Below are 56,122 nucleotides of genomic sequence, written 5' to 3' on the forward strand. Positions count from 1 at the left end.
TTGGTGAGGATTGAGCTTAGCTTGTGGTTACGGCTCGTAGGCGGCCATGGCGGCTGCCAGTTTGCCTTTGGATTTTCGGCGCAAGTCTGGCCAGAACTCGCGGACCACGTTCATGCCTACGCGTGACGCCAGACGACTCAGCGCTCGGCCCACCGTTCCATCCAGGCTCCGGTTGTAGTACGGGTGGTAGGCGTTGCGCACGGCCGAGGAGAGAAATGCTCCGGCGATTCCCGAGGTGTTGAAGGCGTTGCTACCCCGGTCGGTGCGCGTGATGAACACCCGGCTCATCGCGTATCCCGAGCGTCCGCGGATCGTGCCCGAACTGCTGCGAAAATATCGCGGGTCCTGCCGCATTAACGCCGGAACCAGAAAGTTCTCGATGAAGGCGCTGGACTGCGCGTCGGCGTAGGCGGCTGCGTAGCGCTGGCCCAGAGCCCTTGGCCTCTCCGCGAACCAGTGTCCTACATAAACCTTCTGCGCCGAGGCCGCGGTGACCGCGAGCGTCGAAGAGGAATAGCTGTTTTGAACGAACAAGTCGAACTTCTGAGCAGGCGAGAGTGCCTTCCACTCCGGCAAATCCTGTGAACGCGGCGCGAACGGCACAAAAGACTTCTCCTGTGCGCTTTCCTGCTGGCGATCCGGCAAGGCCGCGGAAGGAGCGTCGGGCAGGCGCTGCGCTCCGCCAGCAAGAAATACCAATGCCGGAGCAAGCACGTCGTTGCTGGATTGCGCTCTCGCGACGGGCGAGAGGCCGAGCAGCACGACGACGATTCCGTACAGGCACGGCTTTGCTTTGCTGGTTATCACTGATGTCCGATCGCCTAAGCTGCAGATTTCCGGAGCCCTTCTTGCGGATACTCCTCGGCAGAACTTGCAAGTGAGATGGTTGCCAGTGAGTTGCAGGTTGCGCTCCTGCAGCATCAAAGACCGGCCGAGGGCGTCCGGAACCAGGTTGGCCTGAACAGAGTGAACAACCCGCCGGGGCGGCCCGCAGGTGCACTGCTTTTCAGCCAGAACGGCGCCGGCCCCACCCTCAAACGTTCCCGCGGCTACATTGCCTTGGGTTTCTGTATGACCCGGAGCGATGGCGTTGACCCGGATCTTGCGCGGTGCAAGTTCGAGCGCCAATCCCTTTGTCAGCGTTTCGATGGCGCCTTTCGTGGAAGCGTACAGCAGGGCTCCCGCCACCGGATGCGAGCCGACGATAGAGCTGAGGTTGATGATGCTCCCGCCGCAAAGAACAGTGAATAACAGTGAATAAGCAGTGAATTGTGAAATTCGCATCCGTTGCTCGCGCCAGCGTCGGGTGATTGCGACGACCACTCTCTCACAGTGGCCTGAGTTCCAAAATGACATTTCTCGTTGACTCGCAATCTTGACTCGTGGTAGCACCGAACTAGCTTCGGTGCTGAGGGATGGCCGCTACGGAGATGACAATCCCGACCGCGTAACTCCCGCAACCACAGCCGTCTTCGCCCTGATCATGCACAACCACTTCCGCCGGCGACGCCTTCAACCGCGCAGGCACAGCGCATCCTCTTCTTGGGTTGAATAAGGAAAACAAAACCAGCACCGGCAACTTGCATCTCGTTTTATAGAACCCGGCTTAAGATGAACGCTGAAAGGACAAGACGCAAAGAAACACAAGACAAACCTTATGGATGAAAGACCCGATGGAAGATTTTTAAATAAGGTCGTGTTGGTTGCGGGCGGTACAGGAGCGCTCGGCCAGGCCGTCAGCCTGGCATTTCTGGCGGAACTGGCCAAGGTCGTGGTGACTTACCGTCAAGCGGAAGAGTTCGCCGCCCTCGAGAAGGCTGCCGCTGCTCATGCCTCACAACTTGAAGGTCATCAGGTTGATGTCACTGACGAAACGGCAGTGCGCCAATCGATCGATCAGGTATCCGCCCGGCACGGCCGCCTCGACGTGCTGGTCAACGCGGTCGGCGCCTATGCCGGCGGGACCGCGCTGTGGCAGACCGATGCAAAGGTATTTGACCAGATGCTGGCGCTCAATCTGCGCTCCGGCTATGTGTTATCGCGCATCGCAGTGCCGCTGATGCTGAAACAAGGGAGCGGAGTGCTCGTCAACATCGCCTCCCGCTCGGCACTCGATCATGCCGCCGGAGCAGCTGCATATGCCGCGTCCAAGGCCGCTGCTGTCGCCATGATTGACTCGTTGGCAGCCGATCTCAAAGGCAGCGGCGTGCGCGCAAATTCTGTCCTTCCGGGCATCATCGACACCGCCGCCAATCGCAAAGCGATGCCCGGCGCCGACTTCTCCAAATGGCCCAAGCCCGAAGAGATAGCCCGCGTCATCCTCTTCTTGTGCAGTGACGATGCAAAACTCATCAACGGAGCGTCGGTGCCGGTGTATGGGGATGCTTGAGGAGCAGGCCACCCGGCCATTGGAGACAGAACGTTTCTGCCCGGCATTCGCGGGCCACAGGACGCCAGGCTCGTCATTTACAACTGCAACATCAACTGCACCACCCGCTACCGCAGGTGGTTCTGTGTACGGCGCGCGATGAACAGATCGCACACGGTCGTAACAGCGGGCTTTCGATGCGCGTGGTTTGTTCCCTCACGCCCTCTTTGAAGCCGAAGTCGTAGCCCACACGTAGAGAAATTTTGCGTCAGCTGCGGTCGCGAGCGGCCGATTCAATTTGTGACTCGCACGGTTCAGCGCCGAGCGAACGTTTTCCTTGGTATCGCCCAGCTCAGTCAGAGCTATTTTGAGCGCCTCTCCGTCTTTCACGTCGCCGAGTTCGGCGAGAATCGCGGAGACGATCCCTTTGTGCTTCCCGTTGCGTCCGTGGGGCACATCGATCTGAGCCACAGTGGCAAAGCGCTGTTTTGTTTTCACAGCCATGGCAATCCTCCAAGAACCGCAAACGTAACGTTAACGTATCGATAAAATACCTATGATTAGAGTTATTCTGCAATACAAGTTTGCTCCGTATTGCTTTCGTGTCGTATGTTGGCGTATTGATCCTGCTCAGAAAAGGCATTCCCCCGGCTAAGGCTTCATCCGCGACGAACAAAACAGTCTCTCCGTGTGCATGGATGATGAACAAAAGATTCTCCCCGTATGGATGGACAAGGACTAGCTTGGCAAATAGAGGCTCCAGCCAATGCAGCAACGAAAAAGACTCTTCGAGCGGGTCCCATTGCATGAGGTCCCCAAAGTTGAAGGGCCCAATGAGCCGGAGAACGCCCGGCCGGCACGGCTAAGCATAGTGACTAACGTGCAGAAACGCCCGGCGCGTCCTAAGCGGAGTATCAAGACGGAAGGCGACGATCATCCGCTCGGGCTCTGGATCGACCACGACGTACTTCGGAGGCACCAAAACGGGACGCCAAAAATCATCCTTCACGATCCTCTGGCGAGCGCTAATAGCCGCTACCTGACGCTTGCGGATCTCGCGCTCGGAAACAATAAAGCCAGATTAAAGAAGAAAGCGGCTAGCGCAGAGAGGCCCGAAGATGAATCAGGTTACGAATAGGCGCAAGCGCGGAATATTGCAATCGTGGAAAGAAATCGCTTCCTATCTTGGTCTCGGGGTGCGCACCGTTCAGCGCTATGAGAGCCGATTCGCATTGCCCGTGCATCGACCCGCGGCAAGGTCGCGCAGTTCGGTTGCAGCATTTGCGGATGAGTTGGATGCATGGCTGAGGCAATCGCCCACGCTTCGCCAGCACCGGGCTCCGTACGGGAGCGTTTGTCCGTTGTGCTCCGGAACGGGAAGTCTGCCCGCATCGCAAAGCAACAGCGTGGAGCAAGTCGTCTCTCAAAGCCCGCAAAAGCTTCAGAAGCTAACGGCCTGATTCACCACGGAGGCGCCGAGAAACGCTGGTCAGCCTCTTCCTAGTCCACGTGAATCCGTAAAATCCGTATTCATCCGCGTGAGATTTTGGTTTGAGTTTTGCCGTTTACTCACCCGGCAATAACTCTTCAGTGTGGCCGCGGAGGGGACCGTTTACGGATGGGCCTTAAGCAACCTTGAGAACATTTTCAAAGCTGTCCCAGGACGCTGTCACTACTTCCAATTCCGGCTGCCGCTGTTTGGCCCAATCCCTAATTACTGCGCGGTCACTGTCCGACATTTTCCGGCCGAGGATGATTCGCGTCAAACAGCGTGGATCGATGATGACCTCGTGCGGATACTGACGAGGAACGAGAACGCGGACTTCCTCCTCATTGCTCCATTGCGTTCCTTTGGAGAAAAACCAATTTATGTTTATGTGCTCATCATTCGTGACATCCATTGCTGCAAATTCGCCATACGTCACGTTCATTGCGCACGCAAAGAAGGCTCCCTCGTTCGCAAACTCCAGACAATATCCGCGATGGTTATCAGCGTACTTTGCCCACAAGTTCATGTTGTCGTATCGTTTCGACAAGCAATAAACCTTCCATTGGTTCATTGTCTCGTCAAAGATGTCCTTGTACCTTCGCTGGAGCTTCTCGGCTCCGTGGAGTTGGATGTTGTAGTCAATGACATATGCTTCGGCAATCTGGGCGTCGAGAGACAAGCCTGGATTATTCCGAAGAACGCCGTGGCGCGGACCGAAGAGTTCAGAGAGGAATTGCGGTGGGGAAAGCAGAGTGAAACGCGGACTTCCATCTGCCGGATCGTTCAATTGGCCGACGTTCGGTACGTAAAGCTGATGTTTGAGGATAATGGCCTTGAGCCATTCAAGCCGGTCAGCATGCGCCGGAGGATTTGAGTGCTCCAAACTTACATATCTGTAGGAGTGCGATCCGCTTGCTCGCGTTGGCCTTTGAGGAATTGCGGATGATGTTGGTGATGCCATGGAGCAATTATGGCACCAGGTCATGTGCGGCGGACTTGTTGGTGTTTACTACCGAGGTACATGCACCACGCTGCACACAACATCAGTCTGCTAGAATTGTTGTGACCGGAACTCCGGCAGGAGGTCTTTCCGTGAAAAAATTCACGGGCTACCTAGTGCAAGAGTCCCGTCGTCAGTAGTGCAGCTAGCAGCGGGATTTTTACAGCTCTGGCAACGCAAGAGCACTTGCTAGCTTGCCGCAGGTGAGCTTTACTCTAGAGACTGCGCATCCTTGATTCGAGCGACAGTGATCCTGTTAATCGCGTCACCTTCAGAAAACCGCAGCGAGACTGATTCTCGCCCGAAGGGTTCTGGACCTGCTGACAACCGTTGCCGTAGGAGGAGGCAGTAATCGCCTCCGCCAGGCGTGCAAGATTTGGCGTGACAACTCGTCCGGCGTCAAAGGGCCGACTATGATCTAGTCGGCCTTCAGCTTCTTACGAGGTTTACCCTCTCCCAAACCACAGGAGGGTGGCCCGTACTTTCCCGTTTCGGTTCTTGTGTTCCACTTCTACCAGTCGGGTGAGCCTGTCCCCTTTTTGGTCTCACTCAGAATAGGAAACTGATAACTTGCTTACTTGTTTGCAAACAGTTTCCCAAAAGTATCGCCCGAATTCCAATGCGGACGATCCGCAGCCTCAGCGACCTCGTATCCCACAGCAAGGTTTATCTGCGTGCACTTTCGGGCGGCGTCGAAGTTGAGGGGCTGAGTCATGTCGTCCTGCGGCGTGTGATAGTGAGTACTCATCCAGTCGAGAAATATCTTCTTGCCGTCGAGCGTGGGATCGACGGTCTTGAATCCCTCCCCGATCATCACCGCCGGTACACCACGCTTCACGAACGAGTACTGATCGCTGCGAATGAAGAAGACCTGTTCCGGCATCGGATCGGGACTGACTTCAAGTCCCATATGCTGAGCGACATCCCGAATCTGACGATCGAGCGTTGAATGCTCGGCTCCGAGCGCGACAATATCGCGAAAGTCATAGAAGAGTGAGACCCCATCCATATTGATGTTGGCCGCGATCTGCTCAATTGGAACTGTCGGATGATGCGCGAAGTAATCCGAACCAAGCAGTCCCATTTCTTCCCCAGTGACAGCCACGAATAACAGCGAGCGCTTCGGCCTGGGACCGCTCTCTGCAAAGGCGCGCGCAATTTCCAGCAGCGCCGCGGTACCCGAGGCATTGTCTGCCGCTCCGTGATAGATCGTTTGTCCTTTAATAGGCTCGCCAATGCCCATGTGATCGGCATGCGCCGTAAACACCACGTACTCATTCTTGAACTGCGAATCGGAGCCGGGAAGGATGGCTGCCACATTCGGACTCTCTTTTTCTGAGAACCGTGCGACATCGTGCAGCGACGCGGTTCCACTGAGCGCGAAACTCATGGGCTTGTTTGCGTTCAGGCTGGCCATGGCTTCGTCGAGTGTATGGCCGGACCCGCGGAAGAGAGGCTCTGCAAATTGGCCATTCACCAGCGCTGTCGCCAGAATCTCCGGGACATAGTCGTTGGGATTGTCCTTTTCGTCGAGCCAGTACATGGAAGGCGAGTGATAGAAGTGGACCACCTGCTCCCAGGGCACTTGCTTTGCGATCTCGCCGGCCCAGATCGTGATTCTTCCAATCGCCCCGTGGGCCGCAGCGTTACGCGCCTTTCTTATGCCGTCGGAATAGACGGCGCGGTCGGAGGAAGGAAGACTGGACGGCGCTCCACGCACAGCAACAATGATCTTTCCTCTGGCATCGATTCCGGCATAGTCATCGTAATGCAGCTCCGGGACAGTCACGCCGTACCCGACCCAGACCATTGGAGCTTCTACTTTGGCATCTTCGTGTGTCGCATGGCCGGACATTAGATAGTCCTTCTCAAAGACGAGCTTCTCCTCGGCGTTATTGCGCTTGATCACCAGAGAATCGCGCTCGGGTGCGGGCTTAACTTCCCGAAAGCGGATTTTCTGGAAGTAAGAACCGGAATCGCCCGCGGGCTTGAGTCCCATTTGCTCGAAGTGGGCGCGAATGTAATTTGCAGCCAGGAGATAACCTCGAGTCCCGGTCCCACGGCCCTCTAAGAGATCGTCGGCGAGATACTCCATATGCGACCGGATGCCTTGAGCAGTAATGCGATCGAGCAGCTGCTGCGGAGGATAGCTTGAATCGGTCGGCTCAGACGCAAACAGCGCAATACCGATGAGGACGGTCAGGACGGAAAAAGCGTGTCGCAAATTCCACCTCCAGCCATGCAGGAAAAGTTGGCGGAAATCTTATCCACTTTTTTCGCTATGTCAATAGCTCCGTTCCGAAAGCGGGTTATAGAGGGTGCTGACGGGTGGCCCAGCCTTTTAAGCTCGGTGTCATTATGGAACTACCATGATTCGGGTGCCCCACTCTCGCGTGATTTTCGCGAGGGTGGGATTAGATGAATGTTGACCAGTCCCGGTTTTGGTTCTCTTCTTTGAATCGTTTCCGAATTCCGCTTATTCTGTGCCCATGAACTTTGCGTTTCTTGCCCTCGTGTGTTTCCCGAAGAAGACAAAGTCAAAAGCGGAGTTGCACACAACTGGCCGCGAGATCTCCCGACAGCCTCTGGTATTGAGGCCGTGGCCGGTGTTGCTGAACCACCTGCGGTAGCGGGTGGTGCCCTTGGGTCTTGGGTTGCTGTTGTCGCAGTTGATTGCTTAACGACAACGCCAACTGCGGCTAGCAACTCTAACACCAATTGCAACACCAATTGCAACACACCAACATCAACTGCACCACCCGCTACCGCAGCTGGTTCTGTACACTCGCGCGATGCGGGTGCCCCGCCGTTGTTTTGCTTTCCCTAAATGAAACATCATTTGGCTGCCCTACCCTCCGCGATTTTCGGAAGGTGGGCTGCGAAGCAACACAATAACCACAGCCGAATTAGATTCCCGAAAGAGCACATGGAAGAATCGCGAGAACAAGAAACCACCCCAAGGCTGATCACGTTCATGGCCAAGTCGTGATCCCATACTGGGCCTCGCCGTGACGCCGGAGGTTCCGTTTTTAGGCTGCGTCAGCGGTGCCGGGCCAGGATTTTTCCACGGCTTGGCGGTCCCAATTGGCGAGCTTGGCCGCGGCTTCGTAGGTGCTTTGGCAGAATTCTAGTAGCGCCCTGCTGGGCGACGGTGCGCGGCGTACGTCCTCGTACATCAAAAGGAATTCGCCGAGTTTCGGATTGTAGTGAGCCGCTGCCGGCTGCACCGTGTACTCGCGGAATCCTGAAGGCTCTGGAGCGGAGTAGGAATAGAACGCTGCGTCTTTCACCTCGCCGCTGCCGGGCCAAAAACCGACGCTGCTCACTTCGTGCGAATAAGCCTCGCGGGTGATGACATCGGCTCCCGGACGTTCCGGAGCGCGGCGTCCGGAAAAGCGCGTGACCGCAAGATCGAAGCTGCCCCAGAAGAAATGTACAGGACTGGTCTTTCCGATGAAGCGGGAGCGGAATTCGGTGAACACCCGGTCTACCGACGCAAGAATTCGCCAGAACCTGTGAGCGTATTCCGGCTGATAGGTGGCGTGTACGCGGTCCTGATCGAACGGGATCGGGTCGGGTATTTCCACCGGCATCTTCCAGATCTTCACCTCGATCTGGGCGTTAGCCAGAAGCTCCATGAACTCCCGGTAGAACTCCGCTACCGAACGCGAGACAAGCGGCAGACTCCTGACCGCGCCATCGCTGGTTAACAGCGCGAGTTTGTGATCGATGAAGTCGAATTGCAGCTCGAACGCGCGCTTATCGTAAGGAATGGAAGAAGTAGTGAAACCGCGGGCATTGACGTAGAGCGGCACGTTCCACCAATGGTTGATGAGCGGCGTGAGCTCCAGGCGCACCTTGCCGACGATCTGCGTCCACATGTGCAGCGTGGCGTAGGTCTCTTTCCACGCCTCGAGCGGCAGAGCGGGCCAGCATTCCGGCGAGTCGAGAAGACTGTTGTTAGATTCATCCGTCATCGCTTCTACCTCCGAGAGCTCACACCAGCAATCAACCTGAAACAGGAGGACGAGTTGCTACTCCGCTGACTGGTACGTGAAATCGTAGTCGGTCCAGGGTCTCAAACCGTGGCGGAATTTCGCAAGCGATGAGTCTTTCGCTTGGAGCGCTTATTACTCTGTCTGAAGGCCGCATTCGAATTCCCTTACGGTTGTTCCGCGGCGAATCGGACGACCGACGGGTACTCGTGTAGGACTTTCAAGCGGGGTGTGTTGCCATCGGTATCCATCGGCTTGAGAAAGGCAATGAGGTTACCGGTGTTTTTCTCGCGGAGAATGAAAGTGAACTCGCCGTCGCTCATGCGCGGCTGACTGGCCAAGTCGGGGAGTTTGATCTCGAAAGTTCCGTCCGCATCGGGCACGACCTTGCCGATATGAAATGTAGTAAGGGGGCCATCATAAATACCGAAAAATCCGTGCGACCAGTAGGCGACATATGCCGCTTCGACCTCCGCTGGGCGATCATTTACTATCGCCACGGGAAATATCTGTGCTTTGAAATCAAAAGATGAAAGCGCCTTACAGCCTAGCTGGCGCTCCGCGCTAGCGTGCTCAATTGCAAGCTCGAGAGTGATGATCTCGCAACCGGGAAGCCACGCGATTACTTTGAGATTCCGAGCCGGACGTGCTTCGACCGATGCATCGATCTCGTAAGCAGCCCGATTCTTTTCTGGTTTTACCCACATGCCGTAACCGCCGAATGGTCCTGTCATGTAGTAGTTGATCTGCATCGTCTCCGAACTGGTTCCTGCAGGCAGGATGAGCGACACTCTCGGGTGCTCGGGCGGTAGTGGTGTCTCCTGACCCACAAACGCCTGACCTAGTTCTATGAGCAATCCAAAGATAAGGACGAGTTGTCGCATGACCCTGCTGAAAAGTGTAGCTTCAAAAGCCTGAGAACAGACAAGAACGTTCTCTTGCTGCCGGAATCAGTGAAGAAGTTAGCGGTTGGCGGCACGATTGGCTGAGGAGCGCTCAGGCATGAACGCCCTCGCGGCATAAGCTAGTACACACCCCCAGGCAAAGGCGCGGATCAGTCAGAGCTATGAAGCTCCCGTCTTAAGTCCTGAAGCCGCCGAACCAGTGCGGGTAACTCGGCTAGAGAATCGATCACGAAGTCTGGGCTAACGGTCCCCAGAGTGTCTTCGGGGCTGCGGTACGCTTCGCTGGAAAGCCAAACAGTTTGAATTCCGCATTGCACTCCGCCGCATATGTCGGTGTTTAGTTGGTTGCCGACAAAGAGGACCTCGCCTTCGGAGATACCGCACTCCTGTAAAGCAAATTGAAAGAAGCCGGGGTGAGGCTTGCGATATCCGGCGTCGATGGAAGTAACCACCCAGGTGAAGAACTGACCTATGTCAGCTGCCGCCAACAATTTTCTGACTTCGGCCTCGTGGGCGGATTTGGTATTGGACCAGGCCGCCATCGGCAAACGGATTTGCGGCAGAACCTCCCTGACGCCGGGCATGAGTAGAACTGGCGGAACGAACGTGGAGGCGTCGATACTTTCGTCAATCAAGGTGTGGCCGACGTCGAATGCAACCAGCTTCAAAGGCGATTTATTCACGGAACATTCTGGCAAAACTAATTGCGCGGTTTCTCTCCGCTGGGTCTCTCAAAGCGCTGCCACAAAGGCAAAGTCTGTCGCAGGTTTTCGGTCGCAATCATTCCTTACGCAGCGCGATCATTGCATCTGCATGCAAGCAGCGCCAAAACCGGCGATGCCACTGCCAAGACGATGATTGGCCATACAACCACGATCACTCCGGCATAACTGACAACATCGGTGCTCTTCGGGTCAAAGAGCATGGTGCGCAACAGTCATCCTGCTGTTAGTGAAGCAGTATGCCGGCTATCACGCCGTGTGCCGCATCCCGGTGCGGCACCGGGTGGTACACCCTGAAGTTCGAGTCTTACTCGTAGCGCAACGCGACGATCGGGTTTACTCGCATGGCGCGGCGCGCGGGAATCAAGCAGGCGAAGAGCGCCACGGCGCAGAGCAGAATCGCTACGCTTGCAAAGGTTAGCGTATCGGTACTGTTCACACCCAGCAGCATGCCACGCAAGAAGCGCGTCAGCGCAAATGAGGCTGCCAGGCCCAGGATCACCCCCGCGAGCGTCAAGCGAAAGCCGTAGCCAAAGACCAAACGCAGAATATCCTCTTTGCTTGCCCCCAGCGCCACGCGAATGCCGAATTCGTGGGTGCGCTGCCGCGTGGTATAGGCGGTGACACCGTAAATTCCCACCGCCGCCAGGACCAACGCCAGCAGCCCGAATGCGCCCACGAATGTCCCTGCGATACGCTGCCCGATGCTGGCGATTTGCGCGCGCATTTCGAGAGTGGTCACTTCGAACATCACCAATTCGGGATTCAAGTCATGGATGGATTTCTCGACTGTCTTGCCGAAGGCCAGCGGATCACCTGTGACCCGCGCGGTGACGATCACGTTGGCCCGATAAAGCTGATACAGCGGCAGATACAGGAATGGCGTCGGCTTTTCGTTTAATCCGTTCACTTTGCTGTCGCGCGCCACGCCGACGACGGTGAACCACTCGTGCGTGTAGTCTGAGTTGAATTGCTTGCCGATCGCTTCCTGATTCGGCCAGTAGCGCTCCGCAAAAGTTTGGTTGACGATGGCCACGCGCTGCGATTTCTCCGCGTCCTGCAGCGTGAAGTCGCGGCCTTTCAGCAGCGGAATCTGCAATGTTTGCAAATAATTCGGCGTGACAACGGCCGCCTGCGTTTCCATGGATTCGTTCGGCCGCAGTACGTAGCCCTCCGGCTTCACGCTCGTCGAGCCGCCGCCGCCAAATCCCAGCGGCACACGGCTCGAGAGAGCTATCGATTCAATGCCCGGCTGCGCTGCCAGCTTCGCGACGAGCTGGCGATCGAAAGCAGCTCCCCTCTCCTGCGAATATCCCGCCGTAAATAGATCGTAGGAAGCGATCAGCACGTTATGCGGGTTAAATCCGGGATCAATAGTCTGCGCACTCCTGAAGCTGCGGATGAACAGACCGGCGCAGACCAGTAGAAGTAGTGAGAGGGAAATTTGCGCCACCACCAGCCCGCTCGCGAGCCGCGCCTTCCGCAGTCCTCCAGATGCGCTCCCTGTATCCTCTTTCAACACCCCAGCCGGTGCTTCACTCGAAGACCGCAGGGCAGGCAAGATGCCGAAAATCACGCCCGTGAGTACTGAGATCACCATGGTGGCAAGCAACACGGCGCGGTCTGCCCGGACGCTGAGCGCGATCGGGAAATCGGTCGTCGGCAGGAATTTCATGAATGTTCCGGCGGTCCAGAATGTCATCAGAAACGCGACCGTCCCGCCCGCCAGTGCCAGCACCAGACTTTCCACGAGCAGTTGCCGCACCAGTCGCCAGCGGCTTGCACCCAGCGACATGCGAACCGCAATCTCGCGGCGCCGCGCCACTGAGCGCACCAGCATCAGATTGGCTACGTTCGCACAAGCCAGCAGAAGCACCAGTCCCGCGATTGTCATCAGCATCGGAAGCAGCTTCGAGAGAAATTGATTGGCGCCAAACGGGCTGCGCCACAGCGGATACACTGTGACAGCGTCGTGTCCCCGGTGCTCTTCCGGATAATTTCTTACCTCCTGCTGCAGCCGCAGCGTCATCTCCTCCTGTGCCTGCTGGGCCATGACACCAGGCTTCAAGCGCGCGAAGACGAACAGCCAGAAGTAGTGGTGATCGTGAAGCAAGTCGCCCTGCGGCGACAATTGCGGAGACATCATGATCGGAATCCAGATTTCCGAGCGCAGCCCCGTCTGGCTCCCCTGAAACACCGCCGGTGTTACGCCCACGATCGTGTACGGGTGCTGATTGAGTTCAATCGTCTGGCCCACTATCTCCGGATTGCCGGCGAAATGCGTTTGCCACAGCCGATAGCTGATCACCGCGACCGGCGCGCCTCCCGGCGTGCGGTCTTCGGCCGGCAGAAATCCGCGCCCCAGGATGGGCTTCACGCCCAGCACATCGAAGTAATTGGCTGATGCCAACACACTCCAAACGCGCTCCGGCTTGCCTTTGCCCGTCAGGCTTATTGGAATCACATTGCACGAGGTAATGCCGGCAAAACTCTGCTGTCCGTCGCGCATGGCCTCGACATCAGGATAGGTGAACGGAAAGGGGTTCTCGCCGCTCCGGCTGAGCGACAGTGAGACCACCTCATGCGGCGTCGCCAGCCCGGGAATGGGATTCAGCAATGTCGAGTTGATCCAACTGAAGATCGTGGTATTCGCGCCGATGCCCAGGGCAAGCGTCAGAATGGCGATCACCGCATATCCCGGCGATTTGGCGATCATCCGCAGGCTGTACCGCACGTCTTGCCACAAGGTAGTCATCCCGTACCTCTTAAGTCTGTGAGAGCCTGGTCTGGTAGAACAAGAGATTTGTAAGAACATTAGAGCATCTTCGCGGCCATCCGAAACGCCCCGCTAAGCGAATGCTGGCACGCTACTTAGCGGGATTGCCTGTTTCCGATCGCCGCGCTGCTGTCCGATTCTGGGACGCGCCGGAGCGAGACCGAACATTCGGGCCAAACGGCCGGTCTGCGAGGACGCATCAGTTGCGTCGTTCGAGTGAGTTCCGTTTCGGGAAGACCGAAGGGAAGGGCACGACTTCAGTCGTGCCGTCACAGCGCAAGCGTCTTTAGTTTGCGCTTTAGCGCCTGAGGTCTCATCTTCACTCTGAAACGAAACCTTTACCTCAGCGGCTAAAGCTGAAAAGAACGAATCTGGGACGGCACGGCTGAAGCCGTGCCCTTCCCTGAATCGCAGGACGGCTAAAGCCGAAGAGAAAAGAACAATTCCCATAGCGGCACGGATAAATCCGTGCTCTCCCTGAATCGCAGACGGAACGTCAAGAGCCGCTGCCCTTCCCTAAGGGGCGCCACCCGCCCAGAAACATAAGAAGGATGTGGCACACTCCGTGAGGTTAGTCAGGGCATCACCGGCAAAATAATGTGAGATGGCATCCGGGACGAGCAGTAGATGCGCTGCGTGACGGAAACAAAATCGGTCGCCTTCGCCTCATAGATACTGGGCACAAATTTCTGCGGATTGCGATCGATCAGCGGAAACCATGACGATTGGATCTGCACCATCATGCGGTGTCGTTTCAGGAACACGTGATCGTGGTCCCGCAGTGGAATCGCGAACTCCATTGGCTGGTTCGGCGCGAGCGGTTTTGGATCGCTATAGCTCTTGTTAAATCGTCCACGGCGAACCTCCATAGCAATGGGCAATTCGTAGCCGTCAAGTGACTTCACGTAGTCGCCCCGTTTCGGTCCAGCCTCCGAGGTCCAAGCGTTTTTCTGAGCGTCTTGCGGATACACATCGATCAATTTCACAACAAAGTCGCTATCAGTGCCCGAGGTCGAAGCAAAGATATCGGCGGACAAAGCTCCAGTGACAGTGATTTCATGATCCAGAGGAGCGCTGACGAACGTGGCGACATCGGGACGATGATCCACAAATCGCTGATCTTCGACCTCCCAAGTCGGCCAATCGCCGCCTGGATACGTAGGTGAGATGGGGCGATGCCGATATGGAACAGGATTATTAGAATCCGACACGTACTCCACATACTTGCCGCCGGATTGTCCAGCCGAAGGAGCATCGAAGGTGAGACTGCCATCAGAACGCAGGTACAGATTCGTGGACTTCGCGTCCTGAGGCGGCCATGAACCGTAGGTGCGCCAGGTATTGGAGCCGGTTTGGAACATCGATGCTTTCCATGGAAGTTTGCTTCCCTTGCCATGCAAGTAATAGCGGAAGAAGGGAGCTTCAATATTCTGGCGGAACTCAAGCGAGGTTTTGTGATCGCCGAAAGTTATCAGTCCGAGGTTGCCTCCTTCTGCATCTCGCCAACCTCCATGATTCCAAGGCCCTGCAACCATAAAGCTGCTGCTCTCCGGATCGCTCTCCTCAGCGTTACGCCAGATCTGCCACGGTCCCCATGGATCTTCCTGGTCCCAGAAGCCGGCAACGTTCAAATTGGGAACAGGCGAGTTGTGTAACTGCTTCACCCAGGCTTCTTTCTGCCAGAATGAATCGTAATTCGGATGTTGAACAATCTCGTTCCAGAACGGAATCGAACCGTGCAAATGCTTCGCGTTGATGTTCGTTAACGGCCCAAGATCCAGATACCACAGGTAACTGTCATAGTTGTCGGGCGTGAAGGGCGCATTCTTGTTCTTGTCTGATTGCACAAAAAATGAATATTCGACCGCGTAGCTCTCACGCAAAGCGCCATACCGGTGCATGTCGTCATTCATCCATTGATCAACGGGAGCAGCCTGCGCACTTACGGCCTTTAGTGCCGGGTGCGGGTGCAGCAAGGTAATGCCCGCCGTCATTCCAGGGTACGAGACTCCCCAAATTCCCACTTTACCGTTGTTCCGCGGTACGTTCCTAACCAGCCAGTCTATGGTGTCGTAAGCGTCGGTAGTTTCGTTTGTCAATTTGGGATCGTCGAGATCTACTCGCGAAGAAACCAGGAACGTCCCTTCTGATTTAAAACGTCCGCGCAAGTTCTGATACACAAAAATATAGCCGTCTTTGTCCCATTCGCGCAGATGAGGAGGGAGTGGATCGGCAATCTTAGCCGGCACGCCATACGGCGTACGGATCAGCAGGATAGGCAGCGGTTCCGATTGCCTTACCGGAGTGACAAGCATCGTTTGCAGATGCACGCCATCGCGCATCGGCACCATGACCTCTTTAAGTCTGAAAGCAGGATTGGACGGCTTTTCTTTGGGAGCGCGTCCGCATGCGGCTGCGAAAAAGGCAATGAATACAACTAAACTTCCTGCCGCAAGCCACTTTCCCGCTAATTTAGGCATGTGGATTCTCCGAAGACTGCCGCCGCGAACACTCTCCAACAAAAACTGCATTATAGGACTAAGAGGGACGGCCTGGATGTCCCCTTTTGATCCTCTTTTGATCTGTCCCTTTTGACCTGTCCCCTTTTGATCGGTAAGAAGAATTGGTTTATCGAAGGGCACGACTTCAGTCGTGCCGTCACAGTGCAAGCGTCTTTAGTTTTGCGCTTTAGCGCCTGAGGTCTCATCTTCACTCTGAAAGGAAACCTTTACCTCAGCGGGCTAAAGCCGAAAAGAACGAATTTGAGACGGCACGGCAACCCGTGTCCCGCTGCAATAGGCGTACAATCGTCGCACTCTTTGAATCGACAAGGAGACTCCGGCTCTACGGTTATGTTCCGCGGCTTCACTTGACGGTAGTTCCTGCCTGAAGGGCCGGTCCGGTCGTTTCCGTCACCATCCATTGAGGAGCCGCGAGCCATGCGCAAGACTATCCTTTATATTGCTGTGTTGTTGCTGTCGCTGCCGGTATGCGCGCAGCAGGAACGCCACTTTACCTTCCACTACCGATTCACGGTGCGCAACATTGCACCTGGACAGAAACTCCAGGTCTGGTTCCCGCAGGCGCAAAGCGATCCGTTCCAGGACGTGAAGATCCTCTCCATGAAGGGTGACCTGCCGGTGAAGAAGACGCATGAACCCAGGTACGGCGACGCCATCCTCTATGCGGTCGCCTCCAAGGCAGAAAGATCCGAGTACAGCTTTGACGTGGAGTACGACGTGGTACGTCGTGAGCGCATCGCTCTGCCGCGCGAAGGCGGGCAGCCCCGGTTGCTCCACCCCACGAACGCCAACATCGGGCCTTCGCGCGGACCCCGGTTGCTGAGGGTATCGGCGAAAGAGTCGCGTGAGTATCTGGGCCCGGACAAGCTGGTGCCGGTCACCGGCAGGCTGGCGGGCATCGCGGCGGAGCAGGTTCAGGGCAAGACCGGCACCATGGAAAAGGCGCGCGCGCTCTACCAGTATGTCTTCAGCACGATGCGCTACGACAAGACGGGCACGGGATGGGGACGTGGCGACGCCGAGTGGGCTTGCGACTCCAGGCGCGGCAACTGCACAGACTTCCATTCCGTCTTCATTTCCATGGCACGCTCACAGCACATTCCGGCGCGCTTCTCCATCGGCTTCCCGCTGCCGGCAAACAAAAACTCCGGCGAGATAGCCGGCTATCACTGCTGGGCCGACTTCTACGATGCGCAGTACGGCTGGGTGCCGGTGGACATCTCCGAAGCGTGGAAGGACAAGTCGAAGAAAGACTATTTCTTCGGAGCGCACGATGTGAACCGCGTGCAATTCTCCACCGGCCGCGATCTCGAACTCACACCCCGGCAGGCAGGCGAGCCACTCAACTATTTCGTTTATCCCTACGTCGAGGTGGAAGGCAAGAAGTTCGAGAACGTCTCGAATGAGTTCTCGTTCGCGGACATCGGCATTGGGAAGCCCCGGGGCTAAAGCCCAAAATTATTTACGCGAGCGCTTCTTTGCAACGCTGAAGCATTGTTCCCTCGCATGAATTCGGAGGCTCCCACCTGCAACCTGAATTCGGGGGCTCCCGCTCTTGCCTTTTGGGTGGGAGCCCACGCATTTATGCGTGGGAGAGGCTTTCAAGCCTCGCAAACGCGCGCATCCTTCTTTTCCTCCGGCTTTAGCCGTAGGGTTTCAGATCGGGAAGGGTGGAGGGTGGGTCGATCATGTCAAGATTCCCGCCGCAAATGTGTCCTCGCGCATACGCACCCGCAGGACGAACTCGCGACCATCATCGAAGGACCTGGTATGTGGGCGAGGGAACGAAATTCAAATCCACAAAGCTGAAAGGGTACCCCGCGGGCAGTTTCATTCTCATTCCGGCCGGCGTACCTCATTTTGTTGCGGCGAAGGACGGTACGGTGATCGTTCAGCTCAACGGCAATGGCAAATTTCATACGGATTATGTTGAGAAATAGGAATTGCCAGGCGGAGTGATGTTTTATACGGCGATCCTTCGTAAGGCATATTGATCATCGGCTTTGCGTATTGCCGATTTTGCTTTTTTCTTGCGCGAGAGATGCCAATCCCATGCTGTTGTCAGGACGGTTTGCAGATCGGAGAACTTGGGATGCCATTCGAGTATTTCGGGAGCCTTGCGTACCTGCGCGACCAGCACTGCCGGATCACCGGCACGTCGAGCACAGTTATGTGTACTGATCACTCGGCCAGTTACTTGTTCCGCTGTCGCTATGACTTGGCGAACGGAATGTCCGCAGCCGGTACCTAAGTTGATGGCAGTGCTCGTTCCGCCGACTTCCAGATATTGCAGTGCGGCCGTATGTGCCGCAGCAAGGTCGGAGACATGAACGTAATCCCGGATCGCAGTACCATCGGGCGTTGGATAGTCGGTACCATAGATCTCTACCGAAGGACGATTGCTTAGCGCGGTATCAAGAACCAAGGGGATGAGATGGGTCTCCGGCGTATGGACCTCGCCCAGGTCGCCGTCGGGATCGGCGCCCGCCGCATTGAAATAGCGTAAAGTGACCCATTTCAGCCCATACGCCTCGCCGTACCATTTCAGCGCTCGCTCGATAAATAGCTTCGACTCACCGTAGGGATTCACCGGCCGTTGTGCATGTTCTTCAGTGATAGGTACACATTCGGGAATTCCATATGTCGCGCAGGTGGAAGAGAAGACGATGCGCCGAACGTCCGCCCTGAGCATGGCGTCGAAAAGAGTAAGCGTATTGACAATGTTGTTGTGGAAATATTTGCGAGGATCGGTCATCGAGTCGCCGACGTAAGCGTTCGCAGCGAAGTGAATTACCGCGCCGATACGATGTTCAAGCAGCACGCGCCGGAGCAGCACTGGGTCGCCGACATTTCCTTCCGCAACCGGTCCCCATTGCACAGCCCAGCGATGTCCGGTGCTGAAGTCATCCAGGACAATCGGTTCATAGCCGCACTTCGCCAGTGCCTTGGCCGTATGACTGCCGATGTAACCTGCTCCTCCAGTTAACAGAACGCGCACAATGCCTCCGTGAAATCTAAAGTTAGCTTGGGATCTTTACAACCCCATGACCTGAGTTCTTTCGCGCACGCAAGCTGTCTCTGCGCCTCGTGCAGGTGTCGTCGTAGCGAGAGCGATGTTCAGTAGGATTTCCATGTTTCGCTTCGCATCAAAGTAAGTTTCTGCAATCTGCCGTGCTGCCCGGCAATGGCGTTCGTAATCAGCATTAATCGCAGCCAAACCGTCGGCCGCTTCTGCTGCAGTTGAAAAACGAAACATGCCTTCGCCATTGGGCAGGAAGGAGCTTGATCCGGTGTTCTGCACTACTACAGGTTTGCCGCTCGCCAGATAACAGATAGTCCGATCGCTGATCCAGGCATTCTGGAGCTTCACATAAGATCGTTTGGCGCAACTGAACTCACCACGCGAGCCTTGAATGTAAGCCTGATATTTTTCCGGCGTGGTGGCAATGTCGCGGGAATCACGGATGTGCCAGCCACGCCGTTCCAGGTCTTTCCATTCCGCCATGTCACGTTCCGTGCGCATAAACAGCGCCAGCTCCAGTGGCTGGCTGGTCAATCGCGGCAAATCGGCGAATTCCAGGAAGGCAACACGTTTGGTATTTTCGTAAGCTTCCTCTCCATCCACGACCCAATCTGAAGAATCCCAATTTGATACAGTCGTGAAGGCATAGCTGCCGGGGTTAAACACGTAGGGCCAATGCTCAAGAGATACTGGAGGACAAAAATGAATCCACGGTAAATCGCTCTCGCGAGGTCCGGCAGCCGGTGCGCCGACCGTTTCCCCGATGGTGAAATAGAAATCGTGACGGGGCACGCTGAGCTGTGCACGACTCATCCAAAACTGCAGCAGTCCGGGATCGATATCCAGCAGTGCCGTGCGCCGGAATTGGGCCAACAGCCCCGGGCTGATGGCGTAGTGGAAATTCAACAAGAGGTCTGCTTTAGCAAAAATCGCTTCCGCGTTCGCTCGCGATATATTGAGGTACTCTGTTGGCGCTTCGGGCGACGGTTCTTTATCTCGCGTGAGATAAAGGATGCACTTCCCGTCCAAGCCATACTGTTGCATCCGCGCGCGAAAGATGGACAGCGCGGCGGCTTCTCGCTCCGCTCGACCTTTGGTGCGAGAAGCCTCCAGCCAATACACGTCGTGGCCCAAGAGTCGCAGCCCAAGGACATATTGCAGATAGACCCAGAAGTGTCCGCCTCCTTCCGGATAATTCACAACGTCGTATGCGGAAATGACAATTGTCGCCATTAGCAGACTCTCAGATCAGGCCCAATCGCTTGGCTGCTGTGTGCAGATGATCGAATCGCGATAAATTTTTTTCACGAATTGTCCAATCGGGCTGCTCACCAAGCCAGCGAAAATGCAGATAAATTCGTGCAGCCGCGAACGTGCGCTGAAAGTTGGAGGGCGCACCTTCAGGCCAGCGTGCGAGCAGGTAAGCATTCTCGCAACTGCTGACAATATTGGCGGGCCAGTGCTTACCTTCCGTCAGCGCGGCTAAATCTATTTCCCCGGCCGCCACCGCAGCCGATTCCCAGTCCACCATAAAGATGCGATGGTTTCGGAGGAGGACGGTTTTGGCGTAGAACTCGCCATGAATAATAGTAGGTCGCTCTTGCAAGAGAGGAGCAAACCACTCATCACTGCTGCTTAGTTCGATCAACCAGGGAAAGCGTCCATGCAGGGGACGAGCGAACTCGCACGTGCGGCGCGCCCAGCCACGGTAGTAATCCTCGTCATACCGTTTCAGGAAAGTGAGTGAAGGATCATTGATGCGGCCTTCATGCGCAGCATGGAATTTCGCGATCCAGCGGGCTGCATCGGTCATCGCTTCGGGTTGACGTATTGCCCGTTTCCAAACGATGTCGCTCACCCGAACACTGCGATATACATATTCGAGAAACAAGGCAAAGTCGCCGGTGCGAGGGTCAGCGTGTGCGCCCAGACACCTTGGTCTAAAGCCTGGCAACGTCTGAAGCAGGTGTTGATAGACTTCGATCTCGTAGGGAATATCGCCGCGGTGTCCGTAAGAATCATGGCCTTGCCCAACCTGATATTTGATAAACACGCGCCTGTTGCGGCCCTCAGGTGACTGAAAGGTGACAATCTCGTTGGGAAAGGTACTCATGAATGGCGGCAGACTTCTTCTGACGATTCTTAGTGGACGCTGTTCATGCCGGCCGCGACTGAGCGCGGCCGTAAGACGGCTTGCCAAAGTCTCCAAGTCGGGCAACATTGAAGTCGGCGTTTTCAGGAGGTTGCGACCTGCATCTTGTTTTCGCACGATAGCACCGGTTCAAGATCTTCAAACCATTGGTCCACTTCGGCCAAAGCTTCCCAGCCCCATGACGCTTGATCCTGCACCAGGGCAATGGCTGGCCAGATAATGCGATTGGCCAAGCGCGCATACTCAGCAGTTTCGAAAAGGGAATTTAGGTCATCGCTTGATGGCAGGCTCCACCCCCCGCGCGACATTTCTTCGCGATACAATTTCAAAACCCAGGGGCGATCCTCAAGGGGCAAACGCATGAGAAAAGTCGAAAGATCGTAGCTCGCAGGTCCGACGGCGACATGGTCCCAGTCGATCAGGCGCGCAAGAAGACCTTTTGCCGTAGGGATGACGAAAACGTTGATGGCCCATAGATCTCCATGCAGCAAAGTCTCCGGGCAGCCGCATTTGTCGAGCATCTGCGCACGCTGCGGAATTTCCCGCCTCAGGTCATAGAGCCGGTGCAGCAGGCGCTTGTGCAATTGAACATTCTGCGGCGCAGGTTCACAGACCTCGAGCGCGTACATGGCATCGCGCACGTTGGCTTGGTAAAAGTGAATGCCCAGGTCGCCGCCGTGCAATCGGACTTCTCCAAGCAGCGGATGACAGGCGAACTGTGTGTGCAGGCGGGCGATCATTTTGATTGCTGCACTGACGCACTCGCGATTGACTTGCTTCTGATTTAGTTCGTAGCAACCCAGGTCATCATAGACATGCCAGACACAATTCCCGTCTGGGTCTGCGACACTGCCCAATAACGCTGGACCGTGGTCGCTCATGCCAACGGCAGGCAGCCAGCGTCTATCAATCAGTTCAGTGCGTTGTGCGATCTCGGGCCTCAGGCGCTTAACTATGAGCTGGCGAGTTTGACCTTTGACAACAAAGCAGAGCCGGAACACGCGCGAACCACGCGGCTGCAAGGTTTGCTGCTCGATGAAGTGCCCGTCTGCCTCGCGACCGAGCAGCTTCTCCAGCAATCCCCGCAATTCGGTCAGGCCAGGCTGATCATGACCTTCAAGCACTCTCTCCAAACCCTCAATCACGTTAACTCCAACGCAAAGCGGTTAGCGCTTTCGGCATAGCGGGTTCGTAAAATCGCAGTGTGGGTATCGCCTTCAGCAGTTGGGCGGGAAGCGCAAACTCCAGCCCGGCTGTTGCCCAGCTCATTTGATTAATGAGGCGGAGAAGATTGCCACAAGCTGCGACGGCTTCAATGTCGTGTAAATCCAAATGTGGATGCCCACGATTTAAGACGGAGCAGTAAATGCTAAGGTCAGGACTTGCTGCGCGATCGATGGATTGAGCTAGATCAGCGGCCGGCAGGCCCCAGCCAGCGAATTCCCAGTCGAACGCCAGCAGTGCAGGGCCATTATCAGTTTCGCGAATACGCAGATTCTTAATGACGAAATCGCCATGCACGAGCGCCGGCGGCATCAGCTCAGATATTTTTTCAAGCTCACTCCAATGCGATTCCAAAACATCAAGATGAATGGCGATCTTGCGAAACAGCGCCGTATCCTCGGCCGATAGTGGAGTGCCGTAAAGGGAATGCACTATCGCCTGGCAATTGCGCAGTAATTGCAGGTAATAGTCGAGTTCGCGATTGGGAAGTAAGGATTTGAAGTCAGCCGCCGCGGTAGTTAACTGTATTTCCGCCAGCCAATAACCTGCCAACGCGCGGTGATCGGGAAGTTGGGGAGAATAAAAACATCCGGCGGCATCTTCGAGGAAAAGCCAGCAGAAGTCCCCATCCGGGTCTTCGAGCAGACCATAGCAAGCAAGCACGGGCATCCCCGTGCGAGGTAGGAGTTCCCCAAGGATGAATCGTTCGAGACGCGCCCTTGCTGTCCGGCATCTCTTGGCGATAACCCCCATGCGATGCTGCGTGGCGTGGTTGAGCCGATAAACGGTGCTGTATCGTCTCCGCTGCAGAACTTCGAGACTTCCTGGCTCCCAGGAATCCGATTGGAGTTGCAGCCAAGCCTGGACAGCTCGATGCTCTCCCACGCCTTCGGTCAAGACTTCCAGAATCTTATGTCTAGGCATTGGCATGGGTCCCCGCGACAGCCATGTGACTGCTTTGCGGCGCCAGTTCTCCCCGTGCAGCACGCTCGGCGGCGGCATAGAAGTACTGCGCTAACAAGTGCGGTGCATCCGGAACACCCTTGAAACCCGGAATGCTGCACATATCTACGACATACGGTATTCCTCCACTCTCGATAACATCCACACCGTATAAGTCGAGACCGAATGCGCGACCGCAGCGCAGGGCAATTTCACGTAACTCGGGCGAGAGCACGAAGGGTTCTCCCCGTTTTTCGTCTTCAGTCCGGCGGGGAAAAATCTTCTTTACTCCATAGAGTCGGCCGCCAATCGCGTAGATCTTCCGATCAACGCCATCGTTGGCATGAAAGCGCTGGGCAAACGCGGGCTCGCGGCCGCAATTCACCTGGGAAAGCTCAGCTGGGGATCGAATGATACGAACGTGATGGCCGCCTGTCCCCTGATACGGCTTGATGATGAGCGGCCCTGAGTCGAGCAGCGGAAGCAATTGAACAGGTTGCGATGCAACGTAGGTGGCAGGTGTAGGGATGCCCGAAGCCTGCAGGATTCGCGAAACGATGATCTTGTCGCGCAGGATCGCGGAAGTCGGGTACGGATTCACGATGACGGCACCCAACTCATGGAGCGCTCCCGACAAGCTGAGCGAGAGCCCGCTCGTGTGCCGCAGAACGTACAGGTCGTGTTCGACGCGGACTTGCGAGAGATCGAGCATCCCATGAACCGGATGGATGATGTCAGTAATTGCGCCGTATTCTGCCAGCAACTGCACCACGGCGGGCATGAAGCTCCGGCTCTTCTCGGAGTAATGTGGCAACAGGAACCCAATGCGCAATTTCTTCATAATCACGCTTTCACACCTGCAACACGGCCCGCGTACCTGGCTCAACCCCAACAAGCCTGCCCTTTTCGATCCTTACAACCACGTCGCACTGCTGCAATGCACTGGGCCGGTGAGTGATGACAAACGTTGTCCGTCCGCGAGCGAGCCGTTCCAACGCGTCCAAAATGGCAGCTTCGGTTTTCATGTCAACGGAACTGGTTGGCTCATCCAGAATCAGAATGGGCGCGTCCTTCAGGAACGCCCGCGCAATCGAAATGCGCTGGCGTTCGCCGCCGGAAAGGCGCATGCCGCGTTCGCCAACAACTGTTTCATAACTGCGTGGCAGGCCGAGAATGAAATCGTGCGCATTGGCAGCCTGGGCCGCAGCCATGATCTCCGCTTGGCTAGCGTTGGAACGGGCATACGCAATATTCTCGGCGATGCTGGTTGAAAATAGCACCGGCTCCTGAAGAACAATTGCGAACTGATTGCGCAAATCGGAAACCTTATAATCGCGAAGGTCCACACCATCGAGCAGGATTTCTCCCTGGCTGGGATCGTAGAAGCGAGTCAGCAAATTCACTAGTGTGGTTTTTCCTGCGCCGGTGGTTCCGATAATCCCGATGCAGCTGCCGGGGTATGCCTCAAACGATATGTCTTCAAGCACCAGTCGATCGTCATAAGCGAACGATACGTGACGAAATGTCATCGCACCTGAAGTTCGTACTAGTGGCCGTGCGAAGGGGCGCTCGAGCACATCGGGCGCTTCGTCCAGAAGCGCGAATGCGCGCTCGGCGCCAACAAAGTAGGTCTGCATGCTGGCCATTTTCTTGCCGATTGTCCGCAAAGGGCCGTAGACCTGACTCAAATAGCCCATCACTAATAGCAGACTGCCCAGCGTCAATTCTCCCGCTTTGATATCGTGCACGCCGATGTACAGCACAGTGGCCATGCCCATTGCTGTTAGGAATGCAAGCACAATCCCATAACTGCCCTGCAGTTTTTCCTGGTAAAGGCGCTCTCGCATTCCTTCGTTCGATCTATGCATAAAGCGGTCATGCTCACGCTGCTCTTGTCCAAATGCCCTCACCACTCGAACCGAACCCAACACTTCTTGCACCACAGATAAGGCAGAACTCTCGATGTTCCTGACTTTTCGCGATTGTCTCCGCATTCTTCGCCGGTAGAAGCTCGAAGCCACTAACACTAGTGGTGAAATTGCCAACCCAACTAGCGCAAATTTCCAACTGATGCGCGCTGTGACGTAAATCATGGCAATCAGCGTGATAGCTGACGAGAAAAACGGCACAATTCCGATGACGACGATATTTTGTAAGGCCGTGGCGTCGTACTGAATCCGGTAAAGGGAATCGGCAGTACCCTGAGTATCGTGATATGACAACGACAGTCGCTGCACGTGACGGAAGAGCTTGGCGCGAAACTGCCGAAGAATTTTTTCTCCTGTATAAGCTGTAAGAAACGAGGCGCCGAACTCCCGAAGCTGGTTCGCTAAGGCAACCGTCACCAAGAGGACGATGGCCAAAAACAGCAAAGAGTGCGCCGAACCTTTTACGGACGAGGGCAGCAGCGCCGTGAGGAAATGCGGCAGGGGACGCGAGCCAATCACATTGTCGACTGCAATCTTCAGGGGCAGGGGGACCAGCAGCGCCAGTGGAGCTCCGAGCAAACTCACTAAAAACAGAACCGCCAAATGACCGGAGTAGGGCCGCATCTCAAGCCACAGGCGCCAAATATTGGAAGACACGCGATTGGTTCTGACGAACTGCGCCGGTTTTCCGGCGGATGGTCGATATGTGCGCTCCTCTGGACTCATTAGAAACTCGAAACCGATAGCCGGTTGGACTATCGCCGAAAAATGTATCTAACCGACAACTGAATGGTCCTCGCTTCCAGTGCCGAATTGGCGCGGCCGAAGAAAGGCGAGCTCAACACTCCCACAATGCCGTTGATGTTGGTGTGGTTGATCGCGTTAAATGCATCCACACTGAATTCAAGGCTGTTCCGTTTGAGCTTTGCACGCTGCTCGCCCCACAGCAGCGGAACACTGAAACTCTTGGTAAAACGCAGATCAAGTTGTGTGCTTCCGGGTCCGCGTCCGGTGTTGCGAGTCACGCCAGCTGGACGATCATTCGCCACCGTATCGCCGTTATTGTCAAATCCCGTTGTGATGTTGAATGGCGCGGCACTCATCGCCGAAAGTACTAATCCAAGCCGGCACGCCCACGGCAGCGTTACTGCTCCCATGAGGTTGAAGCGATGCCTCCAATCGAAATCTGCTGGTCCGATTTCCGGTCGCAAGTCGTAGCTGTTGGCTGGCAATGAAAAAATCCCGTCGGTGTTGTTCGTGGTGTTAGAGAAGACATACTGAGCGTAGGGTTCAAAGAACTTTCCCAATCGTCCGCGGAAGGTGACGGTCAGGGAGTGGCTGCGCTCGAAAGCGCTCGACTCGACCTGATTGATATTCAGAAAGTTCGGGTCTGGGCGCACTTCTGTCTGCGGGAACGGCGCGTTAATGTTGCGCGAACGAAAAAGATGCGTTCCATGGAGGAAGGAGTATTCCACGGTGAGCGAGTTCTTATGCCAGAGCTCTTGCTCAACACCAACACTTGTCTGCGACAGGTAAGGAGCCTGTAGATCCGGCGCAACACGGATGATACTCGGTGCTGGCGTAATTGTTTCACCTGTCAAAAATGGGTTCGGGAACGAGGGATTCGAGATCACTAGTTCACGCAGTCGAGCGCCGTCATAGAGCAGCGACTGCTCAGTGGCCGACCCCGGTAAGTTATCGTAGAAAATTCCCGCTCCGCCACGAATAACGGTCTTCTTACTCTTTCCTGGACTGAAAGCGAACGCAAATCGGGGAGCAAAATTATTGCGGTTGTCGATCGTAGATTGCCAGTCATAGCGCAGTCCAAAGGTAAGCGTAAGTTGGGGTGTTGCTTGTACTTCATCCTGAACAAACCCGTTAGCCACAAGCACGCTGAATCCGATATTCGGATCGCCTCGAACAATATGGAACAGAAAAGGATTGCCAGCCGCATACTCTCCAAGGCTAGCGAACTCGAAGCTTCCTCCGAAGTTCGATGCATCAAATGCATCGATGAGATTTGTCCGAAGTCTCGCACCGAATGTAGCTACGTGTTTGCCGTGACCGTAGTAAACGGTGTCCTGAAGATCGAAGTTGCGCCTGTCATCGTGGGTAAATACTTGAGACGGTCCCGCGGTAAACGCGTCATTGACGATGACGGCGGGATTAGCAGCCGCATTCCCAATCTGGTCATTGTCATGCGTGAAACTGAACCGGAGATCGTTGCGCAAGTTCGCCGGAATCATCGCGCTGTAATCCAGGGTTACGCTATGTTTCTGGCGTCCGTCATGTACTCCCTGTTCAGGTAAATTAAAACCTCCGACAGTCTTGTTGTGATACGTATGATCTGTAAAAGTGTAGGTAGCGTAAAGAGTGTGAAGCGGGCTAACCCACCATTGCATGCGGGCGAAAATGTTGTCTCGATGCTGAGTCGTGGGAACATTCGCAACGAGTGGACCCGCAAGTGTTACGGCATTGACAATCGCGTCCTGGTCCAACATCGAGCGCTCAGCAGAGATATAGAAGGAGGAAGATTTCCCGAGGAGCGGCCCACCAAGATTGGCCTGTACGAGTCTGCGATCCAAATCCGGGGCAAATTTCGCAAAGGCATTCCGCGCGTCGAAAAGAGAGTTCCTGTCATACATGGCCAGACCGCCGTCGTAACGCTTTCTGTGTCCATGTTCGGTAGTGACTTCGACCTTCGCTTTTCCAGGATGCTGGAACAGAGCGGAGTAAGGATTACGGTCAATCCTAATTTTTCTGATCGCCGAGGCCGGCAGATCGATCGAGTTCCCTTCTACTCCATCGATGATGATGGAGAGCCCCTCAGTTCCCTGCGCGGGCGGCGACGCGAATTTCTCAATCAGTGGCAGAACGTCGTCGGAGAGTGTTGGGAGCTTACGAAGCAAATCATCATCCACTCTCGTCGTAGCCGCATCGCTGTCAGATGTCGAGAGTTCATCCGCGCTGTCGGCATTGACGTTGACTTGTTCTTTTGCTGCTTCGATTTTTAGAGTTATCTTCAGCGGCTTCCACGTTTGGGAGCCGACTGAAACGGACTTTTGATAAGCCTCGAAACCCTTCATCTCCACTTTCAAGACGTAGTCGCCCTGAGAGACGTCGTTGAGACTGAAGGTTCCATCCTCTCCGGAAGTACTCTTTTTTATCTCATTGGTGTCTTGTCGGATTAGGCTCACCTTCGCGCCCGCAATAGTGGCCCCGCTGCCATCTTCGATGACGCCGGTAATAGTCAGACTCGCTTGGCCGACGACAATCTTGGAAAAGATCAGCATCGCAGCTAAAACGCCCACGCATGAATGGAAACGGAACATGGTGTTACCCTGCCCCTTGGCGAAGCGATTTCTTCGCCGCGGCTGTTTCACCAGGAACAGTTGTTGCAGGCCTGACTCGAAGCTTGCCGGTTGCCGGCACTATTTCTGCGAGTTTCAGGTTGGGAACCGCCGCAGCTCTCGCCGCCCGCTCTTCAGCCACAACTGGGCTCAAGAGGGCCCCGGTTGCAGCCGCACATTCTTGAAGTCCTCGTGCGGCAACAATCATTGCCATTGCGGCGAGGATGGCCGCACCTGCCCACGCTCGATGCAATGCCGCGCCCGTGGAAAAACCGCAAAATAAAACAACGAGCGCAATTGCTCCGGCCGAAGGCTTGGGCCATACACGAAATCTGACCAATTGCCGTCCCATTCCGTGTTCTTCCACCGCCATCCGTAAGCGGGCCGCGCCGAGGAGATTTGGCCGTACTTCGAGGTCCCAGCGGTCGAAGTCACCACCTGGGAGTACGCACGCTCCATCTGCCCGCAGACCTGATTTGATGGATTGCAGTCTTTCGTTGGGAGCGCGCCAATGCTCGTTCCAAATTCGGAAATTGCGCGGCCACGGAAATGCCATGACGGATGGACCACGCCTTCGCCATAAAGTCAGTCCGCAACCAAGCCGTCCATAGAGGCGGGCCGCCGGCTGGAGCACGTGCAGAAAAGTAATCAACACACGGAGTCTCATCTGAGGAATTCCAGGTCGAGCGGCGCGCGTGATCTTAGTCCGTGCCGCGCTCAAATACGACTGGAGTACCGGTATAGCAACTGCGAGGGCAAGAAAAGGCAGCGCGAACAGCAGAGGGTTCCAGAGTTTACCGATACCAGATAATGCAGCAAAACCTGGAATCAGCAAATACCACTCGGGCATTAGCGGCAGCGCTGAAAGCGTGCCGTGTGCCGGCTGGTAAATGGATTGAAATGGCGCGCTGCCCCACACGCCCTGATAAATTCGTGTTCTTCGCAAGAGCCCGTGTACATGGCCGTTACCATAGACTCGCCCACTCCAGCTCACGTGTCCGGCTGTGTTGTATTTATCCGGCCACTTGGCTTCCAGCAACGCTTCGGCTTTCCCATATCCTCGCTGCTGTTTCCAATATGCGCGCACTGAGCCGCGTCGGTGATGCCACACCATGGCTGCTGGACAGAATCCCAGTTTTCGGCCGCTTTGCTTCAAACGCCAGCACACATCGACGTCATCGCCGGCAACTCTGAACTGGGAATCGAATCCGCCAATTGCCACCAACTCGGACTTGCGGAATGCCATGTTGCATCCGGGAATGTGTTCTGCCTCACTGTCGGAAATAAGGACATGCACCGGACCTCCAGGCGCATTGGCAATGCACTCCGCGATTAACCGAGTGCCAGTTGGCGCGATGTTTGGTCCTCCGACAGCCGCGAAATCGGTGGACATGAAAGTGCGCGCAAGGTATGAGAGCCACTGAGGATCTGGATAAGCATCGTCATCGAGATAGGCGACAATTTCCCCGCGGGCCGCTTGCAATCCGGTATTTCGCGCACTGCTCAGCCCGCGATTCGGAGTGCTGATCACGCGAAAGCCATACTCGCGAGCCAGGGCTGCCGAATCATCCACCGAGCCGTCATCTACGACGATCACTTCAAAGTTTGGATAATCGACCCTCCTTAAACCTTCACAGCACTCCCGGATGGTGCGCGACCCGTTGTAAGTACAGACCACTACTGATATGTGAGGCAAGGATACGTCTGGCGAAAATGGACTTTGAGAGAACGCTTCGCGCACAGCCGCTAAAGCGGGCTTCGGCGACCTGTCACGGCCGGTGAGACCGAACTCCCAATCCTCAGCTTCGGCACCGCCTCTAAACCATTCATCCGTCCAGGAGTAAACGAAGACGCCAGCGCAGCCGGCTTCGAAGGCTGTACGAATTTCCCAATCGAGTACGCGTGCTTGGGTCTCTTTGCCATTGCGAAAGCTATCCAAGCCAATCTCCCCCATAAGCAGGGGAGCGTCACCCGCGATGTTCTGTAACCGACCCAAATAGGCCGCGAATTGCTCCTGCGATTCGAGGTAAACGTTGAAGCAGAAAAAATCCAGGAAGGGTAACTGCAGATATTCAGTAGAGGGATAGTTGACGTATGTAACAATGCCGGCTGGATCTTCGGCCTTTACGACCTGATAAAGTTTTTGGAGGTATCTCTCCACTCTATGGCGCCCGTGCCACCGCACGATCGCTGCTGGAATTTCATTTCCCAGCGAGTAGGCAAGAATGGCTGGATGCCCAGCGTAGGAACGCACCTCCTCACGAAAGATCTCGGCAATATCTGGCGCGCCGTTTCGGTCCGAAAGAAAGCCAATGTATTGATCGGCGGAAAGGTCGATAACAACACGAAGATGATGCTGTTGAGCTATGTTGAGTAACGAGCATGGCGGCGTGTTATAGACCCGGACAGCGTTGATGCCATTCGCCGACATCAACGCAAAATCGCTCTGAACTCTTTCTAAATTGTGATACTGATTTCCAGTTTCATCGGGGCGAAATGTTCCGTAAGTCACACCGCGGACGTATAACTTCTCGTCTCCAATCCAAATAAACTTGCCTTGCACACGCGGGCGGACCTCCGCACGAATCAATGGTGAGAACCGGAAGGCGACTCGTTCGTACATGAGTACTGCTCTTGGAATCCCGTTTTGGTCCTGTTGGATCGGATTCTGACTTAGCTTTGACCTACTTAAATAGGCGACGAGTGCTGCTCGGTCTTAAGCTATGGATTCGGCAACCGCTTTTGGGGAACGGACTGGCGAGCTTTGCAAAGTTGACGCGGCGCGCCCAGAAACCCCGCATTTTGGTGCAAAGCTGAAATACAAGTCAAGGGGTAAAACTTAACAAAATGGTAACCTTGCGATGTCACTTGAATAAGTGGAAGTCAAAGTATGCCGCCATGTTCTTGTGATGCACCTTCGGCATGTGCAACACTTTGCACATTCATGATCGCGCGACTCACCCCAACTTAAAAGCCAACCAGAGCGCAATCATGACACGCGTCGTGATCGGCTGATCAAGACGCCGTGGCGCAAGAATCAATGCCCGCACTGCAGAAGATTGCGATCTACAGACAACCCTGCGCCTGGCTTTTGACTGGTAATCACGATTGGGATTACCGAACTTAATCACCTTTAAAAAATTCCGCGATAATGTTTCATTCCATAGCTAAAGCGACTCGTCATGAGCGCTGATCGGCAGCTCTCCTCTCCACCATTTCTTTTAGGCGAGTCTTAGCCAGCCGTACCGTTCGATCATCGCCGGCATCATTCCAGGTAGAGCAACGGATTCAGCATGAACCTGGCCTAATTCACTGCTGTGCACGGAACAGCGAATTTATCAGCGAATTTAACAGCGAATTTTTTCACAAAAGGGCGGCGAGCAACGGACGATTCCGCGCAACCGCCTGCCCGCGAAGGGATTACGGAAGTTCGCGATTTTTCCCCGCCACAAAGAACAGTGAATAACAGTGAATAAGCAGTGAATTCTGAAATTCGCATCCGTTGCTCGCGCCAGCGTCGGATGGTTGCGGCAAGCACTCTCCCACAGCCGCGCGAGTTCCAAAATGAAATTTCACGTTGACTCGAAATCTTGACTCGTGGTAGCACCGAACTAGCTTCGGTGCTGAGGCAGGTTCGGTGCTGGAGGATGGCCGCTCCGGAGATGACAATCCCGACCGCGTAACTCCCGCAACCACAGCCGTCTTCGCCCTGATCATGCACAACCATCCGCCGGCGACGCCTTCAACCGCGGAGGCACAGGTCTTTGACCAGATGCTGGCGCGCAATCTGCGCTCCGGCTAACTGTTATTGCGCACCGCAGTGCCGCTGATGCTGAAACAAGGGAGCGGAGTGGTCGTCAACATCGCCTCTCGCTCAGCACTCGATCATGCAGCCGGAACGGCTGCATATGCCGCGTCCAAGGCCACTGCCGTCGCCATGATTGACTCCTTGGCAGCCGATCTCAGAGGCACCGGTGTGCGCGCAAATTGCGTCCTTCCGGGCATTATCGACACCGCCGCCAACCGAAAAGCGATGCCCGGCGCTGACTTCTCCAAGTGGCTGGAAGACAAATCGATCGCTAGCGAAGAAGTTGACCAATGAACAAATCAGCACACTGGCAACGTTTGCTGCCAGATAAGGCCATCGCAGACCCTCAACCAGCACCCATGTGAACCCGAGATTGCCCAAAATCGAGATAAGTCCGTTAGCAATATGAAATCGCAGCAATCTCGTCCACACACCATGGCGAAAAGGAGCGACTACATCAGCCCACGTCAGGTGTTCGTGCCACACGAAATTATGCAGAACCGCAGCCTCCACTGCGATTGCCGTCGCGGTCAGATAATTCGTTGATAATCCTCGTTTTAGCGCTAAAAGAACTGCAAGTTGTAGGACAAACCCCAAAATTCCAACCGCATTAAACACTCCCCAGCGTCGCAGCTGCCGTCGTTTACCGGCACTCATTACAGTCGCTCCAGTTCGTAGAGAGTCCGAGTGTGTCGGATAAACGCGAAAATCGCGATTGCTGTCATCCCGATCGAACCCAGGACAGCGCCGAAATCCCACAGACTTAAAGGCAATCCAAAGGGATGAACTACAGGATGAAAGAATACATATAAGTTGCCAGTACACAACAAGATACGCAATTCTGTCGGGCCAAAGCAGAAGTACGACATCTCGAACTGAGCAAGGGCGTAAGTGGCAAGAAAAATTTCGGATGAAAGCAGCAGATAAGCAACCAGCATCCACACCGCGATCAGCGGATTCATGTATCCCGAGAGCCCCATTCCAGCCAGAAGCGCGCTTACTCCGAAGCAATCGATTACGTGGTCTACGTAAAATCCATACCGCGGACGCTGCTGGTTGCGGTATCGCGCAAGTGTTCCGTCGAGACTGTCGCCGAACCAATTCACCGCCAAGAAGAAGCAGGCCAGTAGCAAAGCGTAGCGATTAAAGCGAGACAACGCGTAAGAGGCGCCGGCTAACAGCATTCCGGCGGCTCCTAATATGGTTAAATGGTCCGAATTAAGCGCATTTGGCATACGTTCTGCGCACCAAAGAAGCGCTTTCTTTTCAGCTTTGGTGATGAAACTCTGCTGGATTCTGGCCGCTTCGCGAAACTTCTCGACCTGCGATGCGACGATTCTGAGCTGCAATTCTGACATTTTGAGGTCTCCACAACGAACCTTTCGGGCATTCCCAGCCCTGCTTTGCGACCTATTTGAGGCACTTTGGGGCGTAAGCACAATGCACAGGCGCTCCGGCGGAGGTAAATTCAAGGTAATTCGGCAACACTCCCAGGTGCAACAAGTTAGGAGGAAGATCATCGAGTCGATGACATCCACCTCCTCAACCGACCTCTTCTAACCTCTTTAGTGGTGCTTTATTCCGCCTATGGAGCCGAAATGGGATTCCCTAAAGTAGTCGTTGTTACCGGAGCATCCGCTGGAGTTGGTCGTTCTACCGCTCGTTTATTCGCAAAAAAAGGCGCTGATGTCGCTCTGATTGCACGTGGAATCGACGGTTTAGAGGCAGCAAAGCGCGAAATTGAAGCCTTTGGACGCCGCGCTTTGGTCCTTCCAATCGACATTTCCGACGCTGAAGCCGTCGAAAATGCGGCTACCAGCACCGAACAAGAGCTCGGACCGATCGACGTTTGGGCCAATGTGGCCATGGTTTCGGTCTTTTCGCCGTTCACAAAAATGACTGCCGCGGAGTTTAAACGCGTCACCGACGTCACTTATTTGGGCTATGTGTACGGCACAATGTCGGCTTTGCGACGCATGCAGTCGCGCAATCGCGGCACAATTGTGCAGGTTGGATCGGCTTTGGCGTACCGAAGTATCCCTTTGCAGTCGGCTTATTGCGGCGCTAAACACGCTATTGTGGGCTTCACCGACTCCATTCGGTGCGAGCTAGAGCACATAAAAAGCAGAGTTCGGATCACTGCAGTGCACCTTCCGGCGCTCAATACGCCGCAATTTAGCTGGGTTAAGAGCCGTTTGCCGCGCAAACCGCAGCCTGTTCCGCCCATCTTTCAGCCGGAAGTGGCAGCCAAAGCGATCGTCCATGCGGCCACTCATCCCCGCCGAGAACTCTGGGTTGGCGCCTCGACGGTCGCCGCCATCCAGGTGCAAAAATTCATTCCCGGACTGCTCGACGAGTACCTCGGCAAGACCGGATACGACTCGCAACAATATGATGGCCCTGCCGATCCGAATCGCCCCAACAATCTCTGGAAGCCGCTGCCTGGCGATTCAGGTGCTCACGGAGAATTTGATCATCGCGCGCACAACCGGAGCTGGCAATCGACTCTCAACCTCAATCGCCGCTGGATCGGATGGGGAGTGCTGGTCGCCGGAGTTGCAGCAGCGCTGCTTGCCGGACCGCCTGCCGTGACCGATGAAGCTGTGACAAAAGAAGCAGCTTGATCAGTTCCCAGATCAGGAAGGCTCTTTTTGCTGCGAAGAACGCTCCGACTGAGCAGAACCACCTGCGGTAGCGGGTGGTGCTTCGGCTTGCCTCAAATGTTCTGTTGTCCAGCAATGCGCACCCATTTTAGAGTTTCGGTGGTATCGGCTTTCTCCAAACAAGTGGCGCTTCCCGAGAGCAGTCTGTCCGCTGCATGCTTGAACAGTGCAGATTCGAAGTCAGCACAAAGAACGCCAGCGGAGGCTGCCCATTCGACACACGATTGTCTTCCTCGCTGCTCTCATCTTGAGTTCGCCGACCTGCCGTTTTGAACAATCCTTCTCAGATAATGGCGGCAAGACCCGGGAGGTGAACTGGATCGCGATGGACACGCGAACAGCAAATGAATCCGACGGCGCCTCTCACCAGCGCTGAACGCTCGAGGGACGCGCGAGCACATGACGAGAAGCTCACGGAACCAGCGGCGTATCGCCGCCGGTACTGATCAATCCATGCCGCTAATCTTGTAATACCTGGCCATCCAGTACGACAGGATGTAATCGATGGCTGCAGTCTCAATCGTGCCATCGCCGCCACCGTATAGCAGCCGCGGACTTCGTTGCCAGAGAAAGTCCGTATTGGGACGCTGCGGCACGGGAATAATGACGCATGCACGATCCGTTTGGCCGCATGCCGGATATTGAGAGGTTAGGTCTACCCAGGCGTCGCGCCGCGGACGCTGCAGCCACTGGTTCAAGAGTTGCACGGTCTGCTGATCGCGCACCAGGTCCTCGCCCTGGATTGCGCGATTGATCATGTTGAAGTGCGCATTCTGATGGGTCTGCGTTGTATTCCAGAGCACCGAATAGGCTGTCAGATAGCTTCGCAGGAAGGGCGAAGTCCTCTCTTCGAGTCGGATCAGGTTATAGAGATTGATGCTGTCGAGATTGAACTTGAAGTAATGGTTATGGTCATCGCCGCAGTCATAAAGAATGGGCAGAGCCACGAAAGCCGAGAGCGCCGCGCGGTAGGCCTGATAGGTAAGCTCGAATCGCGGGGGATTTACATGACGACCGACTTGAAGGAAGCTCAAGATCTGGTCGGGATGACTCAAAAACGAAGTGCTGATGGTGCCGTTTGGCATCACCACTGACCAGTGGTTCGCGATGAGATTATTGAGAAGGCGAGTGACTTCACTACTCACGTTCGACCGGACGGAATCGTCGTCCACCATGTCATAGGCGATGCCCAACCCAAAAAACACTCCCGAGTACTGATCGCGGGAAGTGTTACCAACCCATTTGTAGCTCTGTCCCGAAACGGTACCGTCATAGATCCCGAGATCCTGGTTTTCGGCGGCTAAATCTGCAGCATACGGCGAGTCTGCCGGAAACAGGCATCGCGCCAAGACATCCGTTCCCGTTATCTCTCTCAGCGACTGGATGCCGGCTAACGCTCGCCGCAGATTGTCGGATGAACCGGTTACCTGGTAACGGAACGCCTCCGCCGCCAGGTAGTGGCCACTCCAGATCGCCGAATCGCGGCAACGGGTGTAGCTCGAAACTGTGTTGTAGGCTGGGGAGCTTGGATCTGCAGAGGCGAACCGCGGATCGAGAATGGTCCCGTAAGGCACGTGCAGTGACTGGATGTTCTGAGAAATTGCCAGCGCATCACTCTCTGCGCCGAGACACGGAAGTACTGAAATCAGCAGAAAACAGAACGTGCAGAATGCCTTGCGCATAAGACCCCCTTTTTCGAACGCATGGAATAGCGGGCAGGTCCGAGAACGGAAATAATTCCCGGCTGCATATTCCAGATGGAGGTTTTCCCCGAGGGGCTGCCCCTAAATCTGCGAATTGCTGTAGTGGGGTGTTTGCCGCCAACCTGCACCCTGCCGCCCGGGTTTGGGCTATTCTGTTATGTGGTGATTTCATGATTGCTGATTTGGAAATCGCGAAATCACGAAATCGCAAATTGAAATCGAAACCCCACCGTGGGCGGTACGGATCCACGTTTGCGGCTCACGCCGCTTTGCCTGGTTCCTTTTCGGGATTGCCGATTACCTTGTGCTCAGACCGACTGGTCGTATCTTTCATCTCTTTTGGTTTGCCGATGGCTTCGGTCGGATTGTCGGCTGCGCAGGTGGCATCACCCTTTGGCTTCCTTATCCGGTGGCGTAAAATTCGGCAACGCCAACACGATGCCAGTTAAACGCAAAGCTCCGCGCAAGATCCAGCAACACATCACAGAAGTAGACGAGGTCGCGATCCGCCTGCGGGTTGAGCCGTTGAAAGAGGGGGGATACCTGGCGACCAGCAGCGATATTCCTGGTCTGGTTGCGGAAGGACGCAGCGTGACCGAAGCAGTCGAAATAGCTCAGGGGCTGGCACGCAAGATCGTCGAATCGTGCATAGAGCACGGCGATCCTCTTCCCCCGGTTTTTGCAAAAGCCTCTCGTGAACCACAGGAGTTCATCGTACCCGTCGGCATCCGCTGAGATGCGCACCCTTCCGAAAATCGAGGCTGTTACGAAACTCAATAATTTTGTTACCTATGGTGGTCGCGGTCCAGGCGAAGCGCAATATGTTGTGGTTTCAAAAGAGGAATTTCGAGTTTCGTAACAGCCTCAAAATCGCGGAAGGATGCGGCACGCGGCACGCTGCGGCCCAAGCGCATTTGTTCAAACTTAGTTACCACGACTTCCGTGCACTTTCTCTCTTCGGGAGAAGAGAATCTGCGCGTCGGTGGCCGCACTCAGTCGTCTCGCGAAATATAACGTCAAGCCATCCCAGGATAGAGCTGGCGTTACGTCCCCGGCGGCTGTGTTGAGTTCGTCCACGGGTATCGGCGTTGACCAGGGATCGTGAGTTGCCGCTCGTGTCGAGGTCCAGAGATCCTGACTCTGACCGACCGAGCCGGGCCGATTTGACTGGAAGAAGATCTCCAGCCCGTCGCGGCGGAGATACGGGCGTCCTTCGTTCCACAATGGGTCGCTCAGCTCCTGTACCTTGATTGGGCTTTCGAACGAGCCATCCGGATTTCGAACGCTCGCATATATGTCGACTCCATTGTTTTGATTCCCTGCCGGATTGCTGACAAAGTACATGTAAGTCAGACCTGACTCCTCGTCGTCGAAGAGCGCCGGACCTGAATCGAATCCTTTTGTATTTATGGGTGACCCAAGGTCATCGAGGTTGCGGGCGGGTTCCCATGCGGAGTCGTCATGCGTGTGCTGCCGGTATGACACCATGAGGTCGAATCCACCTCGTCCGCCCGGGCGATCACTGGCGAAGTAAAGCCAGTGCCCGTCGGAGGAGACGAACGCCCCACGGTCGTTGTAGGCCGAGTTCACAGTATCCGGCAGCTTTTCCGGTGTGCCCCACGGCGCGTCTTTGCGGTCGCGATGGACGACCCATATGTCCTCGCCGCTCTTTGTGACGTCGCCTCGTTGAAAGTAGAAGCTTAAGTCATCCTTCGAGATCGCGCTTGCGAACTCGAGGGCGCTGCTGGTATTAACCTCATCGAATACTGTGGGCGTCGACCAGGCTGAGTAGCGTTGCGCTGTGGCTCCAAGTGGGCTCACCAGGAAGAGAGCGACCGACAACACGATCACCAATAGACAAGTCCTCATCTTATATTCTCCTTTTCTGGGGCAGCGCACCGGATAAGCACAGGACGCGAGTGCACTAGCTCATGTGCCGCACAGCTTCCCGCTCAATTCCAAAGACCTCAATGGAAACAAGATGATTTGTTCCGGCTATTTGGGTGACGTGATAAGTCTTTGCTGTATCTGATACTTAGCCCAATAGCTGTCAACCCAATTTGGGTACATTACGTGGTATGCTGCTCCGCATCTTTTTCCAGGCTGAAGCAGATGCAGGCTGTAACCCGATGCAAGAACATATTTCGCTTCGGGCCTTTTGAGTTCGATCCCAATACTCGTGAGCTGCGAAAGCACGGTTTGCGTGTTCAGCTTATGGGCCAGCCGGCCGAGGTGCTCACACTTTTGCTCGAACGTCCCGGCGAAGTCATACGCCGTGAGGACCTTCAGAGTCGGCTCTGGCCCGGCGACACTTTTGTCGAGTTCGAGAACGGAGTCAATGCCGCAGTAAAACGTCTGCGCGAGCGGCTGGGGGATTCAGCCGACACACCACGTTACATTGAAACTATTCCACGCAGTGGATACCGATTCATTGCTCCGGTAAGTCACGTATCGAACGGAAACAGTGCCTCCGTTGTAACCAGCGACACAAAACCAGCAAACCTACCGGATCAACCTCCCAATACCGTAGCCAAGGTCAGGATCAACCCTCGCTGGTGGTTCGGCGCACTGGCTGCCGCTGCGATTCTCGCCATTGCGCTCTATTCGGTGGTGTCGCGCTCCAGTCGACGGCTGGAGCGTCCGTCATCTGTTCAGATCAGGTCAATCGCTGTCCTGCCCTTCGCGAATCTCTCCGGCGATTCCGAGCAAGAGTATTTCGCCGACGGCATGACCGACGAGTTGATAACGAGTATCTCGAAGATTCCTGGGTTAACGGTGATCTCGCGCACCTCAGTCATGCGATACAAGAGGACGAACAAGCAATTGCCCGCCATTGCGCGTGAACTGAACGTAGATGGCATCATGGAAGGCACAGTGCTGCGCTCTGGAGATCGGGTACGTATCACCATCCAGTTGCTTCATGGTCCCAGTGATACTCATCTATGGGCGGACACTTATGAACGCGATCTTCATGATGTGCTCACTCTCCAGGACGAACTGGCCGATGCGGTTGCGCGCCAGGTGAAAGTTGCGGTCACGTCTTCTTACCAATCATTCCAGCGAGAGCACAGCCGTTCGCTCGACCCAAAGAGCTACGAGTCTTATCTTAAAGGTCGTTATTACTTCAATAGCTTGCAGGTCGAGAAGGCGGCAGCAAGCTTCAAAGAGGCCATCAACTTAGAGCCGGAGTACGCTCAAGCTTATGCCGGCTTGGCGGAGACGTATGACTTATTTGAGCCGCAGAATGCAGCTCCTGCCCACCAAGCGATCTCTACTGCCAAGGCTGCAGCCCTGAGGGCGCTCGAGCTCGACGGCAATGTTGCTGAAGCGCACACTTCATTAGGGTGGGCAAACATGGTATATGACTGGGATTGGACTGGAGCTGAGGCGAGTTTCAAGCGCGCACTGCAGCTCAACCCCAATTCTGAAACTGCTCATTTATGGTACGGCTGCGAACTGGTTTGGGAAGGCCGATTCGACGAGGGACTCTCCGAAATGAGGCGCGCCCAGGAGGTGGCTCCTGCATCTGCCCATATGGCTGCGTTCTTCGCAATGGGACTCTATCAAGCTCGCCGATATGAGGAAGCAGTTAATCGATCAAAAGAGGCGCTTGAGCTCGACCGCACATATCCGGCGGCCTATCAATGGCTCGGACTAACCTACGCGGCAGTGGGACGGCATGAGGAAGCGATCAATGAGCTTGAGAAATCTCTGCAGTTTTCAAGAGACCGAGGAGTGCGGATATCGGTGGCGTTGTCCAGGCTCGGATATGCCTACGGAGTTGCCGGACGACGAGCGGACGCCTTGGCGATCCTCGAACAATTGCGAAGAATGTCCGCCACGAAACACGTTCCACCTCCGCACTTCGCCATCGTTTACATCGGGATGGGGGATAAAGATCGAGCTTTTGACTGGTTGAATAAAGGCTTGAGAGAGCGCTCGTATGAAATGCCGGTAATAAAAACCGATCCACGATTTGACTCTCTCCGCAACGATCCGCGTTTTCAGGACTTGCTCAAAGACATGAGCTTCCCACAATAGACGGCCCTTAAATCTGGGCTGCCGGATCCACGTTGCGGCTTACGCCGCTTTGCCAGGTTCCCTTTCAGGATCGCCGATTACTTTCTGCTCTGTCTCACTGGTCGTGTCTTTCATTTCTCTTGGTTTGCCGACGGCTTCGGTGGGATTATCGGCGGCACGGGTTGCTGCATCGCCTTTGGCTTCCTCATCCGGCGGATGCACGGTGAGATCCATCGTCTCCGACCCGATTTCGATGTCTTTGCGTTCCCGGAGCTGACGGAAAGCTTCGGCGTAGATGAAGCTGCTGGCCTTGCGGCGCTGCTTGGGATCGACGATGTAGCGCAACGTCACTTCGATGTAGTTGTCAGTCACTCCGATATAGACATCGGGTTCCAGTTCGAAACGCGGCACCATGAAATAGCGCTGCATATTCTCGATCTTCTTGTGCGCACCCTGCAGAAACTCGCGTGTGTACTCTCGTCCGACCGCTTTCAGGATTTTGGAGATTGCTTTCACATTGCTGGCATAAGTCACCGGAATGCGAATCTCGTCCCAGATATAGCCGAAGGTTCGCGTGTAATTGAAGACGGGAGTACCGAAGACCTGCGCGTTGGCAAACTGAATCGTGCGTCCACTGTATTGATCGCCGCTGATCCAGTTGCCAATCTCCATCATGCGCGTGTAGAAGAAGCCGACGTCAATCACATCGCCACTCAGTTTATTGATCTCGATGCGATCGCCACCGGAGTACATGTGGCCGGCAAAAATGGCGATGCGTCCGGCGATGCTGAGCAATGGCTCCCGCAGCGAGATCGCCAGACCAGCTCCGATAAGTCCCCAGAACTGTCCCTTAAATTGGAGCTTACTGGCCCAAACCACGATCAGCGCCGCGATTGTGAGTACGGTGATGGTAGTGTTCACCAGGCGATAAAGCCGGTAGTGCTCTTTGGGGGAGATGTCGCGCGCCTCGATGATCTTGCGGGCAAGCAAGGCTCCGCACCACGCCAGGAGGAGAATCCCTAGCGAACCAAACACCGGAACTTCGTAAGGAAAACGCTGCATCCCTAGGTGAGATGCCGCTATAAAGGTGCGCGTTTTACTTGAATGGATTTCGCGGGACAGCAGAAAACACGCGGTAAGCCGAAGAATAGATCTAATGAGAAGATCAGGATTACCGGATTACCCGCGAAGAGCTTGGCAGGATGGTTTATAAGGTGCGACACGCTACTACCATGTAGCTCTGCAATCAGAAAGGCTCGCCACCGAGCCCGGGCCTCGAAGGGATACCATCAGCACCAGCCTGGCCTGCGATACGACAATACTCCTGGCATCATAACAACCCGGCAGCATCGGATCAGATTGTCCTCCCTGTCCCGAATTTGAACTCCAGACTTTTGCAAAAGCAATGAAGTGCCATGCCTGTTTGGTTGCGAGCGCGTTGTTACATCTATATCATTTGCAGGAATGGTAGTACCAGCGAAACAGGCTTTAGGCAAAGCGCCAAGCAAACATGATGTGCCATGGCTACTACTGATGTTCAGTCTGCCTGCAAAGCAGGCGAGTCGCCGTGTGGAAGTGTGGCGCAAACTGAAGCAATACGGCGTCCTTGCTCTGCCTAGCTCTGGATATTTGTTGCCTAACACCGCGACAAATCAAGAGCACTTTGAATGGCTTGCTGCTGCTATTCGAAAATACAAAGGCAATGCATCCGTCGTGAAGGTGAATGATATTGACGACCAGCCCGTCGCACTATTGCGTCAGAGGTTCAGGGAAGCAAGGTCCCGCGACTACCAAGAACTACAGCGCAAGCTCAGGACAAAATCAGTTAAGGCCAATTCGGCAGATCTGGTACGACTGCGAAGGCGCTTTCAACATATCGTCAACATCGATTTCTTTAATAACCCGCTACGCAGCAGGGTCGAAAGCTTACTGAATAACGTCGACGGACTTGCGCAAACCATTCCGAGCGCAGCTGGCAAAAAAAGAAAAGAATATCTCAATCGGACTTGGGTAACCCGGCCAAGGCCCGGCATCGATCGGGTTTCATCGGCTTGGCTGATCCGCAAGTTCATCGACGCACGCGCACGATTCGCCTTTGCCGATGACCCGCGCAAAGTTCCGAACGCAGTGCCCTTTGACATGTTTCAGGCCGGCGGTTTCGGACATCGCGGCGAAGACTGCACCTTCGAAACCTTGCGTAAGGAGTTCGCTATTCGTGATTCAAAGGTGGCGGTCATTGCACAGACCATTCATGACGCCGATTTGGAAGACGAGAAATACGGACGCTCCGAGGGAATTGGCCTGGATCGGGTTTTGATCGGCTGGGCGCAGGAAGGCACAGCCGATGAAGAACTGCTCCGCCGGGGAATGGAAATGATCGAAGGGCTTTATCAGGCGATTACATAAGAAACCATAGGAGGTGTTGTCGTGAAAATTGCGCAAATGCTAATCGGCTCATTAATCACCTGTCTCGTGATACTCGCTGCTACAGCTAACCTCGGGCACGGTCAACAAAGCACGTCCCCAGAATGGAAAGCTGTGGAGGACGCCCTCGGACGTAAGGGATCGATGCAGCCAGACGATGTCTATAAATTCAGCATGCCGCGCTCTGACCTAAAGGTGACGGTCGCGGGCACCTCGATCAAGGCTGGTCTTGCACTCGGCTCTTGGTTAGCGTTCAAGCGCATGGGCAGTGACGCTGTTGTGATGGGAGATCTTGTGTTGAGCGAGTCTGAAGTCGAGCCGGTCATGGCGAAGCTGCAGCAGGAAGGCGTTGAGCAAACGGGGTTGCACAATCACCTGCTCAATGAAACGCCACGTGTTATGTACATGCACGTTGCGGGGCACGGCGATCCAGTCAAGCTGGCAACGGCGCTGAAAGATGCCTTGGCATTGACTAAGACTCCATTGGGTTCGCCCGCTCCTACGGGCCAGCAACCCAGTCTCGGCTTTGACACGGCTCAGGTCGATAAGGCGCTCGGGTATCAGGGCAAAAATAACAACGGGATTTATCAGTTCTCCGTTCCCAGAGCGGAAAAGATCACCGATATGGGAACAGAAGTGCCGCCGTCCATGGGCACGGCCACTGCTATTAATTTCCAGGCAACTGGGAGCGGAAAAGCTGCGATAACCGGCGATTTCGTGTTGCTAGGAACTGAGGTCAATCCAGTGATTCGCGCTCTCCGCGATAACGGAATCCAGGTCACTGCAGTGCACAGCCACATGCTCACGGAAGAGCCGCGACTCTTCTTCATGCACTTCTGGGCAAATGACGACGCAGCGAAGCTCGCAAAGGGATTACGCGCGGCCCTTGATAAAACCAATTCGGCAAAACCGAAGCAGTGAAGGAAAACAAGTCTCGTTCTGTGTCCTTGGGGAGGAACGATTGAAGCCGTTGCGACAACTCGTCTTACTGTTCACGGTGGGATCTCTGTCGTTGGCCGCGGCAGATCAACCGAACGCCACGTTACCTTCACCTTTAACACTCGAAACCGCAGTTAAGTACGCTCTTGCCCACTATCCGCAAATCCGCGCAGCACTGGAGCGAAGAGCGGCTGCGAATGGTGGCATAGCCCTCGCTCGAACTGCTTACTTTCCGAGTGCGAATGCGCTTTGGCAAAGTAATCGCGCAACTCGAAACAACATTTTTGGACTGCTCCTGCCACAGCAGGTGATCCCGTCTCTTACCGGGCCAGTATTGCCAACGACATCAAACCAGAGTGTATGGGGAAGCGCGGCAGGGATGCTGGTTTCTTGGGAGCCGGTGGATTTCGGCTACCGTCGTGCTTCTGTCGATGCCGCACGCGCGGGTGCTCGCGTTGCGTCTGCCGAGGTTGAAATCACTCAAATCGACATCGCGACCGCAACAGCGGCAACCTTCATTTCGGTAATAGACGCGCAACAAACGATACGTGCCGCTCAAGCCGATGTAGATCGGCGAGAAGTCTTCAGTCGATCAGTTCACGTTCTCGTCCAAAACCAGCTCCGCCCCGGAGCCGATGCCTCGCGGTCTGACGCAGAGCTTGCTGCAGCACGTATTGTGCTCATTCAGGCTCGAACCAACGAAAGAGTTGCGCTCGTCGCACTCGCGAATCTTTTAGGTGTGTCACCTGACGCTCTTCGACTCGATGCGACTCCACTAATTGATCGCGCACCGGCGCTTCCAGAAGCGAATCCGAACATCGCAGCCAACCCTGTCGCTTCTGCACAGAATGCGCGACTGCAGCAAGCTGATGCTCAAATTCACGTCCTTGATCGCTCCTATTTCCCACATTTCAATTTGCAATCGAGCGTGAGCGCTCGGGGCAGTGGCGCTAACGTGGACGGGAGCATTGGAAGCGGAACAGATGGGCTGGGACTTCAGCGAGAGAACTGGGCCGTCGGATTAACTGCGTCGTTTCCCGTTTTAGACTTGTTCTCCATCCGAGCGCGGAAGCAGATCGCCTCAGCAAATGAACGCGCCGAGAAAGCACGCTATCAGCAAACTGTACAAGATATATCCGCCGAGGTAGCTCAGGCGCAGGCACGGCTTGAAGGGGCGATTGCCATCGCTCAAGCGACTCCTGCGGAATTACAGGCAGCCAGAGATGCGGAAACACAAGCACGTGCACGTTATCAAGCTGCACTCGCTAATGTGGTTGAAGTCACAGATGCACAAAGCTTGTTGATTCGCGCCGAAAGCGACGATGCTGCGTCGAAATTAAACGCCTGGCGTGCGCTCGTGGGACTGGCAGCCGCGGAAGGCAACTTCACACAATTCTTGGACGCGGTGCGATCTATTTCGACGGGAGGCCACTAACATGTGGCTGATCCGTACCGCGCTCCGGCACCCCATTAGTGTCATTGTCGCCCTGCTCTCGATTGCTCTTTGTTCCATTCTGGCAATCAGCAGGATGCCAATCGACATATTCCCCAGCCTCAACCTGCCCGTGATCTATGTCGCTCAGCCATTTGGCGGGATGGATGCGGCGCAGATGGAAGGATTTCTCGTTTATTACTACGAGTATCACTTTCTCTACATCACCGGGATTCAGTCCGTCGAGTCGAAGTCTATTCAGAATGTTGGACTGTTGAAACTCACGTTCCATCCTGGTACGGACATGGCGCAAGCCGCGGCGCAGACGATTGGATACGTGGATCGTGCTCGTGCCTTCATGCCTCCGGGCACAGTGCCGCCTTTTGTCATGCGTTTTGACGCCGGCAGCGTGCCAGTGGGCTATCTCGTTTTCTCGAGCGAGACACGTGGTGCAAAGGAAATTCAAGACTTGGCTCTAAACCGCGTCCGCCCATTGTTCGCAACCATCGCCGGTCTTTCTGCTCCTCCGCCGTTCGGCGGAAACCAACGGACCATCGTTATTAATGTCGATCCTGATCGCCTGCGGGCATATCACATGTCGCCCGAAGAGGTGGTGAAAGCGGTCAGTTCAGGCAATGCCATCGTTCCTTCTGGAAACGTCAGGACTGACGGGCTCTTACGAATCACGCCGATCAACTCGGTCGTGACAAATCCGCAGGAACTACGAGATCTGCCGATCCGGAGTGGCGCCGGGCCGACGGTCTTCCTTCGCGATCTTGGGAATGTCGAAGACAGCACGGACATCCTCACTAGCTACGCTCATTTCAACGGCAGACGCACTGTCTACATTCCCGTTACGAAACGCGCTGACGCCTCCACGCTTGAGGTTGTGAATGGAGTGAAGGAGAACCTTCCACGCCTGCAAGCTGTCATTCCGAATGACATCAAAATGAGCTTTGAGCTGGATCAATCCGTTTACGTTCGCAGCGCATTGTCATCGGTTTTGCGCGAAGCCCTGCTGGGCGCTCTCCTCACCGGAGTGGCTGTGCTGCTCTTTCTGCGTGATTGGCGAAGCTCCTTAATTGTGATCGGCACAATTCCATTCGCTCTGTTAGCTGCGGTCGTTGCTTTATGGGGAGCAGGCCAAAGCATAAACATCATGACCTTGGGGGGACTGGCCCTCGCAGTTGGCATCCTGGTGGACGAAGCCACTGTTGCCGTGGAGAACATTCATCGGCATGTGGCGGAGGAAAAGTCGGTCGCGCGCGCTGTACTCGATGGCAGCACAGAAGTGATTGTTCCGCGAATGCTGGCCATGTTCTCCATTCTCGCGGTGTTTCTGCCTTCCCTCCTTATGAAGGGCGTGGCTAGATCTTTATTCGTTCCGCTTTCGCTGACAGTTGCGTTCGCGATGATCGCGTCCTACTTTCTTGCCAGTTCCTTTGTTCCTGTGCTCGCGGTCTGGATGTTGCATTCGCCTGAAAAAGAGAACCGTAGAGTTGACAGCAAATCACTAGAAAGATTCCGGGATCGACTCGGGATCATTCTCAATCGCATCATGCCGTATCGCTGGCCACTCATTGCAGCTTATGTTGTCGTTGCCGCGGCGATGATCGCTTTAGTCGGCCCCAGATTAGGCCGCGCAATTTTTCCGCGAGTTCCAGCAGGACAACTTCAACTTCGCTTTCGCGCTCCGATCGGAACCGATGTTGAGACCACCGAGGGCATAGGTTTGCAGATGCGCGACGAGATCGTTCGCGCTGCTGGTCCATCGAATGTGGCTTCGACTTTGGACTACATCGGCGTCCAGCCGACCAGCTATCCGGTTAATACGATTTTTCTTTGGACAAGTGGCGAACATGAGGGACTTTTGCGAGTGTCTTTGAAATCCGGGTCCAGCGTACATGTAGAAGAATTGGAAGAACAGCTACGAAAGACTCTGCCGTCCAAGTTTCCCAATTTGCAATTCTCGTTTGAAGCCGGCGATATCGTTAGTCAAATAATGAATTTTGGCGCGCCCACTCCCATCGAGGTCAACGTCACTGGGAATGATCTCTCAGCCACACGTCAGTTCTCGCAGAAAGTGCGGCAGGAGCTGAGTAAGGTTCGCAATATACGCGATCTGCAAGTCGATGAACCCCTGGATTATCCAAGCATCAATGTTGACGTTGATCGAGAGCGCGCCGGGCAACTAGGTGTTACCGCTCAGGAGGTCGGGCGAGCATTTCTTACCAGCACTTCATCCAGTCGATTTGTCACACCCAATTATTGGGCGGATTCCAGAACGGGAGTGGCTTACCAGGTGCAAGTCCAAGTCCCACCCTCCCAAGTCACATCGATTCAGAGTCTGGAGCAGATCCCAGTTATGCCTGGCTCCTCTTCTCATCCGCTGCTCGGAGACGTCGCTCGGGTTTCGTACGGAACAACTGTTGGAGAGTATCACCGCCTGAATGGCCAAAGGATGGTCACGCTTACAGCCAATGTTGCGGGGCAGGACTTGGGACACATTGCCAACGAAGTGCAAGCCGCAATCAGGCGCGCAGGAAAACCACCGCAAGCCACGACGGTTCAGGTGCGTGGACAACTTCAACCTATGCGAGACACGTTGGCCAGTCTGGAAGCTGGTTTGTTATTCGCAGTACTCGTGATTTACCTGCTGCTGGCCGCAAACTTCGAATCGGTGCGGTTGCCATTTGTTGTCGTCTCGACAGTTCCAGCCGTTATCTGTGGAGTGATTTTCATTCTTCTGATTACAGGCACAACTTTGAATATTCAATCCTTCATGGGTGCAATCATGGCGATCGGCGTGGCCGTCGCAAATGCCATTTTGTTGGTTGTTTTTGCTGAGAGGTATCGTCGCGAAGGCGCTTCGGCCAGCGATGCTGCAATTGAAGCCGCTCGAACGCGCATGCGACCTATTCTGATGACAGCTATGGCGATGACCTTCGGCATGATCCCAATGGCTCTGGGTATCGGCGAAGGTGGTCAGCAGACCGCGCCATTAGGACGCGCGGTGATTGGTGGTCTCGTCGTCGCTACAGCGGCCACGCTGCTCGTGCTTCCTTCTGTCTTCTCTCTGGTCCAGGAGCGAGCGCATGCCGGATCACCGTCGCTCGACCCGGATGATCCACAGAGCAGACACGCCGAGGAACGCAAATGAACCGCAATTTACGCCGACCATTTGCGATAGCCATCTTGCTAATGGGTGAAGTGTTTTTTTCGCTTTCCTGCGGTTCGAATGGTGGCGCCTCGCAATCGGCATCCGCTCAGCAGAGCAGCGGGGCGACTTATGGCAATCAGCCCTCAGCACAGGGTGGCGTCCAGACCGTAGATGCTACCAAAGTAATTTCGCAACAACTGTCGCTCACCGTTCGACTGCCAGGAGAATTCACGCCCTATGAGGCCGTTGCGCTGTACCCGAAAGTGACGGCTTTTGTGCGGTGGATAGGTGTGGATCGTGGATCACGAGTCAAAGCCGGCCAGGAGATCGTGCGTCTTGAAGCACCTGAACTCGTCGCCCAAAAACAGGAAGCAGATTCGAAACTGCAGGAATCCGAAGCTCAACGTGCTGAAGCCGCAGCGAAGCTTGCCTCCGATCAGAGTACGTTCCAGAGACTAAAGTCTGCTGCTGCGACTCCAGGTGTAGTCGCTGGAAATGATCTCGACATAGCACAACAAACAATGGAAGCAGATGCTGCTCGCTTGCGCGCAGCAGAGCGCAACATCGAAGCCGCTAAGGCCGCGCTGAGTGCGGTTACTCAGATTCAGTCATATCTCGGTGTCCGAGCACCGTTCGCCGGCGTCGTCACTGAAAGAGACGTTCATCCCGGAGCACTCGTGAGCCCCAACGGCAACGAGCCCATAGTGCGAATTGAAAATGTGTCTCGACTGCGACTCGTTTTGCCTGTGCCAGAAACCTACGTACCCGACACGATTAAAGGTGCCAAAGTCTCCTTTACTGTAGCTGCGTTTCCAGGCGAGAAATTTGCAGGCAAGATTGCTCGAGTCGCAGATTCCCTAGACGTAAAAACCCGCACGATGCCAGTGGAACTGGACGTCTCAAATGCATCAGGCCGACTTGCACCTGGAATGTATCCGCAAGTGGATTGGCCTGTGCGGCGTCCACGTCCAACGTTATTCGTGCCCACTTCGTCAGTAGCGCGCACCAATGAAAAGACCTTTGTGGTGCGAATCCATAATGGGAAGGCAGACTGGGTAGATGTGCAAACCGGACTGACCTCGGGAAAGTTGATCGAAGTCTTTGGTGATTTGCACGAAGGCGATATTGTGGCCACTCGGGGCACAGACGAACTGAAGCCTGGCACCCCTGTTAAAACACAGGACGGTACAGAAAAGAAAACTTAGCAGCAATGCCGTACAGGCTGCTGCACGCATGGTGGCGTTCTGCCCGATTAGCAAATCGCTAGTCCACAAACACGTAGACAATTTTGAAGTACCCGCGCCCAATGATGGCTATGACCTATCCCGCGAGGCCATTCTGGCCCATGTCAAAGCCCTTCTAGACCAGCTCGCTTCACGACGGAAATAGCGGGGCAGACTGACCAAAGACTTCCGCCGATTCCTTCCTTAAACAGATCAGCTAACCGTTCAAAAGAGGTGCGGTTTCCATTCACGTTGTGTAATATACGTTTCACTTAGATGATACATGTGTAACACTAACCGAAGCCGCCGAGAAGTCCTCCGTATCGGTATTGCGTGTGGCGCTAGCCTGCTGGCTCCACAGCCCAGCGAGAGTCACTCCACATCTTCCAGGCCGGGCGCGCCGGTAATCTCAGAATTTCCCGCCCTTGCTCAGACCATCAACAATAGGGAACTTATTTATTTCGATACGGCTGCGACGGCACAGCGTCCCCGGCACGTCATCGATGCTGTGAGTGATTATTACCGGTCGGAGAATGCCAATCCCGCGCCCAATCTGCACTCGCTCGCCAGGCGGTCATTGGAAATTTATGAGCGTGCACGAGCGAGCCTAGCCAGCTTCATTGGTGCTAAAGACCCTCTGGAAATCATCTGGACGCGCGGAACAACGGAGGGCATCAATCTGGTCGCTGCCACGTGGGGAGAGGCAAACATCGGCCGTGATGATGAAATCGTCCTCACTGTCGCCGAGCACGCCTCCAACATGCTTCCTTGGCAGCTCCTGGCAAAGAGAAAGGGAGCACGGGTTCGTTATCTAGACGTTCTCGATGACGGCAAATTGGAGATCAACTCTCTTCCCAAGCTGCTCACCGAAAAGACCAAGCTGGTTTGTTTCTCGCACGTTTCGAATGTGCTCGGGATCATCAATCCTGCGGCTGAACTGTGCCGAATCGCGCATGCAGCAGGAGCAAAAGTTCTAATGGACGCGGCGCAGTCGGTTCCTCACATTGCAGTCGACGTACAGAATTTAGACTGCGACTTTCTCGCTTTTTCCAGCCACAAAATGATGGGACCGATGGGAGTAGGTGTCCTGTGGGTCCGCCGCGCGATTCTGGATCAAATGCCGCCATATCAGGCGGGCAGCAACATGGCACACGCGATCTCCAGAGATGACTGGGAATATTCCGAAGCTGCGCGCAAATTCGGCGCCGGAACGCCGAACGTATGCGGAGCTGTGGGGCTCTCTGCAGCCATCGAGTTCATCCGTACCTTGGATTACCAGCGAATGTGGACGCATGAGCAAGAAGTCACGAAACATCTGCTCGAAGTTCTTTCGGAAAACAAAGGCATTCGGCTTGTTGGAGGCCGGGAGACTCAGAATCGTATCTCCCTGTTCTGCTTCACCACCGATGCAATTGAGCCCGACGAGCTGGCGCGCAGACTGGACCAATACGGGATTGCAATACGAGCAGGCGATATGGCTTCCCTTCCCTTGCTCGAACGCTTCGGAGTGAAGCGCGCCGCGAGAGCATCCCTCTACGTCTACAACACTACTGAACAGGTTGATGAGTTCGCACGCAAACTCAGACTGATTCTGAAAAACTGAGGCTCCGAAATGACCAAAGCGGATTAGCGATTAGGAGCGCCTGAGACAAGAATTTCCGATGTATGACGCGCTTTATGAATACCTTCGTAGCACAGAAAGCGAATCGCGATTCTTGCGTTGTCGGTAGAGCAACGGATTCAGCGCGAACCCGGCGTAATTCACTGGTGTGCGCGGAACAGCGAATTTATCAGCGAATTTAACAGCGAATTTTTTCACAAAAGGCCAGCGAGCAACGGACGATTCCGTGCAACCGCCTGCCGCGTCAGGGATTACGGGAATTCGCGATTTTTCCTTGCCAGAAATAACAGTGAATAACAGTGAATAAGCAGTGAATTCTGAAATTCGCATCCGTTGCTCGCCCCAGCGTCGGATGGTTGCGGCAAGCACTCTCCGCGCAGTCGCCTGAGTTCCAAAATGACATTTCTCGTTGACTCGCAATATTGACTCGTGGTAGCACCGAACTGTGTTCGGTGCTGAGGCAGGTTCGGTGCTGAGGCAGGTTCGGCGCTGAGCGATGGCCGCTCCGGATAGAACGAAGCCGAGCGCACTCCATTAGACGAGTGGCTCGCCCTTGGTTTAGGGAAGGGCACGACTTCAGTCGTGCCGTCACAGCGCAAGGCCTTTTTGTTTGGCGCTTTAGCGCCTGAGATCTCACGTTCATTCTGAAACCAAAACCTTTACCTCAGCGGCTAAAGCCGAAAAGAGTCAATTCCCAATTACGGCACGGCTGAAGCCGATGCCCTTCCCTGAACCGCAGACCGGGGCCACCCTTTGTCTTGGAATGCGATGCCAAAACTAAAACGGGAAAATGGCAGGCCACCTGCCGTTTTTGGACATTCCAGGCGGAAGACATAAGAAGCATGTGCCTCAATGCTTCAAAATGTCATGAAGGACTTCACACATCTCATCGCATCCTCCGCTGCAGCAGCTTCCACGATTCCCGGCTTTCGAGATAAGTAATAGCTGCTTTACTCTCGTCTCCTTCATCGCTCGCATGCACCATGATGAAGGTGTGTTCGTTTTCAAACTGTTCGCGGGAATAGCTGGTAAAGGAAATCACGCCGATGCCTTGGTGACAGTTGGAGCAGCGTTTAAGTGTCACAGACGGTCCTTCAAAATCGAAGCCATGGGTGAGAAAAACCTGGAATTGAGATTCGTCTTCCGCGATGCGTCGCAGCGCGATGTCGCCCCTTCGCAGGCCGCGGCGGGTCATCTGAAATTCCGCGCGACGCTGCATCACTCCGCGCCAATCAATTGTGAACTGCGCTGGAATCTCAAGGTAGCGGCGCAGCTGAACGCTTTCCGTAATTGGCGACACCACCGGACGGCCGGTGGTATCCACCAGCAGCGCGCGCCGCACCAGCGCCAACTGCGTGCCCACCGGAAACTGCGGCGGATTGCAGTGCCGAACCGGCGCTATGCATTCGCTTCCAGGATGCTCACGGCTATAGGCGCGCATGGCTTCCAGATATGCAGCCGGCTCTGGTCCGCCCGGGGGCAGCTTCATGTACACCAGAAACAATGAGCGCCGAAAAGGATAAGAGTGAATCGGCGCGATCGGCGTGCCGTCATCGCGTCCAATCAGCCTCCATCCGGCTGCCGGATCGGGCAAAGCGAAATCATCCGACGTTGTGGAGCCCCGCAGCGCAGCGAAGTTGTCGGGCAGATGTCGAATCTCATCTGGCGTGAGCGCCACCGCCTTGATGATGGCCGCAAGCCGCCGTTCGAGTTGCGCACGCTGCTCCTCGTGACCATTCAAAGGCCCAGCCAGCCAGTCAAACACCGCCCACAGATCTCGCTGAAATATCGCTCGCGCAAGCGGATCACGGATCAGCTGTTCGGCATGCGTGCGCGTGAATTCATCCAGCAAGCCCACAGTCTCTTTGTAGGTGTAGCCATGGAGCAGATGATTGGTGTTTTGCCAAAGCAGGGGATCCACATCGTCGCATCCCCAGAGACGACCGTCACGATCGCGCCGCTCCAGCAGACGCCGGTGCACCCGGTTCCAGATGTGATTTGCATCGGAGGAGTATGGAAGGAAATGTTCGCAGTCTTGTTTGGGGACAACCGCGCTCACTTGAAACAGATCGTGTCGCTGCACAGTACCGGCTACCAGGAACAACGATGCAGCCAGAGCGGTAAGCAGTCCAAGACGCCTCAATGCCTGTAATCCCAGGGCTCGTAAAGTTCGACCGGTTTTCGCTGCCCAATGCATGCCGGTTCAGACCACTCCGCCGTCTGGTGAGGCGCTTCCGAAATCATAGTGAGGCCATCCACCACTCTACGCGATTGTGCTGAATGTACACATTCCCCACATACCTCTGGAATGCTTCTGCGGGCTTGCACGAGGTTTAAGGAAAGGCACGAGGTTTAGGGAAGGGCACGACTTCAGTCGTGCCGTAACAGCGCAAGACTTTTTGTTTTGCGCTTTAGCGCCTGAGGTCTCACGTTCATTCTGAAACGAAAATCTTACCTCAGCGGCTAAAGCCGAAAAGAAAAACAATTCCCAATTACGGCACGGCTGAAGCCGATGCTTCCCTGAACCGTAGACCGAACGTCAAAAGCCGTGCCCTTTCCTAAGGGTGCGCCACTCAGCCCGGGCAAGCGCTGATTTGGACAAGGAAATCGGCTCACTCAGTCCAGACATACAAGCGGACATGATCGCCCTCGATGGCGATCCGACCAGGGACACTACCGCAGTACGGCGAGTGGTGTTCGTGATGAAGGGCGAGTCGTATACAAGCACAGGCGATAGTGGTTCCAAAGAACCAAGATGGGAAAGGGCACGAATCATGTCGTCCCTGCATTCTCATCCCGCGTAGCAACTTTAGTCACCTCTCGTGGGTGCATCTCAGTACCGCTCATTAGATAATCGCTCGGGCAGGCGCGCAGCGCGAAGGACGAGAACTACAAGAAGATCCTTGAGAATCGTGAGTTCCGAATGATGAGATTTTGCTTTGTCAATGCTGCAACCGTTTGCCAGACGTCAACCATTCTCCGTGGGCTCCTCTGTTTGGCGGTTGCGCTTCTCGTTGCCTGCGGGGCTAGAGAGACTCCGCCCATCAAAACCGTGGATCTCGCCGTCGCCGGCCAGACAATCACAAGGGTGCGCACAGCAGGTAGCGCGGTCGTATTGCTTGAGCAGCGACTTACATCCATCTTTGAGGACGGTCCACAGCGCACGCTGGCGATACTACAAAGCGACGGCCACACCGTGCACCCCTACATGCCGCCGTCAGGATGGTCAGTGGTTGACTTCGCGGTGCATCCGTCCGGCGACATTTCGGCAATTCTCACCACAGCACGAGAAGTGCGCATCGTGCGGCTCGATCCTAACGGACCGATTCGAAGTGACCAACCGTTTCTCGACTCCGCCGCCGGGCTGGCCCCGCTCGGTGAAAGCCTGGCTGTCGTATTGCGCACCGGGCGCAACGCGATCGTTGCCTATCGTCTCGACCGGGACACGCTCGGCACATATCAGGTTTCCTGGCGGACCCTCGTAGAGCCCGGTACTTCGATCCTCGGGGAGGGCATTACCAGTGGTAGCTTCGACGTCTTCGGCCAGCTCGAGAATCATCTGAGGATTTACGTGGATGTGGATACGTCCGGCACGCTCGCGGTCGGTGTCGTCAATGCCCCGATGCGCAACTTCACGTTCCGTGGGCACGCAGAGTTTTTCGGCGAACCAATTGCAGCATCGATGGGTGCCTTGCTCACGCGTGTGGCGAGCGCCGACGGCCGCCGCCTGGGAAGCACCGTAATCGACACTCACGACCTTGCCGAACTGCATGGCGTGCGGGCAACGCCTCGCGGCTTCGTGTTGGTGGGCCGGGTTCTCTCCGAGGTGCGATCAGACGGAACCGGGTGGAATGCGTTCACTGCGTTGGTCGGGAGCGATGGCACTCCCGGCCCGTACAGTGTGGTCGATGTCGATCGCGGCGACGTGTTGTTTGATGTTGCAGCCTTGCCCAGCGGCCGATACCTCGCGCTGGGTACCACCGGCTACGTGCAGAACCCAACCGGCGCGAGTATCTCCGAAGCTGCTCAGCCACTGTTGGCGCTGTTAAACGCCGACGGCTCGCTGGCCCAGAACCTCGGCTACATCGGCGGCGCCCGCCACAACCAACTGACTACCATCGCCCCTCTGAACGGCCACTGGCTTCTTGGCGGAATGAACAATGGTCCGGGAACGCATTCCGGCGACGCTCAGCGCGAGCTAATCGTCGCCGATGGATTCTTGCGGGAAACGTCCAATTTGCCAGCCGAGTGAGCTGCGTTTCCCCCAAGGGCACCCACGTTGTCGGTTCATTTCAGGAAACACGAAAGCCAATGGCCGATAGCCGGTCTCACCGCACTGGCTCATGGTCGTAGCTGATCGCGCGCGTCATCTTCCATGCGCCGTCCTTGTTCTGCCAGAGGGTTATGAACTTGGCCTCTCCCACGCCATCTTCCGGGTTGTGAGAATGGTAGAAACGATGAACGCCAATCTCCACCGCGCCATAATCCTTGAGCGGATACACCTCGAGCGATCCCGCTACCAGCCTGCGCTCCACCTTGCCGCAGATGTTCTGCTTGATCGCTGCGATAAACGGCGCCTTACCAACCGACAGCCCCGTCTTGTCGTGATAGAACTCCAGGTCGTCTGACACCATCGCGCCCAGCTTCGCGAGATCGCAGTGGTTGTAGGCATCGAAGAGCTGGATGTCGAGCGACTGTACCGTCTTGAAGAGAGCGTCAGATGGCTCGTTCGAC

44 protein-coding genes and 1 pseudogene are annotated in these 56,122 nt (G+C 55.3%); 18 read left to right on the forward strand and 27 right to left on the reverse strand.

What is annotated here, in order from left to right:
- Positions 1 to 27: 27 nt before the first annotated feature.
- Complete coding sequence (locus DMG62_17970) at positions 28 to 1,356, reverse strand: hypothetical protein (GenBank protein PYY21511.1); 1,329 nt, start codon at positions 1,354 to 1,356, stop codon at positions 28 to 30.
- Positions 1,357 to 1,657: 301 nt separating this feature from the next.
- Here DMG62_17970 and DMG62_17975 point away from each other — a divergent pair, with 301 nt between their 5' ends.
- A complete protein-coding gene (locus DMG62_17975; protein PYY21512.1) occupies positions 1,658 to 2,389 on the forward strand; it encodes a short-chain dehydrogenase in 732 nt (243 codons plus the stop codon).
- A 195-nt stretch (positions 2,390 to 2,584) separates the two neighbouring features.
- Here the strand turns inward: DMG62_17975 and DMG62_17980 are convergent, their stop codons facing one another.
- Positions 2,585 to 2,872 (reverse strand): hypothetical protein, encoded by a 288-nt coding sequence (locus tag DMG62_17980; protein PYY21513.1) that lies wholly within the window; start codon positions 2,870 to 2,872, stop codon positions 2,585 to 2,587.
- A gap of 262 nt (positions 2,873 to 3,134) precedes the next feature.
- Between DMG62_17980 and DMG62_17985 the strand changes: the two genes are divergently transcribed.
- Together DMG62_17985 and DMG62_17990 are read left to right on the forward strand one after the other, a co-directional pair.
- The gene (locus DMG62_17985) at positions 3,135 to 3,506 is read left to right on the forward strand and encodes a hypothetical protein (GenBank protein ID PYY21514.1); all 372 of its coding nucleotides are present in this window, start codon (positions 3,135 to 3,137) and stop codon (positions 3,504 to 3,506) included.
- The gene (locus tag DMG62_17990) at positions 3,487 to 3,828 is read left to right on the forward strand and encodes a hypothetical protein (protein ID PYY21515.1); all 342 of its coding nucleotides are present in this window, start codon (positions 3,487 to 3,489) and stop codon (positions 3,826 to 3,828) included. The genes DMG62_17985 and DMG62_17990 overlap by 20 nt, the downstream gene beginning before the upstream one ends.
- Positions 3,829 to 3,993: 165 nt before the next feature.
- Here the strand turns inward: DMG62_17990 and DMG62_17995 are convergent, their stop codons facing one another.
- From DMG62_17995 to DMG62_18015, 5 genes are all read right to left on the reverse strand, one after another.
- Entirely contained in the window at positions 3,994 to 4,740 is a 747-nt protein-coding gene (locus DMG62_17995; GenBank protein ID PYY21516.1) for a hypothetical protein, read from the reverse strand.
- Between the two features lie 691 nt (positions 4,741 to 5,431).
- The gene (locus tag DMG62_18000) at positions 5,432 to 7,081 is read right to left on the reverse strand and encodes a peptidase M28 (protein ID PYY21517.1); all 1,650 of its coding nucleotides are present in this window, start codon (positions 7,079 to 7,081) and stop codon (positions 5,432 to 5,434) included.
- A gap of 805 nt (positions 7,082 to 7,886) precedes the next feature.
- Positions 7,887 to 8,834 carry a hypothetical protein gene (locus tag DMG62_18005; protein PYY21518.1) on the reverse strand — a complete coding sequence of 316 codons (948 nt, stop codon included), beginning with the start codon at positions 8,832 to 8,834 and terminating at the stop codon, positions 7,887 to 7,889.
- Between the two features lie 185 nt (positions 8,835 to 9,019).
- Positions 9,020 to 9,643 (reverse strand): hypothetical protein, encoded by a 624-nt coding sequence (locus DMG62_18010; protein PYY21519.1) that lies wholly within the window; start codon positions 9,641 to 9,643, stop codon positions 9,020 to 9,022.
- A 263-nt stretch (positions 9,644 to 9,906) separates the two neighbouring features.
- Positions 9,907 to 10,440 carry a hypothetical protein gene (locus DMG62_18015; protein ID PYY21520.1) on the reverse strand — a complete coding sequence of 178 codons (534 nt, stop codon included), beginning with the start codon at positions 10,438 to 10,440 and terminating at the stop codon, positions 9,907 to 9,909.
- Positions 10,441 to 10,461: 21 nt separating this feature from the next.
- Here DMG62_18015 and DMG62_18020 point away from each other — a divergent pair, with 21 nt between their 5' ends.
- Positions 10,462 to 10,647, forward strand: coding sequence for a hypothetical protein (locus DMG62_18020; protein PYY21521.1), 186 nt, complete (start codon positions 10,462 to 10,464; stop codon positions 10,645 to 10,647).
- A gap of 139 nt (positions 10,648 to 10,786) precedes the next feature.
- On the opposite strand, the gene DMG62_18025 is transcribed toward DMG62_18020, so the two are convergent.
- From DMG62_18025 to DMG62_18035, 3 genes are all read right to left on the reverse strand, one after another.
- A complete protein-coding gene (locus DMG62_18025) occupies positions 10,787 to 13,294 on the reverse strand; it encodes an ABC transporter permease (protein PYY21522.1) in 2,508 nt (835 codons plus the stop codon).
- Positions 13,295 to 13,327: 33 nt separating this feature from the next.
- Positions 13,328 to 13,705 (reverse strand): hypothetical protein, encoded by a 378-nt coding sequence (locus DMG62_18030; protein PYY21523.1) that lies wholly within the window; start codon positions 13,703 to 13,705, stop codon positions 13,328 to 13,330.
- Positions 13,706 to 13,830: 125 nt separating this feature from the next.
- Complete coding sequence (locus tag DMG62_18035) at positions 13,831 to 15,606, reverse strand: X-Pro dipeptidyl-peptidase (GenBank protein ID PYY21551.1); 1,776 nt, start codon at positions 15,604 to 15,606, stop codon at positions 13,831 to 13,833.
- Positions 15,607 to 16,194: 588 nt separating this feature from the next.
- On the opposite strand from DMG62_18035, the gene DMG62_18040 reads away from it, so the two are divergent.
- Together DMG62_18040 and DMG62_18045 are read left to right on the forward strand one after the other, a co-directional pair.
- Positions 16,195 to 17,226 (forward strand): transglutaminase, encoded by a 1,032-nt coding sequence (locus DMG62_18040; GenBank protein PYY21524.1) that lies wholly within the window; start codon positions 16,195 to 16,197, stop codon positions 17,224 to 17,226.
- Between the two features lie 260 nt (positions 17,227 to 17,486).
- Complete coding sequence (locus DMG62_18045; GenBank protein PYY21525.1) at positions 17,487 to 17,717, forward strand: hypothetical protein; 231 nt, start codon at positions 17,487 to 17,489, stop codon at positions 17,715 to 17,717.
- A gap of 23 nt (positions 17,718 to 17,740) precedes the next feature.
- On the opposite strand, the gene galE is transcribed toward DMG62_18045, so the two are convergent.
- The 9 genes from galE to DMG62_18090 are packed head-to-tail and all read right to left on the reverse strand — an operon-like array spanning position 17,741 to position 31,018.
- A complete protein-coding gene (gene galE, locus DMG62_18050) occupies positions 17,741 to 18,778 on the reverse strand; it encodes a UDP-glucose 4-epimerase GalE (protein PYY21526.1) in 1,038 nt (345 codons plus the stop codon).
- A 33-nt stretch (positions 18,779 to 18,811) separates the two neighbouring features.
- Positions 18,812 to 20,032, reverse strand: coding sequence for a hypothetical protein (locus DMG62_18055; protein PYY21527.1), 1,221 nt, complete (start codon positions 20,030 to 20,032; stop codon positions 18,812 to 18,814).
- Between the two features lie 10 nt (positions 20,033 to 20,042).
- A complete protein-coding gene (locus DMG62_18060; GenBank protein PYY21528.1) occupies positions 20,043 to 21,020 on the reverse strand; it encodes a hypothetical protein in 978 nt (325 codons plus the stop codon).
- Between the two features lie 14 nt (positions 21,021 to 21,034).
- Positions 21,035 to 22,096: a hypothetical protein gene (locus tag DMG62_18065; protein ID PYY21529.1), complete on the reverse strand. Its 1,062-nt coding sequence runs from the start codon at positions 22,094 to 22,096 to the stop codon at positions 21,035 to 21,037.
- Position 22,097: 1 nt separating this feature from the next.
- Positions 22,098 to 23,177, reverse strand: a complete 1,080-nt coding sequence (locus DMG62_18070; protein PYY21530.1) for a hypothetical protein — start codon at positions 23,175 to 23,177, stop codon at positions 22,098 to 22,100.
- Positions 23,092 to 23,958, reverse strand: coding sequence for a hypothetical protein (locus DMG62_18075; protein PYY21531.1), 867 nt, complete (start codon positions 23,956 to 23,958; stop codon positions 23,092 to 23,094). The genes DMG62_18070 and DMG62_18075 overlap by 86 nt, the downstream gene beginning before the upstream one ends.
- A 10-nt stretch (positions 23,959 to 23,968) precedes the next feature.
- Positions 23,969 to 25,771: an ABC transporter ATP-binding protein gene (locus DMG62_18080; GenBank protein ID PYY21532.1), complete on the reverse strand. Its 1,803-nt coding sequence runs from the start codon at positions 25,769 to 25,771 to the stop codon at positions 23,969 to 23,971.
- A 29-nt stretch (positions 25,772 to 25,800) separates the two neighbouring features.
- Positions 25,801 to 28,377: a hypothetical protein gene (locus DMG62_18085; GenBank protein ID PYY21533.1), complete on the reverse strand. Its 2,577-nt coding sequence runs from the start codon at positions 28,375 to 28,377 to the stop codon at positions 25,801 to 25,803.
- A 4-nt stretch (positions 28,378 to 28,381) separates the two neighbouring features.
- Positions 28,382 to 31,018: a glycosyl transferase gene (locus DMG62_18090; GenBank protein ID PYY21534.1), complete on the reverse strand. Its 2,637-nt coding sequence runs from the start codon at positions 31,016 to 31,018 to the stop codon at positions 28,382 to 28,384.
- Between the two features lie 1,092 nt (positions 31,019 to 32,110).
- Here DMG62_18090 and DMG62_18095 point away from each other — a divergent pair.
- A pseudogene (locus DMG62_18095) lies at positions 32,111 to 32,497 on the forward strand (hypothetical protein).
- On the opposite strand, the gene DMG62_18100 reads toward DMG62_18095, so the two are convergent.
- Positions 32,270 to 32,860: a hypothetical protein gene (locus DMG62_18100; protein ID PYY21535.1), complete on the reverse strand. Its 591-nt coding sequence runs from the start codon at positions 32,858 to 32,860 to the stop codon at positions 32,270 to 32,272. The pseudogene DMG62_18095 and the gene DMG62_18100 overlap by 228 nt on opposite strands.
- Positions 32,860 to 33,561, reverse strand: a complete 702-nt coding sequence (locus DMG62_18105; GenBank protein ID PYY21536.1) for a hypothetical protein — start codon at positions 33,559 to 33,561, stop codon at positions 32,860 to 32,862. Before DMG62_18105 ends, DMG62_18100 begins: the two co-directional genes overlap by 1 nt.
- A 240-nt stretch (positions 33,562 to 33,801) precedes the next feature.
- Here DMG62_18105 and DMG62_18110 point away from each other — a divergent pair, with 240 nt between their 5' ends.
- A complete protein-coding gene (locus tag DMG62_18110) occupies positions 33,802 to 34,827 on the forward strand; it encodes a short-chain dehydrogenase (GenBank protein PYY21537.1) in 1,026 nt (341 codons plus the stop codon).
- A 205-nt stretch (positions 34,828 to 35,032) separates the two neighbouring features.
- Positions 35,033 to 35,242: a hypothetical protein gene (locus DMG62_18115; GenBank protein ID PYY21538.1), complete on the forward strand. Its 210-nt coding sequence runs from the start codon at positions 35,033 to 35,035 to the stop codon at positions 35,240 to 35,242.
- A 70-nt stretch (positions 35,243 to 35,312) separates the two neighbouring features.
- Here the strand turns inward: DMG62_18115 and DMG62_18120 are convergent, their stop codons facing one another.
- The gene (locus tag DMG62_18120) at positions 35,313 to 36,548 is read right to left on the reverse strand and encodes a hypothetical protein (GenBank protein PYY21539.1); all 1,236 of its coding nucleotides are present in this window, start codon (positions 36,546 to 36,548) and stop codon (positions 35,313 to 35,315) included.
- 501 nt (positions 36,549 to 37,049) lie between these two features.
- On the opposite strand from DMG62_18120, the gene DMG62_18125 reads away from it, so the two are divergent.
- Positions 37,050 to 37,304: a type II toxin-antitoxin system HicB family antitoxin gene (locus DMG62_18125; protein ID PYY21552.1), complete on the forward strand. Its 255-nt coding sequence runs from the start codon at positions 37,050 to 37,052 to the stop codon at positions 37,302 to 37,304.
- Between the two features lie 189 nt (positions 37,305 to 37,493).
- Here DMG62_18125 and DMG62_18130 read toward each other — a convergent pair whose 3' ends face one another.
- Entirely contained in the window at positions 37,494 to 38,438 is a 945-nt protein-coding gene (locus tag DMG62_18130; GenBank protein PYY21540.1) for a hypothetical protein, read from the reverse strand.
- Between the two features lie 243 nt (positions 38,439 to 38,681).
- Here DMG62_18130 and DMG62_18135 point away from each other — a divergent pair, with 243 nt between their 5' ends.
- Positions 38,682 to 40,610: a hypothetical protein gene (locus DMG62_18135; GenBank protein PYY21541.1), complete on the forward strand. Its 1,929-nt coding sequence runs from the start codon at positions 38,682 to 38,684 to the stop codon at positions 40,608 to 40,610.
- A 39-nt stretch (positions 40,611 to 40,649) separates the two neighbouring features.
- Here the strand turns inward: DMG62_18135 and DMG62_18140 are convergent, their stop codons facing one another.
- A complete protein-coding gene (locus DMG62_18140) occupies positions 40,650 to 41,651 on the reverse strand; it encodes a hypothetical protein (protein PYY21542.1) in 1,002 nt (333 codons plus the stop codon).
- A gap of 402 nt (positions 41,652 to 42,053) precedes the next feature.
- On the opposite strand from DMG62_18140, the gene DMG62_18145 reads away from it, so the two are divergent.
- The 6 genes from DMG62_18145 (at position 42,054) to DMG62_18170 (ending at position 51,370) form a co-directional block, all read left to right on the forward strand.
- Positions 42,054 to 42,995 carry a hypothetical protein gene (locus tag DMG62_18145; protein PYY21543.1) on the forward strand — a complete coding sequence of 314 codons (942 nt, stop codon included), beginning with the start codon at positions 42,054 to 42,056 and terminating at the stop codon, positions 42,993 to 42,995.
- Positions 42,996 to 43,031: 36 nt separating this feature from the next.
- Complete coding sequence (locus DMG62_18150) at positions 43,032 to 43,934, forward strand: peptidase M23 (protein ID PYY21553.1); 903 nt, start codon at positions 43,032 to 43,034, stop codon at positions 43,932 to 43,934.
- On the forward strand, positions 43,858 to 45,387 hold the full coding sequence (locus DMG62_18155) for a TolC family protein (protein ID PYY21544.1): 1,530 nt from the start codon (positions 43,858 to 43,860) through the stop codon (positions 45,385 to 45,387). The genes DMG62_18150 and DMG62_18155 overlap by 77 nt, the downstream gene beginning before the upstream one ends.
- Before the next feature lies 1 nt (position 45,388).
- Entirely contained in the window at positions 45,389 to 48,544 is a 3,156-nt protein-coding gene (locus tag DMG62_18160) for an acriflavin resistance protein (protein ID PYY21545.1), read from the forward strand.
- The gene (locus DMG62_18165) at positions 48,541 to 49,749 is read left to right on the forward strand and encodes an efflux RND transporter periplasmic adaptor subunit (GenBank protein PYY21546.1); all 1,209 of its coding nucleotides are present in this window, start codon (positions 48,541 to 48,543) and stop codon (positions 49,747 to 49,749) included. The genes DMG62_18160 and DMG62_18165 overlap by 4 nt, the downstream gene beginning before the upstream one ends.
- Positions 49,750 to 50,050: 301 nt before the next feature.
- Complete coding sequence (locus DMG62_18170) at positions 50,051 to 51,370, forward strand: cysteine desulfurase (protein PYY21547.1); 1,320 nt, start codon at positions 50,051 to 50,053, stop codon at positions 51,368 to 51,370.
- Positions 51,371 to 51,442: 72 nt separating this feature from the next.
- On the opposite strand, the gene DMG62_18175 is transcribed toward DMG62_18170, so the two are convergent.
- Together DMG62_18175 and DMG62_18180 are read right to left on the reverse strand one after the other, a co-directional pair.
- A complete protein-coding gene (locus DMG62_18175) occupies positions 51,443 to 51,757 on the reverse strand; it encodes a hypothetical protein (protein PYY21548.1) in 315 nt (104 codons plus the stop codon).
- A gap of 517 nt (positions 51,758 to 52,274) precedes the next feature.
- Positions 52,275 to 53,585, reverse strand: a complete 1,311-nt coding sequence (locus tag DMG62_18180; GenBank protein PYY21549.1) for a hypothetical protein — start codon at positions 53,583 to 53,585, stop codon at positions 52,275 to 52,277.
- Between the two features lie 726 nt (positions 53,586 to 54,311).
- Here DMG62_18180 and DMG62_18185 point away from each other — a divergent pair.
- Positions 54,312 to 55,640, forward strand: a complete 1,329-nt coding sequence (locus DMG62_18185) for a hypothetical protein (protein ID PYY21550.1) — start codon at positions 54,312 to 54,314, stop codon at positions 55,638 to 55,640.
- 76 nt (positions 55,641 to 55,716) lie between these two features.
- Here DMG62_18185 and DMG62_18190 read toward each other — a convergent pair whose 3' ends face one another.
- Positions 55,717 to 56,073 carry a DUF4440 domain-containing protein gene (locus tag DMG62_18190; protein ID PYY21554.1) on the reverse strand — a complete coding sequence of 119 codons (357 nt, stop codon included), beginning with the start codon at positions 56,071 to 56,073 and terminating at the stop codon, positions 55,717 to 55,719.
- Positions 56,074 to 56,122 lie beyond the last annotated feature (49 nt).

This window comes from Acidobacteriota bacterium, assembly GCA_003225175.1.
Taxonomy (GTDB): Bacteria; Acidobacteriota; Terriglobia; order Terriglobales; family Acidobacteriaceae; genus Gp1-AA112.

Coding starts and splice junctions, on each gene's coding strand:
- DMG62_18150 (PYY21553.1), top strand. CDS start 43,032: ATGCTAATCGGCTCATTAATCACCTGTCTCGTGATACTCGCTGCTACA.
- DMG62_17985 (PYY21514.1), top strand. CDS start 3,135: ATGCAGCAACGAAAAAGACTCTTCGAGCGGGTCCCATTGCATGAGGTC.
- DMG62_18040 (PYY21524.1), top strand. CDS start 16,195: ATGCGCAAGACTATCCTTTATATTGCTGTGTTGTTGCTGTCGCTGCCG.
- DMG62_18070 (PYY21530.1), bottom strand. CDS start 23,177: ATGCCGCCGCCGAGCGTGCTGCACGGGGAGAACTGGCGCCGCAAAGCA.
- DMG62_18045 (PYY21525.1), top strand. CDS start 17,487: ATGTGTCCTCGCGCATACGCACCCGCAGGACGAACTCGCGACCATCAT.
- DMG62_18105 (PYY21536.1), bottom strand. CDS start 33,561: ATGTCAGAATTGCAGCTCAGAATCGTCGCATCGCAGGTCGAGAAGTTT.
- DMG62_18085 (PYY21533.1), bottom strand. CDS start 28,377: ATGTTCCGTTTCCATTCATGCGTGGGCGTTTTAGCTGCGATGCTGATC.
- DMG62_18170 (PYY21547.1), top strand. CDS start 50,051: ATGTGTAACACTAACCGAAGCCGCCGAGAAGTCCTCCGTATCGGTATT.
- DMG62_18110 (PYY21537.1), top strand. CDS start 33,802: ATGGGATTCCCTAAAGTAGTCGTTGTTACCGGAGCATCCGCTGGAGTT.
- DMG62_18030 (PYY21523.1), bottom strand. CDS start 13,705: ATGGGAATTGTTCTTTTCTCTTCGGCTTTAGCCGTCCTGCGATTCAGG.
- DMG62_18080 (PYY21532.1), bottom strand. CDS start 25,771: ATGAGTCCAGAGGAGCGCACATATCGACCATCCGCCGGAAAACCGGCG.
- DMG62_18055 (PYY21527.1), bottom strand. CDS start 20,032: ATGGCGACAATTGTCATTTCCGCATACGACGTTGTGAATTATCCGGAA.
- DMG62_18145 (PYY21543.1), top strand. CDS start 42,054: ATGGTAGTACCAGCGAAACAGGCTTTAGGCAAAGCGCCAAGCAAACAT.
- DMG62_18160 (PYY21545.1), top strand. CDS start 45,389: ATGTGGCTGATCCGTACCGCGCTCCGGCACCCCATTAGTGTCATTGTC.
- DMG62_18060 (PYY21528.1), bottom strand. CDS start 21,020: ATGTTGCCCGACTTGGAGACTTTGGCAAGCCGTCTTACGGCCGCGCTC.
- DMG62_18140 (PYY21542.1), bottom strand. CDS start 41,651: ATGCAGCGTTTTCCTTACGAAGTTCCGGTGTTTGGTTCGCTAGGGATT.
- DMG62_18180 (PYY21549.1), bottom strand. CDS start 53,585: ATGCATTGGGCAGCGAAAACCGGTCGAACTTTACGAGCCCTGGGATTA.
- DMG62_18135 (PYY21541.1), top strand. CDS start 38,682: ATGCAGGCTGTAACCCGATGCAAGAACATATTTCGCTTCGGGCCTTTT.
- DMG62_17970 (PYY21511.1), bottom strand. CDS start 1,356: ATGTCATTTTGGAACTCAGGCCACTGTGAGAGAGTGGTCGTCGCAATC.
- DMG62_18090 (PYY21534.1), bottom strand. CDS start 31,018: ATGTACGAACGAGTCGCCTTCCGGTTCTCACCATTGATTCGTGCGGAG.
- DMG62_17980 (PYY21513.1), bottom strand. CDS start 2,872: ATGGCTGTGAAAACAAAACAGCGCTTTGCCACTGTGGCTCAGATCGAT.
- DMG62_18120 (PYY21539.1), bottom strand. CDS start 36,548: ATGCGCAAGGCATTCTGCACGTTCTGTTTTCTGCTGATTTCAGTACTT.
- DMG62_18185 (PYY21550.1), top strand. CDS start 54,312: ATGATGAGATTTTGCTTTGTCAATGCTGCAACCGTTTGCCAGACGTCA.
- DMG62_18165 (PYY21546.1), top strand. CDS start 48,541: ATGAACCGCAATTTACGCCGACCATTTGCGATAGCCATCTTGCTAATG.
- DMG62_18155 (PYY21544.1), top strand. CDS start 43,858: ATGACGACGCAGCGAAGCTCGCAAAGGGATTACGCGCGGCCCTTGATA.
- DMG62_18025 (PYY21522.1), bottom strand. CDS start 13,294: ATGTTCTTACAAATCTCTTGTTCTACCAGACCAGGCTCTCACAGACTT.
- DMG62_18005 (PYY21518.1), bottom strand. CDS start 8,834: ATGACGGATGAATCTAACAACAGTCTTCTCGACTCGCCGGAATGCTGG.
- DMG62_18130 (PYY21540.1), bottom strand. CDS start 38,438: ATGAGGACTTGTCTATTGGTGATCGTGTTGTCGGTCGCTCTCTTCCTG.
- DMG62_18100 (PYY21535.1), bottom strand. CDS start 32,860: ATGAGTGCCGGTAAACGACGGCAGCTGCGACGCTGGGGAGTGTTTAAT.
- DMG62_17990 (PYY21515.1), top strand. CDS start 3,487: ATGAATCAGGTTACGAATAGGCGCAAGCGCGGAATATTGCAATCGTGG.
- DMG62_18035 (PYY21551.1), bottom strand. CDS start 15,606: ATGGTGCCGATGCGCGATGGCGTGCATCTGCAAACGATGCTTGTCACT.
- DMG62_17975 (PYY21512.1), top strand. CDS start 1,658: ATGGATGAAAGACCCGATGGAAGATTTTTAAATAAGGTCGTGTTGGTT.
- DMG62_18075 (PYY21531.1), bottom strand. CDS start 23,958: ATGAAGAAATTGCGCATTGGGTTCCTGTTGCCACATTACTCCGAGAAG.